This is a genomic window from Romboutsia sedimentorum (assembly GCF_030131845.1).
Taxonomy (GTDB): Bacteria; Bacillota; Clostridia; order Peptostreptococcales; family Peptostreptococcaceae; genus Romboutsia_D; species Romboutsia_D sedimentorum.
Window position 1 is genome coordinate 576,713 of sequence record NZ_JASKYM010000002.1, and the last position, 53,797, is coordinate 630,509.

Below are 53,797 nucleotides of genomic sequence, written 5' to 3' on the forward strand. Positions count from 1 at the left end.
GCTTAGAATAGATTTCAATAAACTTTATAAAGATAGTGATCAATTACTTAAAAAATTAAATATATCAACAAGTTCAAAAGAACTAGTACAAAACTTAAGTATTGGTGAACAACAAATGATAGAAATAGCAAAAGCATTATCATTAGATGCAAAAATAATAATAATGGATGAACCTACAGATGCACTTACGGATAAAGAAAGTAAAAGTTTATTTAATGTAATAAATGAATTGAAGTCTGAAGGCAAAGCAATAGTATATATATCACATAGATTAAAAGAAATATTTGAAATTTGTGACTCTATAACTGTATTAAGAGATGGTAGATATGTTGGTCGTGAAAACATAGAAAATCTAGATGAAGATAAAATGATAGAGATGATGGTAGGAAGAAAACTTACAGAACAATTCCCAAGACTTAAGGTTGATATGGGAGAAACTGTTCTTAAAGTAGAAAATCTTAACAATCAGTACGTAAAAAATGTAAGCCTTGAAGTTAAAAGTGGAGAAATATTAGGGATATCAGGACTAATGGGAGCTGGAAGAAGCGAGCTTGCTAAAACTATATATGGACATATAAGAAAAACTAGCGGTAAAGTTTATGTAAAAGGAAGAGAAATAGACAATCAAAGTTCTAGAGATGGATTAAAAAATAGAATAGCATATGTTAGTGAAGATAGAAAAGGTGATGGGTTAATACTTGATTTATCTGTTAAAGAAAATATGTCGATATCATCATTAGACAAAATATCATCTTTATTTAGAATAAATAAAAACAAAGAAAATGAAAGAGTAAAAAGTTATATAGATAGAATAAATATAAAAACTCCAAGCCAGAATCAATTGATAAGAAATTTAAGTGGAGGAAACCAACAAAAAGTAGCAATAGCAAAAGCACTTATGACACATCCTGATGTTTTAATACTTGATGAACCTACAAGAGGCGTAGATGTTGGAGCTAAAAAAGAAATATATGACCTTATAAATGATTTTAAATCTCAAGGTAAAGCAGTGATAATGATATCTTCTGAAATGCCTGAAATACTAGGATTAAGCGATAGAATATTAGTTTTAAGTCAAGGTATGATAAGCGGAGAATTTGATATAAAAGATGCAACGCAAGAAGCAATACTAAAATGTGCGGTAGAAACTAAGGAGGCAATATAATATGGCAACAAAATGTATACAAAATACAGAAAACAAAAAAATAGACAAAAAAGATTTATTAGTAAAATACAGAAGTTTAATAGGTTTAATTTTATTAATAGCTGTAGTATCTATACTAAGCCCATCATTTTTAAGCACTAAAAATATATTTAATATATTAAGACAAACATCAGTAAATGCAATAATAGCAGCAGGAATGACTTTTGTAATATTAACAGGTGGTATAGATTTATCAGTAGGTTCTATACTTGCGATAAGTGGAGCATTTTGTGGTAGTTTACTAGCATCTGGTCAAAGTATAGTAGTAGCAATAATAGCGGCTTTATTAGTAGGAGCTGTAGTAGGATTTTTAAATGGATTTATAATAGCTAAAGGAAAATTACAACCGTTTATAGCAACGTTAGCTACTATGACAATACTTAGAGGATTGACGTTGGTATTTACAGATGGAAAGCCAATAACTCTTGGTAGTAGTGAATTAGCAGTTAACTTTGGTAAAATAGGTGGAGGAAGTATACTTGGAATACCTACACCTGCAATAATAATGATATTAATATTTGCAATATGTGCTTATATATTAAGTAATACTAAAATAGGAAGATATACATATGCATTAGGTTCAAATGAAGAAGCAACAAAGCTATCAGGGTTAAATACAGATAAAATAAAAATATGGGTATACACAATAAGTGGTATATTATCAGCAATAGCAGGTATCATAATAACTTCAAGATTATATTCTGCTGGACCTTCAGCAGGAACTGGGTATGAATTAGATGCAATAGCAGCAGTAGTACTTGGAGGAACAAAACTTGCAGGTGGAAAAGGTAAAATAGGAGCAACGATAATAGGAGCATTAATAATAGGTGTATTAAGTAATGCACTTAATATATTAGATGTATCGTCATACTATCAAATGATGGTAAAAGGTGTAGTTATACTAATAGCTGTACTTTTAGACAGAAAAGATAACTAAGGGGAAATAAAAATGAAAAAATTTCTTTATATAATAATGAGTATAATCATGTCATCATCTTTGTTAGTAGGGTGCCAAGTTAAAGATGATTCTAGAGTTAAAATAGGACTTATAGTATCCACGTTAAATAACCCATTTTTCGTAGATTTAAAAACTGGGGTAGAAAAAAGGGCTGAAGAACTAGGATATGATGTAGTAGTACTAGATTCTCAAAATGACCCAGCAAAAGAAGTGTCAAACATGGAAGATATAACTGTTAAAAATGTAGACATAGTACTTTTAAATCCAGTAGATTCTGATTCAGCTATAGCTTCAGTTATGATAGCTAATAATTCAAAGTTAGCTGTAGTAACAGTAGACAGAGCAGCTAATGGTGGAGATGTAATATCTCATATAGCATCAGATAATATAGCTGGAGGAGATATGGCTGCTAAGTTTTTAATGGAAAAACTAGGTTCAAAAGGTAATGTAGTAGAATTAGAAGGTATAGCAGGTTCTTCAGCAACTAGAGATAGAGGTAAAGGATTTGAAGATGGAATAAAAGAAAGTGGATTTAAGTTAGTAGCAAAACAAAGTGCAGATTTTGATAGAACTAAGGGACTTTCGGTAATGGAGAACATAATTCAATCAAAAGATAAAATAGATGCCGTATTTGCACAAAATGATGAAATGGCATTAGGAGCTCAAAAAGCCTTAGAAGGTGCTAATATGAAAGATGTATTAGTAGTTGGGTTTGATGCAACAGCTGATGCAGTAGATGCAGTTAAAAAAGGAAAATTAGCAGCAACTGTAGCACAGCAACCAGTATTAATAGGTAAAACTGCGGTAGATGCAGTCAATAAAATATTAAAAAATGAAAAAATTAAAGAGTATATACCAGTACAGTTAAAATTAATAACAAAGTAATTTTAAAAAATAAAAAATTATAGACTATATTACAAAGAGCATTGCCTAATTAGGTGATGCTCTTTGTAATATAAAAAATAAAAAATAATACAGTCCTAATTATAAAAAAATAATACATTCAAATTTGCTCAATAAGAGGGTTATATAGTATATCCTAAAGTCCAAAATTGTAAACAAAATTTATAAAAATGTAACTAAATTGTAATTAAATATTCAAAAAATAGTTTACAAACTAGAAACAAGAGTGTATCATATACTTATTAGAAAGTTACAAAAAGGTAACAAAGATTAAAAAAGGGGAATGGGGTGCTTTTATGATAAAGAAATTTACAGTGCTATGTATGTTACTTAGTGCAGTTATATTTACACTAGGAGCAACAGAAACATTTGCGGATAGCATGGCAACAGTAACAACTAACTTGAATGTAAGAAGCGGACCATCAACTAGCTATAAAGTGATAGGGTCTTTAAGTAAAAATAAATCAGTAACAGTATTAAGTAGTAGCAACGGCTGGAGTAAAGTGAAATTATCTAATAACAAACAGGGATGGGCAAGCAGCAAGTATATAAAAGCAGGATATACAAATACAACTAATTCTCAAAATAAAGATAAAAGATCAGTTAATGTTGTAGCTACAGCATATACTGGTTATAGTACAACATCAACAGGACAAAAGCCGGTATGGGGAACAATAGCGGTAGATCCAAAAGTAATCCCATATGGAACTAAAGTATATATACCAAAGTTTGATAAAGTATTTATAGCAAACAATTGTGGTGGAGCTATAAAAGGTAACAAAATAGATGTATTTATGAATACAGAAAAACAATGTTCTGACTGGGGAAGAAAAACTATAGAAATACAAATTCTTGGAAAATAATAAATTATTATATATATAAAAGTGGAGAGCATATGCTCTCCATTTTTTATTTATAAATATATTTTTTATTTTTCTAATATTCTTTTTTTGATTTTAGATTTAATAGTACTTTCTATTTCATCTAACATCTTTTGATTCTTAGGATCTATAAAAAGACAAGTATAACCTTTTTCGCCAGCTCTGCCACATCTACCTATACGATGTACATAAGACTCTACACTTTCTGGGATATCATAATTATAAATATGACTAACACCACTAACATCTAAACCACGAGCGGCAACGTCAGTAGCTATTAGGTATTGAATTTCAGCATTTCTAAAAGATTTCATAATTCTCTCACGCTTAGATTGAGTTATATCACTGTGAAGTTTAGCACAGTTGAATCCTTTTTTATAAAGATCTTCTTCAAGTTTGTCAGCTCTTACTTTAGTTCTGCAAAAGATTATAGACATAAAAGGGTTATCTTCATTTAAAACACTACATAAAGCTTCTTGTTTATGTCTATCAGTGCTTTCAACAACTTCTTGAACTATGTTTTCTAACGTTATTTCTTTATTTTTTATAGAAACAACAGATGGATCATTCATATATCTATAAGCTAGTTTTTTTACAGCGGAATCCATAGTAGCAGAGAAACATAACATTTGACGTTTTTTTGGTGCGAAGGTCATTATAGATTCTATGTCATTTTTAAATCCCATAAAAAGCATCTCATCAGCTTCATCTAAAACTATAGTATTTAGCTTGCTAAGATCTATAGTTTTTCTCATAAGATGGTCTATAAGTCTACCAGGAGTAGCTATTATTAAGTGAATATCTTTTTTTAATTTTTTAAGCTGAGACCCAATATCTTTACCACCATAAGCTGCAAGTACTCCAATATTTTTACCCTCTTTTAGCTTATTAGCTTCTTCTGTAATTTGTATTGCTAATTCTCTAGTAGGGGATACTATTAAAGCTTGTACACAATTTTTAGATGTGTCTATATTTTCAAATATAGGAAGTAAAAAAGCTAAAGTTTTACCAGTACCTGTTTGAGCTTGAGCAATAACATCCTTTCCACTTTGGATAAGAGGGATACTCTCCTCTTGTACAGGAGTAGGATTAGTTATACCATTTTTTTTTAAAACATTTATGATATCATCATTAATTTCTAAATTTTTAAAATTCATAAATAAGTTACCTTTCATTTAAAACAAAATTTTATTTTAATAATAAGCCTATTTTAGGCTATTTAAATTGTAATTTAACCAGATTTTACTTTCTATATAATAGCATAATAGCTAAATTAATACTAATAAATTTATAAATAGAAATTATCCTACCTTATATAAGGTAAAATGCTTGATAATATTATTCCTAAATCTATTAAATAATATATTATAAAAATAATAAAAGTAGTTAGCAAATAATTACTGATATATTATGGACACAAAAAGGAAAAAACTAATATATGCCTATTAATAAAAAAATAAACAAACTTACTAATCCAAGAAGGTGAAGAAAATGAAAAACGGAGCAAAAAAAATACTAGTTCTAAGTATCATCGTTGCTTTTTTAACTCCTAATTTTGTTTATGCTAAGGAGAAAAAAAATGTAGATAAATTTTCAAAATCATCAATACTTATAGACCAAGACACGGGCAGAGTTTTATATGAAAAATCAGCAGATGCCAAAAGTCCACTAGCTAGTTTAAGCAAAATGATGACATTTTTAATTGCAATAGAAGCTATAGAAAATAATGAAGTAAAAAAAGAAGATATAATAACTATAGACAAATCTATTGCTAAAGTAAATGGATCAAGTTATCATTTGAAAGAAGGCGAAAAAGTACCATTAATAGAACTTATGAAGGGGCTTATGATAGTGTCTGGAAATGATGCAGCAGTAGCTATATCAAAACATATAGGAGGAGACACTGATAAATTTGTAAAGCGAATGAATAATAAGTGTCAAGAAATTGGCATGGTAAATACTCATTTTGTTAATCCAAACGGTCTTCCTATATATGACTTGAAAAATCCTTCTAAGCCGCCAAAAGAGAATATATCCACAGCAAGAGATATAGCTATATTAGGGAAGTATATGTTTGATAACTATGAAAAACAAGTAGTAGCTATAACTAATATGGAAATTTACTCAAATCCTGCTAGAAGTTTTCAAAAAAATAATACAAATGCTGCACTGCTTAGTATGTTACCTAATGTAGATGGAATAAAAACAGGATACACAGGAAATGCTGGATATTGCTTATCTTTTTCTATGGTAGTTGAAAAAGATGAAAAGAACGAAAAACAGCATAGATTAATAGGAGTTACATTAGGAGCAAATCATAAAAACAAAAGACTAGGAGCAGCTTTAAGTATGCTTAATTATGGTAAGGAAAACTTCTCTACAAGTAAAGTAATGCAAAAAGATAAATTAATAGGTAAAAAATATATAAAAGGAATAAATGAATTAGAAGTAAAGCTTATAGCAGATAAAGAACTTTATATAATATTAGAAAATGACGAAACTCTAAATTCTCAAATAACTTTTAAAGAAATAAACTATCCAATTAAAAAAGGTGATGTAGTTGGGGTAATAAAATATTATACGAATAATGGAGAAATACTAGGGAGTGTAAATATAGTTAGCGCCAATGATGTAGATAGTGCATCTTTTAAAACTAAAATAAAAATGATATTTACTGATTAGATAAGGCGATAATTGTATATAATTTATACAAAAAAGGATAAAAATAAAAGATATAAAAAATATTGTAATTTAAAATCACCTATGATATACTACTAGAGGTGAAAAAATTAAAATAAATCACACACGACAATGGGATCCTGGGAAGGTGCCTAACAGGTTTTTTTGGGAGATGATCATGTCGGAGGTATAAAACCAAGGAGGAAATATAATGTCAGTAATATCAATGAAACAATTATTAGAAGCTGGAGTTCACTTCGGACACCAAACAAGAAGATGGAACCCTAAAATGGCTAAGTATATATTCACAGAAAGAAACGGAATATATATAATTGATTTACAAAAAACTGTAAAGAAAGCTGAAGAAGCTTACAGAGCTATGAAAGAAGTAGCTGAAACTGGAAAGCCAGTTTTATTCGTAGGAACTAAGAAACAAGCTCAAGAAGCTATAAAAGAAGAAGCTGAAAGATGTGGAATGTTCTACGTTAACGAAAGATGGTTAGGTGGAATGTTAACAAACCACAAAACTATCCAAACTAGAATAAAAAAATTAAGACAATTAGAAAAAATGGAAGCTGAAGGTGTATTCAACGTTCTTCCTAAAAAAGAAGTTATAAAATTAAGAGCTGAAAAAGAAAAATTAGAAAAATACTTAAACGGTATGAAAGATATGCCTGAATTACCAGGAGCTATGTTCATAGTTGACCCAAGAAAAGAAAACATAGCAATACAAGAAGCTCACAGACTAGGAATTCCTGTATTCGGAATAGTTGATACTAACTGTGACCCAGAAGAATTAGATTTCGCTATCCCAGGTAATGATGATGCTATAAGAGCTGTAAAATTAATAACTGCTGCTATGGCAACTGCTATAATAGAAGGTAGACAAGCTACTGAAGAAGAAACTACTGAAGAACAAGCATAATCAAAAAATAACAACTGAATGGTAAGGGTCTAATAGCCCTTACCATTAATAATATATAGGAGGTAACTCAAATGGCTATAACTGCACAAATGGTTAAAGAGTTAAGAGAAGGTACTGGCGCTGGAATGATGGACTGTAAAAAAGCTTTAGTAGAAGCTGAAGGAAACATAGAAAGAGCCGTAGATATATTAAGAGAAAAAGGTTTATCTAAAGCTGCTAAGAAAGCTGATAGAGTAGCTGCTGAAGGTTTAGTTACTATAGAGATGAACGAAGATAACACAATTGCTTCAATGGTAGAAGTAAACTCAGAAACAGATTTCGTTGCTAAAAACGAAGACTTCAAAACTTTCGTTAAAGATGCTGCTAAGATGGCCCTAGCTACAGCTAAAGAAGATGTAGAAGGATTATTATCTGAAACTCATGCTGAAGGAATCGCATTATCTGAAGTATTAAACAACAGAATAGCTACTATAGGAGAAAAGTTAGACTTAAGAAGATTTGTTAAGGTAACTACTGAAGGACAAATCGCTGGATATATACACGGAGCTGGAAAAATAGGTGTATTAGTTGAAATGAAAACTGCTTCAAAAGATGCTGAAGTTATAACTATGGGAAGAGATATAGCAATGCAAGTTGCTGCAATGAATCCTAAGTACGTTTCAAGAAATGACATAGACCAAGAATACATAGCTCATGAAACTGAAATATTAACTCAACAAGCTTTAAATGAAGGAAAACCAGCTAATATAGTTGAGAAGATGATAAAAGGTAGATTAGAGAAGCAATTAAAAGAAGTTTGTTTATTAGAACAACCTTTCGTTAAAAACCCTGATTTAACAATAAAACAACTAGTAGCTGAAACTGCTAAAAAAGTAGATGCAGAAATCGAAGTTGTTAGAGTTGTAAGATTTGAAGTTGGAGAAGGTATAGCAAAGAAAGAAGAAAACTTTGCAGAAGAAGTTGCTAAGCAGCTTAAGTAATTATTAAAAGAGAACACTTAAGTGTTCTCTTTTTTTAAGAAAACTAAATTAGAGTAATATTCATAAAGATTGTAAAAGATATATATATGAAATTGATTTTAGTTCAAAATAGGAGGATTTCTAAAATGAGTAACCCAATGTACAAAAGAGTACTGCTAAAACTTAGCGGAGAAGCATTATCAGGAGATAAAGGCTTTGGAATAAACAACGATGTTGTTAATGAAATAGCTATAGCTATCAAAAAAATTCAACAAGTAGGTGTTGAGGTATCGGTTGTAGTAGGTGGAGGAAACTTCTGGAGAGGAAGAACTTCAGAAGGAATGGACAGAACTACAGCAGACTATATCGGAATGCTTGCAACAGTTATGAACTCTATGGCACTACAAGATGCCCTTGAAAATATAGATGTACAAACAAGAGTTCAAACAGCTATAGAAATGAGACAAATAGCAGAACCGTACATAAGAAGAAAAGCAGTTAGACATCTAGAAAAAGAAAGAGTAGTTATATTTGGTGCAGGAACTGGAAATCCGTATTTCTCAACAGATACAGCTGCAGCACTACGTGCTGCTGAGATGGAAGCTGAAGTTATATTACTTGCTAAAAATGTTGATGCAGTATATGATAAAGATCCAAAAGTGCATGACGATGCAGTTAAATTTGAAGAGTTAACATACATAGAAGTTCTTCAAAAAGAACTTAAAGTTATGGACTCTACTGCTACATCTTTATGTATGGATAATAAAATACCTATAAAGGTATTTGAACTATCAACAGAGAATATAATAAGAGCAGTAATGGGCGAAAATATAGGAACAACAGTAAGATAATAAATTAAAATCTATATGTATAGTAGGAGGATGAAAGAATGAAATTAGAATTACACAAAGACTTAGAAACTAAAATGAACAAAACTATAGATGCACTTAAGCATGAATATACTACAATAAGAGCTGGTAGAGCAAATGCTAAAATGTTAGACAAAATAAGAGTAGACTACTATGGAACACCAACTCCAGTAAACCAAGTAGGAGCAATATCAGTTCCAGAACCAAGAACAATAATGATAAGCCCTTGGGACAAAAGTGCTATGGCTGAAATAGAAAAAGCTATAAGAAACTCTGACTTAGGTCTTAATCCAACTAATGACGGTAGTGTTATAAGACTATCAGTTCCAGTTTTAACAGAAGAGAGAAGAAAAGAGTTAGGAAAAAAAGCTCATAAAGTATCTGAAGAATACAAAGTAAGACTAAGAAATGAAAGAAGAGACGCCAATGATTCATTAAAGAAAATGGAAAAAGAAGGCGAAATAAGTGAAGATGAATTAAAGAAAGCTCAAGATGAAGTTCAAAAGATAACTGATAAATTCATCAAAGAAGTAGATGCATTAGCAGTAGCTAAAGAAAAGGATATAATGGAGGTATAATATTGGAAAAATATTATAACCTTTTGGGCCTTCAGGTAAATGATGTAGAAAATTTTTTAAAAGAACAAAATATAAATTACACTATAAAAACTATAAAAGGTAAAAAAGACCAAGAGAAATTAACTGTTTTTAAGGTCATAAAAATATCAGATATAGAAGATGGTGTAGAACTATTAATCACAAATTTTTCTGACTCCTTAAAATAGGGGGTCAGATTACTTGTTGGAGGCATAATATGAATTCATACGACATAGACTTAAATAAAGTGCCTACTCATATAGCTATAATAATGGATGGGAATGGAAGATGGGCAAAATCTAAATTCTTACCAAGAACAGCAGGACATAAAGCTGGAGTAGAAACTATAAGAAAAGTGCTAAAAGAGTGTCAAAGGTTAGGTGTTAAGCATTTAACATTATATGCATTTTCGACAGAAAATTGGAAAAGACCTAAACTTGAAGTAGATACATTAATGAACTTATTATCAACATACTTAAAAAAAGAAGTAAGAGAATTACATAAAAATAACGTGAAAATTAGCACAATAGGAGATATAGATAAACTTCCTAAATATTGTGTAGATGAATTAGAAAGAGCATATGAACTTACTAAATTTAATACTGGGGTTAATTTAAACCTAGCATTAAACTATGGAGCAAGATATGATATAAAAAATGCTGTAATAGATATAGTAAAAGATACAAAATGTGGTAAACTAGATATAGAAGACATAAACGAAGATACTATAACAAACTATTTAAGCACAAAGTCCATTAAAGAACCTGATTTAATAATAAGAACAAGTGGAGAACAAAGATTAAGTAACTTCCTACTTTGGGAAGCTGCATACTCTGAATTTTACTTCACAGATATACATTGGCCAGATTTTAATGAAGAACAACTTCAAAAGGCTATATATGTATATCAAAACAGAGATAGAAGGTTTGGTGGTCTTAAGTAAGGAGAATAAAATATGCTTACAAGAATTATTGCTGGGCTAGCCCTAGTACCGTTATTTATATTTATAATAATAGGTGGACTTCCTTTATACATAGTAGAAGTAGCAATAGTTTCTATTGCTTTAAATGAGTTCTATAAAGCATTTAAGGTAAAAAATATAAACCCATTATTTAATATAGGATATATATTTTCCGGTTATTTACTAATTAAAAACATTTATGGATTAGATGTACAATACTCATACGCGGTAGCATTTATACTATTCTTAATATCAATAACTTATTTACTAAGATGTAAAAATGACATATTAGATATAGCGATGACATTTGTAGGGATTTTTTATGTAGCCATATTTTTGGATTTTATAGTACTAACACTAAATGATTTTGAATTTGGATATATATATGTATGGCTTATATTTATAATATCTTTTGCGACGGACACATTTGCATACTTCACTGGATACCTATTTGGAAAACATAAACTTATTCCAAAAGTAAGTCCTAAAAAGACAGTAGAGGGAAGCGTAGGGGGAATATTAGGAAGTACACTTTGTAGTATATTATTTGCATATATGTTTAAGCTAGCTATACTGCCAATAGCCATAATCGGGAGTGTAGGAAGTATAGTAGCACAATTTGGAGACTTATTTGCATCTTCAATAAAGAGATATGTAGGCATAAAAGATTATGGAAAATTAATACCAGGACATGGTGGTATATTAGATAGATTTGACAGTGTTATATTAGTAGCACCGTTTGTATATTATGCAATAATGTTCTTTATCAAGTAAGCTTCAGTTAATACTGAAGCTTTAATTGTTTTATATGAAATGAATTTTAATTCATATTTAATAATACTAGCTAAAATAATGGTATAATATAATGATATATAAAAATTGTTTATATTATAGAAAGGGAAATAATATGAGAAGAATATCAATACTAGGATCAACTGGATCAATAGGGACGCAAACGTTAGATGTAGTAAGAAAAAACAAAAAAAAATTTGAAGTTGTTGCAATAAGTGCTAATAGTAGTGTGGACTTATTACTACAACAAATAAAGGAATTCAAACCTAAATATGTAGCAGTATACGATGAAATTAGTGCTTTGAAACTAAAATCAATGATACCAAATGATATTAAGATAGAAGTACTAAGTGGGATGGAAGGTCTAAAAGCCATAGCAGCACTTGACGAAATAGATGTATTACTTACAGCTATAGTAGGAATGATAGGTTTAGTACCAACACTTACAGCTATAAAAAATAAAAAAGATATAGCGCTAGCAAACAAGGAAACTTTAGTATGTGCAGGTGACCTTGTAATGAGTGAGGCTAAAAAGCACAATGTTAAAATACTTCCTGTAGATAGTGAACATAGTGCAATATTCCAATGTTTAAACGGAGAACAAAATAAAGAGATAGAAACGATAATACTAACAGCATCAGGGGGTCCATTTAGGGGGAAAACTAAACAAGACTTACTAGAAGTAACTAAAAATCAAGCATTAAAACACCCTAATTGGTCAATGGGTAGAAAAATCAGTATAGACTCATCAACACTAATGAACAAAGGATTAGAAGTTATAGAAGCTAAGTGGTTATTTGGTGTAGAACATAATCAAATCGATGTAGTAGTACATCCACAAAGTATAATACATTCAATGGTTCAATTTGTAGATAGTTCAGTAATGGCACAACTAGGCTGCCCGGACATGAGGTTACCTATACAGTATGCATTATCATATCCAAATAGAACAATAAATGATTTTGAAAGGTTAGATTTAGCTAAAATAGCTACATTAACTTTTGAAAAGCCAAATTTAGAAACATTCCCATGTTTAAAAATTGCTTATGAGAGTTTAAAAATGGGGGGAACATACTGCGCAGTATTAAATAGTGCAAATGAAGTATTGGTAAATGAATTTTTAGAGGATAAAATTGGATTCTACGACATACCATATTACATAGAAAAAACTTTAGAAGCACATAATAGTATAGAAAATCCGAGTTTAGAAGATATATTAGAAATAGATAAATGGGCAAGAAGCTTTGTAAAAAATATATTAACAAAATAAAATACGTAGGAAGGTGAGAATTTGACTATAATAGCAGCATTATTATTATTTAGTGCAATAGTGTTTATACATGAATTAGGGCATTTCTTATTTGCAAAAAAAGCAGGAGTTAGAGTTCATGAATTTGCAATAGGAATGGGACCTAAAGTATTTAGCACAACAAAAGGTGATACACAGTATTCAGTAAGACTACTTCCACTTGGAGGGTATGTGAGTATGGAAGGCGAAGATGAGGAATCTAAAGATCCAAAATCTTTTGGCGCAAAGAGCATATTGCAAAGAGCAAGTATACTATTTGCAGGACCATTTTTTAATATACTATTTGCAATAGTACTGTTAATACCAGTATATATGTATATAGGAACACCAAGTACAACACTTGGTCAAATAGCACCAAATAGCCCGGCTCAAAAGATAGGGTTACAAACAGATGATAAGATAATAAATATAAATGGAAATGAAATAAAATCATGGAATGATGTAACGAACAACTTACGTAATTCTGATGGAGACAAAGTAAATATAAAAGTACAAAGAGATAAAGGAACAAAAGAATTTAGCGTAGTACCTCAAAAGAATGAACAAGGAAACTATATAATAGGTATAGGATATAAAGCAGAAAAAAATATATTCAAATCAATAGCTTATGCATTTACAAGTACAGTAGATATGACAAAACAAATGGTAATGTTCATTGGGCAATTAGTAACAGGAACAATACCTGGAGGATTTGGAAACTCAGTAGCAGGCCCAATTGGAGTAGTAGGAATTGTGTCAAATGCTGCCAAGATGGGTATTATAAACTTAGTATATATAGCATCAATAATAAGTTTAAACCTAGGTGTATTTAACTTATTACCAATACCAGCACTAGATGGTGGAAGACTAGTACTTTTAGGCTTAGAGGCTATAAGAGGCGGAAAAAAACTAGATCAAAACAAAGAAGCTATGATACATATGGCAGGATTTGCTCTGTTAATGGGCTTTATGGTATTTGTAACATATAAAGATATACTTAGATTATTCTAGGTGTTAATTTTTTAGAAGATAGGTGATAAAATGAGCTATAAAAGAAGACAATGTAGAGAAGTAAGTGTTGGAAATGTAAAAATAGGTAAAAATAACCCTATAAGTATACAATCAATGACCAATACTGACACTAGGGATGCATTAGCAACTATTGCACAAATAAAAGCATTAGAAGAAGTAGGATGCGATGTTGTTAGGGTAGCAATACCTGACATGGAAGCAGCTAAAAATATAGGTAAAATAAAAAGTGAAGTAAATATACCTGTAATAGCGGATATACACTTTGACCATAGATTAGCATTAGAAGTTATAGACCAGGGTATAGATGGAGTAAGAATAAACCCAGGAAACATTGGAAGTATAGATAAAGTAAAAGCTGTAGTAGAAAAATGTAGAGCTAAAAACTTAAAGATAAGAATAGGTGTAAATGGTGGGTCGCTAGAAAAAGAGTTACTAGAAAAATATGGATCTGCAACTGCGGAAGCTTTAGTTGAAAGTGCACTAGGGCATATAAAAATATTAGAAGACTTAGATTTTACAAATATAGTGATTTCTCTTAAATCATCAGATATATATAAAACAATAGAAGCTTATGAACTAATATCTAAAAAAGTAGATTACCCTCTACATATAGGTATAACAGAATCAGGTAGTATAAAAAAGGGGACTATAAAATCTTCAATAGGAGTAGGAGCGATGCTACTTAAAGGTATTGGAGATACTATAAGAATTTCTCTTACAGGAGACCCTTGTGAAGAAGTTATAGTTGGAAAAGAAATATTAAGAAGCTTAGATCTTTTAAATGACAAAATAAAAGTAATATCTTGCCCTACTTGTGGGAGATGTAATATAGACCTTATAAGTGTAGTAAATGAAGTAGAAGAAAAAACAAACTACATGGAAAAAGATATTACTGTAGCTATAATGGGATGTGCAGTAAATGGTCCAGGAGAAGCTAGGGAAGCAGATATAGGTATAGCAGGTGGAAAAGGTGAAGGCCTGTTATTCAAAAAAGGTGAAATAGTAAGAAAAATAAAAGGCAATGACTTAGTAAACGAATTATTAAAGGAAATAGATAAATACTAAAAATAAGCATTCAGTAAAGATAAATTTGCTGAATGCTTATTTTATTATAGGGGAATATACTAATAGCATAGAAAAATAATAAAGCTAAATTTGATTTTCATATTAATTTTAGATAAGCATTTTATTAAATATAGTTGCATATACATTAATAAATGCATATAGGAGGAAGTAATATGAAATTTGAAGAGTTGCTAATAGATTTATATCCTATAAATAATAAAAATAATAAATTAAAAAAATTCATACAACATCATATACATGGAGAATTATTAATATCATATCTTGAAGATTTAGCTGTATATATGGTAGCAGCAACTAAGGTATCTGGAGTTACTATATTAGAAAAAATACTATATGATAATAATAGAGATGATTTAACTAAAGTGTTTAAAAGTGAAAGAGAAAAAATAAAGAGAGAAGATATATGCTTTGAACTAATAGAAGATGAGATGGGTTATTTTTTTATAAAAGCTAATGACGAGGTGATTGCTATAATAGAAGATGATATACAATTATTTAGGCAATTACAAACTTTTATATTAGATTAAGTATAGCTACAAAATATAGACTGGCTTTAAAAAAAATGTTAAAATGTAGAGGTATTGTTTATACGGGTGGGAGAGGGACATATTTTAAAAGGAAAGAGAAATGGACGAAAGATTAAACAAAGGCTTAAAGGAAACAAATAACAGGGTACTTCAAAAAAACAACTTCAAAACAGAGGTATTAGCAGGAGTAACTACATTTATAGCGAGTGTCTACATTATAATGACTAATGCACTTATATTATCAGATGCAGGAATTAGTTCAGATGCAGCAATGATAGCCACTATATTTACATGTAGTATATCAACAATACTTATGGGCTTATTTTCTGATACACCACTTATTGTGGTACCCGGAATGGGAATTAACTCATTATTTACTTATACAATAGTAAATTCAATGGGTCTTTCATGGCAAGAGGCATTAGGAGCAGTGTTTATAAGTGGGATAATATTTACAATAATAGCAAGTACTAAGATAACACCCATACTTATGAAGTCTATTCCAAGTAACTTAAAGCATGCTATAACTGTTGGTGTAGGATTCTTTATATTATTTATAGGCTTACAAAAAAGTGGGCTTGTAGTAGCCAATGAAAATACTATGGTATCATTTGGGAATATAACCAATAAAGAGACACTTTTAAGCATAATAACACTATTAATTATTTTAATATTAAATGCTAGAAATGTTAGTGGAAATTTACTTATAAGTATTGTTATAGGTACGATATTATCATTATTTATGGGAGTTACCAATTTAAGTGATTTAGATTTTAATTCTTTTAACATTAGTGCTTTAAGTGATGTATTTTTAGCAATGTCATTTAAAAATATGTTAACTATGCCTTTTATAGTGGCAGTATTTTCTATAAGCATAGTTATTGTATTTGAAAATATGGGCATTTTATATGGTCAGATGGAAGCTATCGATAGAAGTGATGAATTTCAAAAACCATTTAAGATAGCAGGAATATCAAATATGATAGCAGGAGTATTTGGAACCAGCCCAACTATAGTTGCAGCAGAAAATTTTTCTGGAATTAGTGTAGGAGCTAAGGGAAAGATAGCTGCATTTACATCAGGCATATTGTTTTTATTATCATTATTTTTAATACCGGTACTTAAGTTGATACCAAATGGTGTTATAAGTAGTGTACTTATATTTATAGGATTTTTAATGATACAGACATTCTTTGATTTGAAAAAAGGTGACTTAATAGATACTATATCTGTAATTTTTATAATTGCATTAATACCTTTTACTTATAATATAGTTAATGGTATATCTATAGGATTTATAGTTTACACAGTTTTAAATGTTGCATGTGGAAAAAGAAAAGAAATTTCTATACCAATGTATGTGCTTACAGCACTATTTATATTAAGCTTTATAATGAATGTATCTATGGGTATAGTTCATTAAATAAAAAATGAAAAAATAGGTAGTAATTATGAAATTACTACCTATTTTTTTGATGCGAAATTTAAAAAAATCATATGAAACATTAGACGTAAAAGAGTTGTATTTAGTTTGATTACAGAACTGTAATTTTTATACTGTGGACATTTTTTTTAAAACTACTATAATAGTTATAGGATACAAACTGACAAAAAAATACACAAGAGGGGGGAGTATTATGGCGAAAAAAAGCAAAATAAACTTCAGTTCTAAAAAACAAAATAAAGGACAGAGATTTAATCCTAAAAAAATGGCATTAACAATAGTTGCATTTTTAGTAATAGTGTTCATGGGAGTAAAGGTAGTTGGAGCTACTACATCCTATTTAGCTGATAAAAAAGAAGAAAAAATAGCAATGCAACAAGCAGCTGAAGCAGAAAGAATAGCAGCAGAGAAAAAACGTAAAGAAGCAGAAGAAGCTAAAAAGAGAATTATAGGTGTTAATCATGAAGCAAAGAAAAATTCTTATGATGCAGTAGAAATATCAAAAAAATTAAAGAACTATGATTACTCAAATAATGGAGAAAAAGTTGTATTCTTAACATTTGATGATGGTTCATCAACAACGGTTACACCTAAAATTTTAGATGCACTAAAAGCAGGTGGAGTTAATGCAACATTCTTTGTAACTGGACAAAATATAGAAAGAGGCGGAGATACAGCAAGAGATCTTATCAAGAGAAGCTTTAGCGAAGGAAATGCTATAGCAAATCACTCATACAGCCATGACTATAAATATTTATATCCAAATAGACATTTAAATTTAGAAAACTTTACATCGGATTTCAAAAAAACAGATGAAATCTTAAAAGATATATTAGGACCGTATTTCTCAACAAGAGTAATTAGATGTCCAGGAGGACATATGTCTTGGAAAGGTATGGAAGGGTTGGATAAATATTTAGATGAAAATAATATGGCGTCTATAGACTGGAATGCATTAAATTCAGATGCAGAAGGTAGAAAGAAAAATGCGGATGAATTATTAGCACAAGCTAAAAAAACATCTGAAGGAAAAGAAATGGTAGTTATTTTAATGCATGATACTTATGGAAAAGAACAAACTGCTAAAGCATTACCACAAATAATACAATATTTCAAAGATAGTGGATATGCTTTTAAAACATTAGCATAGATAAAATAGATATAACAAAAATAGAAGCTCCTTGTAATTTACAAGGAACTTCTATTTTTGTTATTATTTTTAATTTTATTTACCCCATTTGAAATTATACACAAGAATTGAATAATAGCTAGTATAAAACACAAAAAATTTATAATAGTGTCACTTAAGTAATAATTATAAGTAAATGATGTTTTCGTTGTTGAAAACCAACAACATAGTAAAAAAAATACTAATACTGAATTAGCCAAAACTAAGTTAGTTTTGCTTAAATATGTACAATATATTTTAGTCAATATGGTTAAGTTAAATAATATTAAAGCTGCTATGCCAAAATAAAAATTATTTGGAGTGGCAGAAAACAAACTTTTAAAATACCAAATTAAAAATATAAAGACACTAAGCGTTGAACCTACAACAAAATCTACGTATTTATTCATATATCCCCCTATAATAAACACATTAGTTAATCAATTAATACAAATTTCCATACTGTGTTATGGAAAAAAATGTAAAAATACTCCGATAAAATGTATTATAACATAAAAGATATGACTAAAACAAAGAAAAAAAATTCAAAAAAAATAATTTCAAAATTAGACAAAAATAAATAATTAAGATTTGGTTTTAAAGAAAAATAAAAATTGAATAATAATTATAAATGGTACGCCTATTTTGAATTTTAATTTTTTAGTTTTATGTCTGAAAGTATACATTGCACCAAGTGTTCCTATACTTCCACCTAAAGCAGCTAGCAACATTAAAGTGTATTCACTGATTCTCCATTTATGTTTTATTGCTTTTTGCTTATCAATGAACATAAATATAAATGAAATTATATTAATAATAAAAATATAAAAGATTGATAAATTTTTCATATTACCTCCTAAAATATAGCTGTATTATCTTCTTAACTATAGCATAAATCTAAAAATAATGATAAAAAAAGGATTTATTGTTATAATATAAACTAGTATATAGCAAATTGAGGTTGGAGAAAGGGAGTATTTTAATATGCAACATTCAAAGATAAAAAATGTTAAAACTTTAGTAGAAACTAAGTTTGTAGGATTATATGATGTAAAATACAATAACAAAAACAATGATGAAAGACACTGGATGGTAGCTTCAAGAAAAGGCGAAAAAGAATTAAGTGAAATTTATTTAGAAAACAAAGAAGATAAAATAGATGCTGTTGTAATTTGTGCACTTCATAAAGATGAAAATAAGTTAGTCTTGATAAAACAGTTTAGAGTTCCTATAAATAACTTTATATATGAACTTCCAGCAGGTCTTGTAGATAATAATGAAGATATTAAAACGGCAGCAGCAAGAGAGCTAAAAGAAGAAACTGGTTTAAATCTTATTGAAATCAATAAAGTAAACAGTAAAGAAAAGGTTTATTTATCTCCTGGGATGACAGATGAATCTGTAGCATTTATATATTGTTTATGTGATGGTCAAATAAGTCAAGAATTTTTAGAAGATGATGAAGAGATAGAGGCTTTATTAATATCTAAAGAGCAAGCAAAGGAGATATTAAGAGGGGATGACACTATAGATATAAAGTCTTATTTAATGCTTCAAATGTTTGCTAATTTAGGAGAAGTAATGTTTAAATAAATAAGATATATTTAATCAATAAATGTGAATAAAAATAGACTAGGAAAATTTCCTAGTCTATTTTGTTAAAAAAATATTTTTTTTATTTTAAAAAAAGCGTTGCATTATCAAAATGATAATAATATAATAAACTTATGATTATCATTTTGATAATAAAAAAGGGAGGCAACAATATGATTAATGAAAATATATTAAGTATGATAGGTAATACACCTATTGTTAAATTAAATAAATTAGAAAATGCTAATGTTTATGTTAAATTAGAAAAATATAATCCAGGTGGAAGTGTAAAAGATAGAGCAGTCTATTTTATGATAGAAGGATTAGAAAAAAGAGGTAATTTAAAAAAAGGAGATGTGTTGGTAGAAGCAACTAGCGGAAATACGGGTATAGCTTTGGCTATGATAGGAAGATTAAAGGGATATGAAGTAATAATAGTAATGCCAGAAACTATGAGTATAGAAAGAAGAGAGCTTATGAAAGCTTATGGAGCAACTATTATTCTTACAGATGGAAAGCTTGGGATGAATGGTTCTATAAAAAAAGCTGAAGAGCTTTTAAAGGGAAATAATAGTTATAAAAGCTTAAATCAGTTTGATAATGAAGATAATCCAAATGGTCATTATAAAACGACAGGAGTGGAGATATTAGATCAAGTAAAAGATATTGATATATTTATTTGTGGTGTAGGTACAGGGGGTACTTTAAGTGGAGTAGCTAGATATTTAAAACAACAAAACCCTAATATAAAAATAGTAGCTATAGAACCTGAAAAATCACCAGCTATATCTAAAAATCAAAGTGGTTCGCATAAGATTCAAGGTATAGGAGCAGGATTTATTCCAAAGAATTATGATGCTTCTTTAGTCGATGAAGTAATGACAATATCAGATGAAGAAGCTTTTGATGGTGTTAGATTAATGGCAAAAGAAGAAGCTATATTAGTTGGAATATCTTCAGGTGCTAATGTATGTGGAGCTTTAAAGCTATCAAAAATGTATCCAAATAAAAATATAGTTACAATAGCTCCAGACGGGATTGAAAAATATATATCTATGGAGATATTTAAATAGTAACTATGATTAATCAAAGTAAACAAAATTATAGGAGATGAGAAAATTTGTTTAAAAAAATAAATAAAGATATAGAGTATATAATGGAAAATGATCCAGCCGCAAGGAGCAAGATAGAAGTATTTTTGTTATACCCTTCTATCCATGCTAGAATATCGCATATGGTATCACATTTTTTATATAATCATAAACTTTTTTTTACTGCAAGGTTAATATCTCAAATATCAAGATTTTTAACAGGCATTGAAATACACCCAGGGGCTACATTAGGAGATAGTATATTAATAGACCATGGTATGGGTGTTGTAATAGGAGAAACAGCAGAGGTTGGGAATAGAGTTACGATTTACCATGGTACTACTTTAGGTGGAACTGGAAAAGATAAAGGAAAAAGGCACCCGACAATTAAAGATAATGTAATAATAGGAGCAGGAACAAAAATATTGGGACCTATTACTGTAGGGTCAAATTCTAAAATAGGAGCAAATTCAGCTGTGTTAAAAGATATACCAGAAGGTGCTACAGTAGTTGGAATGGCTGCGGATATAGTTAGAATAAAAGGCGTTAAGATTGAAGATATAAAATAAGTTAAACTAAAAAAATGCAATAATATTATTATTTATATAAAGTGTAAAAAACATTTAATAACAAATTCCTTTATAAATGACAAGGGATTGACAATTAAATAAAAAGTAATATAATTGATTTATAAAGAGTTTTGAAGAACAGCTAGGGGCGCCAAAAGGCTGAGAGGATTTACCGACCCTTGTACCTGATATGGATAATTCCAGCGTAGGAAAGCTTATACATTAGTTTAAATATATATGTATATTTATAAGTGTAATACAGCTATACCTAATTTAGGTATAGCTTTTTATTTTTATATAACAACAATTAAGGGGGCAAAATATGAAAAACTACAAAGTAGCAACACTTACAATAGCAGGATCAGACTGTAGTGGGGGAGCAGGAATACAAGCTGATTTAAAAACATTTAGTGCTATAGGAACATATGGGATGAGTGTAATAACTGCGATAACAGCTCAAAATACACAAGGAGTATTTGAAGTAGAAGAGTTAAGTAAAAATATAATAAAAAAGCAAATAGAAGTAGTATTTGATGATATAGAGCCAAGTGCTGTTAAGATAGGTATGGTATCGAGTCCAGAGATAATTTTAGAAATAGCAAATACTTTAAAAAAGTATGATCCAAAAAATTTAGTAGTAGATCCAGTTATGATGTCAAAGAGTGGATATAGTTTACTTAGACCAGAGGCTAAAGAAAATATGATAAAATATTTAATTCCAATGGCGTATATAGTAACACCGAATGTACCCGAGGCACAAGAGATAACAGGCATGAAAATTGAAACTTTGGAAGATATGAAAATAGCAGGGCAAAAAATCTTAGAAATGGGACCCAAACATGTATTAATGAAAGGTGGACATTTAAAAGGTGATGCTATTGATGTATTAATTGGAAAAGATATATTTGAAGTTTATGAAAGCAAAAGATTGGATAGAAAGAATACTCATGGAACAGGGTGCACTATATCTTCTTCAATAGCATCTCATTTGGCTTTAGGATATGGAATAAAAGAATCAGTTGCACTTAGCAAAATATATATAACAGAGGCTATAAAAAATAGCTTTGACATAGGTCATGGAGTTGGACCTGTTCATCATTTTTATAAGTTTGATAAATTAAAGTAAAGAAGGGGTTAGTTAAATTAAAATTTAGCTAATATAATTGTAAATATGAATAATATAAAAGAAATATTAAAGTTGTATTTAGTAACAGATAGTGACATATTAAAGGATAGAGATTTTTATAAATGTATAGAGGATGCTATAAAAGGCGGAGTTACAATGTTACAATTAAGAGAAAAAAATGCGTCTGGTAGTGAATTTTTAGAAAAATCTATAAAACTAAGAGAATTAACTAGAAAATACAATGTTAGCTTTATAATAAATGATAGAGTGGACATTGCAATGCTTTGTGACGCTGATGGAGTACATGTAGGGCAAAGTGATATAGATGCAAAATCAGTTAGACGTTTAATAGGAAAAGATAAAATAGTTGGTGTATCAGCAAGAGATTTAAAAGAAGCTCACAAGGCTAAAAATGATGGCGCAGATTATATAGGTGTAGGGGCTATGTATGCAACTCTTACTAAGGTGGATGCAAAATCAGTTTCTTTTGATATAGTAAAAGAGATAAAAGAAACTATAGATATACCGATGGTTTTAATAGGTGGAATTGATTTAAATAATCTAGAGAAATTAAAATCTTTAAAAAGTGATGGATACGCAATAGTTTCAGCGATTCTTAAAAAACAAGATACATATTTAGAAAGTAAAAAATGGATTGAAAGTATAGGTTAGAGTCTATAGTATATAAAAAAGAGTGTTTTAAAAATGATTTTAATCATTTAAAAACACTCTTTTTTATATACTATTTTTTATATGGAACTTTTTTAGGTGGAGCATATTTTTCTTTAGGAGTTGTAGGTGCAATTCCTTTATCCCCTTTATCCCCTTTATCACCCTTATCTCCTTTAGGGCCTTGAGGACCCATATCGCCTTTATCGCCTTTGTCACCTTTAGAGCTAGCACTGCCTTTAGGACCTATATCACCTTTAGGACCTTGAGGACCCATGTCACCTTTATCCCCTTTATCTCCTTTAGGGCCTTGTTTGCCTTGAGGGCCCATATCGCCTTTTTCTCCTTTAGAGCCAGCACTTGACTGAGGACCCATATCGCCTTTATCCCCTTTAGGGCCTTGTTTGCCTTGAAGACCCATATCGCCTTTATCCCCTTTAGGGCCTTGTTTGCCTTGAGGACCCATGTCGCCTTTATCCCCTTTAGGACCTTGACTACCTTGAAGACCCATAGCACCTTTATCACCATTAGGACCTTGTTTACCCTGAGGCCCCATGTCTCCTTTAGGACCTTGAGGTCCAGGTGTTCCAGCAATACTTCCACCTATATTACAAAGTGGATTCACATAAGTTTCTTTTCCTAAGTCTATATATTGAATTGAATTCAATTTCACATAAATAGGACCTTTTCCTGAAGATGTTTTCCCCATAACAGCACATTGATTAACTTTACAAATACGAAGTTTTAAAATACAATCACTGTCTTCTAATTTTAATCCTACGACTTTACCTATACAACTGCATAATATAGAATATATTTGGCAATCACATACATTTATAGGATATACAAACATAGGACACATATTATGTTCTACGTTTTTAGATCCACAAGACTTAGCAGAATGTTTAGGCATTTTACAAGAAGCAGATTTAGAGCAATCTTTATTGCAATTGTTGTCTTTACTCATACAGTCTTTATACATATACTTTCACTCCATGTTAAATATTTTAATTAGTAGTATAACTACGTAATATAGATATATGATTAAAATTCCAAAAATGGGACACTATATAGCCATAAAAGTGTTTAAAATCTATATTTTGAATAAACTAAGGTATGTTAAAAATATGTTAAAATGAAGAAATAATTAAATAACAGCGACATTAAATCACGATAAAATGATATAATTAAAAGGTAAAGCTATATAAATATAGGGAGGCAATATGAAAATAGACTGGAATAAAAGGTATACAACAATAGCGGCATATTCATTTTTAGTAATATGTTGTAGTATAATTTTCTTTAGCATAATTAGTGAAATGAGTGCATTTACAGATAATTTAGGGTGGATAGTATCAACATTGCAACCTTTTATAATAGGATTTGTAATAGCTTATTTATTAAATTTTATATTAGTATTTTTCGAAGAAAAGGTATTAATATTTGATTCAATTAAAAATATAAAGAAAAAAAATAAAAGAGGGCTAAGCCTTTTACTTACTTATATAACAACATTTTTAATAATTTATTTATTTATGAAATTTGTTTTTCCACAAGTAGTAGACAGCGTAGTTGGTCTTGTTAATGATGTTCCAACATATGTAACTAATTTAACAAATCTATTAGAAGATATGACAGCGAAATTAAATACAGATAGCAAATATGTAGTATTAGCTATGGAAAAATGGAATGAGTTTATAAATTACATTATAAGTGTAATAACTAACTTACTTCCTATTTTAGGCGATACTATTAAAAGTATAGCATCTAGTGTATGGAATATAGTATTAGGATTAGTAATATCTATTTATTTATTAATGGATAAGGAAAATTTCTGTGCATTAAGCAAAAAAATGACTTTTGCTTTGTTATCTAAAAAACATGCAGAAAAAGTAGTAGAGCTAAATCAGAGAAGTAATGATACATTTGGTAAATTTATAAGCGGTAAAATTATAGATTCAGTCATAATAGGTATATTAACATTTGTTATATTAACAATATTTAAAATACCATATACTTTACTTATATCAGTAATAATAGGTATAACTAATATCATACCGTTCTTTGGACCGTTCTTTGGAGCTATACCATCATTTATAATAATAATGTTTGTGTCACCTATAAAGGCATTATGGTTCTTACTTATAATATTTGTGATACAACAATTAGATGGAAATATTATAGGTCCTAAGATATTAGGTGATTCGATAGGTATATCAGCCTTTTGGATACTATTTTCTTTATTAGTAGCAGGAAAATTACTAGGGCTTGTTGGAATGATTATTGGAGTTCCTCTGTTTGCTATAATTTACTCAATACTAAAAGAGGTTATAGAAGATAAGTTAAGTAAAAAAGGATTACCAAAGGATACACATGACTATATTTAGATAATATAAAAACTGATAGGAGAAATAAATAACTATAAAGGTTATATATTTCTCCTATTTTATTTGTAATCTTTAAAGATTTAAAAGTAAATAGATTCAAGCTTTAAGCTATTAGAAAAAACTTGCAAGCGTATGCACGTCAATATATAATTAAAAATATATTTATATAGTATAAATGAAACTAATGGGGGATTTAAAATATGGATATGCACAAAACTATTATAAAAACAGAAAAGCAAAAGATGATAGACGGAGATCTTTATTTAGCTTTTGGGAAAGAATTAGAAAGTGAAAGACAATATGCCAAAGAAGTTTTATTTGATTATAACAACTTGCATCCAAGTAAAGTGGATGAAAGAGATAATATTATAAAAAAACTATTTGGAGGGGTAGGTAAAGAATTTTATATAGAGCCACCATTTAGATGTGACTACGGATATAATATTTTTTGGGGAGAAGGATCTTATGCTAACTATAATTTGACAGTACTTGATTGTGCACCTGTTAAGATAGGTAAAAACGTCTTGTTTGGACCTAATGTAAATATATTTACAGCAGGTCATCCAATAGATGTTGAGATGAGAACTAGTGGACTTGAATATGCAATAGCTATAAGCATAGAAGACAATGTGTGGGTAGGTGGAAATAGTACTATAAACCCAGGCGTAAGTATAGGTGAAAATACTGTAATAGCTTCAGGGAGTGTAGTTACTAAAGATATACCATCTAATGTTGTAGCTGGAGGAAACCCTTGTAGAATCATAAGAGAGATAAACGAAGATGATAAGATTAGATATTTCAAAGATAGATATATCAAATAGAATTTCAGAACAAGATGTAATGAAAGAGCATCAAAAGATGGATTACCGTTATGGATAGCTGATATGGACTTTGAGTGTGCCAAGCCTATAATAGATGCACTTCATAAAAGAATAGATCATAAAGTATTTGGTTATAGTCCAAATGATACTAAAGGGTATAAACAATCAGTTTATAATTGGTATAAAAAGAGACTTGATTTTGAAATATATAAAGTCAAGGATATGGTTTTGGTAAAGAGGGACTAGGATTTGTTCAAGTGAATGCAGCGTGTCCTCTATCTACTATAAAAGAAGCTATGCAAAGAATAAAGAATGCTTTAGAAGTATAATAATTTTGAGAGTGAATACTAGATTATGATATAATAAATTTAAATATATTAATAGAAAGGATACACTAATAAAAATATGATTATAAAACTTACAAGAGATAATTTTAATTTTAGATTTAAACAATATGAGGGAATGTTTTTTCAGGCTGATATAAATGAAGGTAGCGAAGTTATAAAATATAAAATAACTAAAGATAAAGAAGGTTTAGAACTTAAAGAGTTTGGAAATACACATATTAAAGAGAATGATATGTTGTATATTCCCCAAATTGAAGCTTATATAGATCTAAAAACTATCAAATAATATAAAATATAAAAATGTCATCGAAATAAAATTCGATGACATTTTTTATATGAATAATTTATAAACAAATAGTATTACAAAACCAACAACAGCGATTTTGAAAATTAAGCTACTAACAAGTTTTATAGCCTTTATAGAAATCCCTAAAAGAACTATTAGCATAAGTATTTTAAAAATTAAATCAATATTTATATCCATTAAATTTCCTCCTATATTGAATATTAGTATTATTGATAAATTCTACAATAATATACTATTATACTATAAAAAAACAGTAAGCACTAATTAAATTAACTTAATAAAATAATACTGATAAAAGGTATAGTTACTATTGAAAATAGTGTAGTTAAAAAAACTGCTTGAGATGCAAGGGATGTATTTGCATCATATTCGTCAGCCATTATAGCCGTATTAGCAGCAGCAGGCATAGCAGACATTACAATTGGTATAGATAATAACAAGCTATCCTTTATTTGCCCTTTAAACAACAAATAAATACTAACAGGAAGTAATATTAATCGAATAAAGCCTATGAAATATAACTTCTTATTAAAAAAACATTCGCTAGCTGAAGACGCACATAGCATACTCCCTATAATTAGCATAGAAATAGGAGTTGTAATATCTCCTAGCATTGTAAGTGGTTTATTAATAAAATTAGGAATATTAAACCCAGATACAAAGATAATTAATCCAATAAATATAGAGAGAATAGCGGGATTTATAAGCGATTTAAATGAAAATGAGAAATCCTCTTTATGCTTAGATAAAAAATAAGTCCCTAAGGTTAATACAAGTAAATTAAAGGGTAAATTAAATATTGCAGTATAAAATACAGCTTTCTTTCCTAAAATAGCCTCAACAATAGGATATCCCATAAATCCTACATTAGAAAACATAACTACATATTGGTAAATACCTATGTCTTTAGAAGATTTAAATATAAATTTCAAAGAATATGCAATTAAGAAAGTAAAAGCATACATAAAGGCAGATATTAGCAATAATTTAAATATATTATCAATCATCTGCGGGCTATAGTCTATTTGCATAGAGTTAACAATCATAGCGGGCAAGAATATACTCATAGTTAAAGATGAAAGCTTAGACGTTGAATGCTCATCTAATAAGTTCTTTTTTCTAGCTATATATCCGACCAAAATTAAAATAAACAAAACTAAAACTTGAATAAATATGTTGCTTAAATTCATAATAAATCCCCCCTCGTACATATGATTATATAGTAAATTATTTAGCATTTCTATATAATAAAAAACTATAGAAAATAAGATTATAATAATTGCAAAATTAAGTATGATAAAATAAAATGCTAAGTATTGGTAATAATAGATTACATGTTATAATATTAGAATGGAAATTGTATAGGACTAATAAACGCATTATATTTATTGTTACAATATAATTACAAAAGAAAAAAATTAATTAGAAAAATTTTTTTTACTATATAATATATAATATATATCAAAATAAAGTGCAAATTAAAATAGGGAGTTAAATATGAAAAGTACAAAGTTTTCAATAAAAAATATAAAAAATATACCTCATGATCCGAAATTATTCCATACTAAAGGAGCTTTTTATGAGAAAATGGGGAGAATAGATAAAGCTATACAATCTTACAAAGTAGCAGCAGATTATGAATACGTAAAGTCTCAGTATACTTTAGGCAATATATATCACTCTAAAGGCCAATATAATGAAGCTGAAAAATGGTATAGTATGGCTTATAAAAATGGTGATGAGAAAGCAGCTCTTAATTTAGGTGATATGTATTTTAATATACAGGGATATGAATATTGCCTTTATTGGTATGAAAAAGTAGCTAAATTAGGAGATTTGCAAGGTCAAAATAATTTAGGTGTAGTATATTTTAAATTAAAAGACTATGATAGATGCGAAAAATGGCTAAAGGAAGCGTGTGAATGTAATTTTTCTAGAGCTTGTTTTAACTTAGGAATTTTATATTCTACAATAGGAAGAGAAGAAGAGGCTATAGAATGTTATAAAAAGGGTTCAGTTTTACTAGATGAAAATTGCAAATTTAATTTAGCTGTTTTAAATCAAAGAGAAAATGATGAAAAAGGGGCTATAAGTTTGTACAAATATCTACATAAGGTAGGTCACACAAAAGGATGTTTTAACATAGGGCTAATGATGGAAATTAGCGAAAACTATGAAGAAGCAGAACGATATTTTATAAAAAGTGCAGATAAAGAATGTGTTAAATCTCAGTATAGATTGGCGTATATATATGATAGAAATGAAGAATTTGAAGATGCTATAGAGTATTATGAGAAAAGTATTGAAAAAGGAAATACTTTATCAAAATATAGACTTGGGAATTTATATAATAAAAAAAATGAAATAGAACAGGCTAAAACTTATTATGAAATGGCAGCTAATGATAATATGATAGCAGCTAAAAATAATCTAGCAGGCCTTTATTTTGAAGAAAAGGATTATACTCAAGCTATAAAGTATTATGAAGAAGCTATAGTAGATGGATGCAGAGAGTCTGTTGAAAATATAGGGGATTTATATTTCCAAAGTGGTGATATAGAAAGAGCTATTTCTTATTATTTAAGAAATTCTGATACCTTGTCTTGCCAGATAAAGCTTGGAAATATATATGATGATGCAGAAAACCATGAAGAAGCTATAGTTTGGTATGAAAGAGCAAGTGAAAATGGAGATGGAGATGCAAATTACAAGCTAGGTTGTATATACAAAGATATGTATGATAAAGCTAATGCTAGAAAATATTTTGAAAAAGCAGCGGATAAAACTCATATAAATGCACGTATTCATTTAGGTGAAATACTTTTTGAAGATGAAAATTATGAAAAAGCAAAAATAATGTTTGAAGCTCCAGCTAATGAGGATAATGTATATTCTCAACATATGCTAGGTGTGATTTATGATATTTTTTATAAAGATTATGTTAATTCAAAGTACTGGTATGAAAAATCAAGAGCCCAACAATGTGAAGAGTCTATTTATAATTTAGGTATGTTAAGTTTGAAATTAAATGAAGATAGTGAAGCAGAAAAATATTATAAAGAAGGATTTAATTTAGGAAATAAAAAATGTGAATACATGTTAGCACGCCTTTACTACAAAAAGAGCTTAGATATGTATGAATCTTTAGCACAAGAAGATTATAACGACTGTAAGTCAATAATTAATAATATGCCTAAGTTAAGTATAGACTTTGATGAAGTACTAATAGCACCTTTTGAAGAAATAAAGATAGTTAGTGAAGAAGAAGACTATGTACCAACATACATACTAGATAGTAAAGAGGATTTATGTAATGAGTTTGAGAATTTATTAGATGAAATGATAATCGATACAGATATTAAATAAATAAAAAGGGCTATCTTCGAATGAATAATCATTTAAGGAGATAGCTTTATTTTTATTTAGGTTATTAAGTGTTTATTAAGTAAGTTAAATATCCTAAATAAATTCCTATTAAAGTTAAACTTTCATATTTATTAATATCTTTTTCTTTAACAGCAAAGAAATAAGTTAAAATAGTAATAATAATCATAAAAATACTATCTAAAATTAACTTAGGTTCTATAGTCATTGGAGATACAAATGATGATATACCAAGAATAAATAATATGTTAAAAATATTAGAACCAATAACATTTCCAAGTGCAATATCACACTCCCCCTTTGTAGAAGTTATAATAGATGTCACAAACTCAGGAAGTGATGTTCCTATAGCTACGATAGTAAGACCTATTAAATGGTCGCTAACGCCAAAGCTATGTACGAAGCAGAAACAACAACTAACTTTCCACCAATAACTATGGCAATTATACCACCCATTGAATATACAATAGATTTATACATAGATATTTCACTAGTACTTGCAATAACATCTGCATTTAATGTAGTATTTCTGGATTTTTGTATTAAATGCACTAAATAACATACAAAGCCAACAAACATCAATACATTAAAAATATTAGAACAGATTACATTTCCAATAGCCATACCACTTTGACCATGCAAAGAAGCTATTATACTAACGGCTGCTTCAGGTGTACTAGTCCCAAAGGCGACGATCGTAAGTTCTATAATATCAGTACATACCGTATTAAATATGTAATGCGTTAAAAAAACCTTCAAAACAGATAGAAATCTGCTTTGAAGGTCTTGCTTCCAAGTTATATACAAACTTGCTTAACCAACCGGGTATTAAGAAATACTGAAATGACGATTGATTATACACAAAAGGTAAGCTACTCCTCTTTAGGGAGTTTAATTATATTAGTATTGTATTATAAAATACAAAAATTTACAATATAATACTAATATAATTTGGCTTATTTTAGTGTTACTAATTTATATATGAATTATAGTAATTTATTTCTAGACATGAAAAATGTGATTAATAGACAAATTAAAGTTGTAATTAACATAACAATCCAAAATCCATTTGCATCATTTCCATAAGGAATACCGCCTACATTCATTCCAAAGAACCCCGATATTATAGTTGGAATAGAGAATATTAAGGTAACTGAAGTTAAAAACTGCATAACATTATTTTGATTATTACTTATAATTGCACTAAAAGCATCCATAATTCTGCTTAATATATCTCCATATATTGTAGCCATTTCTAAGGCCTGTTTGTTTTCAATGATAACATCTTCAAGTAAGTCTTCATCATCAGGGTATTTTTTTATACTAGTTGTACGAACCATTTTATTTAAAACTAATTCAATTGCTTTTAAAGAAGTAGAAAAGTATACTAAAGATTTTTCTAATTCTAGAAGTTGCATAAGCTCTTTATTTTTCATAGACTTAGAAACTTCTTTTTCTATAATAGTTGTCATTCTATTTATCCTTCTTAAGTAGTACAAGTAGTAACTTGCATTTTTATGAAGGATTTGAAGTATGAAACGAGTTTTTTTATACGTATAAAAATCTTTGATATGACCTACAATGAAGTCATTTAAAATTTTAGTCTGTGCAGTACAAACAGTTACAATAACATTGTTAACTATTATAATACCAAGTGGTATAGTTGAATAGTGAGAGGAGTTACTATCACTTTCATCCACAGGAATATCTATAAGTATAAGTGTATGATTATCTTCAACATCTATTCTTGAGCGTTCTTCCTCATCAAGTGCAGCTTTTACACTTTCGGCATCTATATTTAGCAAAGTAACAATATCATTAATTTCACTTTGATTTGGTTCAACAAGATTTATCCAACAGCCACTTTCGAAAGAATTTAGCTTCTCTAATTTGTTGTCAATAGTCTTATAGTATCTTATCATGGCAACACGTCCTTTATTCAATTTTATATAAATTCTATCACTTAATATTATCTATTAAATGACTAATTTATATAATGAAAATAAAGAAATTAGTTTAGTTTAATGTAAGATAATAATAAGTGATGTTATGAAAACCCACATCCGCACTGGGACTATGGTCCATTTACAATCACTCTCCCTTTAGATTTTTTATTTAGTAAATATTTATGTCCTCTAATTAGCATACCTCGTTATAAAGGATAAATCAAGATTTGATTTATAAATATAAATTATTTTTATATTTATAAATTAGAGGTAAAGGATTTCATAATAAGTATAGAAGATTGTTAAATAAAAAAATGGAATGTTGTATAAACATTCCATTTTTTATATACAAATTTTAGCTTAAATTTAATAGGAATAAACCTTAGGTTTAGGAGTGTTAAAAAGGTTTAAATATAATATAGCTAAAAATTGCGTGCTTATAGCTTGCTTGTTAGTTCTTTTATAACTTCATCTACAGAATATAACTTGTCAACCTTGTATGCATTAGCACCACAAAATAATAATGCGTTATCTATATCTCCCTTAACTGCATTTATAAGTGCTTCAGATATGCAGTAAGGTGTATCCTTTGGATTACAAGGTATTAAACAATTATAACATTTTGTTATTTTAGGGCGAGTAGAAGAGACCCTTTGTATAAATTTGTTATGTATAGCTCTTCCAGGCATACCTACTGGACTAATTACTAAGTTTATATCATCTTTAGTTGCATTGATATAAGTATCTTTAAAACTTTGAGAGGCATCGCACTCGTAAGTACCAACAAACTTAGTGCCTACTTGAACACCACTAGCTCCAAGATTTATATATTTTAAAACATCTTCGCCTGTAAATATACCACCAGCTGCAACTACAGGGATTTCTTTATTGAATTTTTCTCCATAAGCTTTTGCTACTTTAAGTATTTCAACAAATTCTTTGTCATAGTCTATATTATCTATGTTTTGAAGCTCTTCTTTCTTATATCCAAGATGACCACCTGCTTGAGGCCCTTCAACAATTATTAAATCTGCTGTAACTTTTTCTTTTCTATCCCACATCTTAAGTATAACGTTAGCAGCTTTAGATGTAGAAATTATTGGTGCAATTTTAACTGAAGTTCCTTTTACTAATGAAGGTAACTTTGTAGGAAGACCAGCTCCTGATATAATTAAGTCAACACCAGCAGATATTGCTTGTTTAACGTGTTCTTCATAATTATTCATAGCTACCATAAGATTTAAACCTATAATACCGCCATTAGAATTTTCTTTAGCTTTTATAATATGCTTCTTTAAAGCTCTTAAATTTGCATTTAAAGTATTTTTTTCAAAATCTTCTTCATCATAACCTACATGGACTCCAGAAATAACACCGATTCCCCCAGCCTTAGCAACTGCAGCAGCCAAAGATGATCTAGATATTCCAACGCCCATTCCACCTTGTATTACAGGAACTTTTGCTATTAAATCTCCAATTTTTAATTGTTTTATGAGAATCTCCTCCTTATATGTGATATACAAGTACATGATTATAATAGTTAATATTATTACCTGGTACTAAAAATATTATACTATATTTTATTTAAAAAGAATAGCATTATTTAAAATAATATGGAAATTAGTTATTGAAATTAAAATAGCACTTAAATAAGTGCTTTATTAAAAAAGGTTACAAAATTTAAACTAGAAATACACTATAATAGAGTATTACAATGTATATATAATTAGATATGTGTTTAAAATAAAAATGATAGCTTACATGAATTTATTAAAAATTAAAATAAATTTATTAAAATTCATAGAGATTTCATATACAGTGTATATAATAATAACAAAAGGAGGGATTTATTATAATGGGAATAGTACTAATAACAGCAATATTAATATGTATTATGTATGGATTAACTTTCTTATCTTATTTAAGTGAGAGTCATATATTAGACGATTTAGCGCAAGACAATTTATAAGAGATGAAGTATATAAGTTTAACTTATATAATTATATAAATAATAGATATTAAACACATTTAATAAGCAAAAGAAAAAGCTCACTTAAAAAGTGAGCTTTTGTTGTATAATTTATTATTTTCCTTGTCTAGACTTATTATATCTTAATCTTTCTGTTTCGTTTAAGAATTTTTTTCTAAGTCTTATAGAGTCAGGAGTTATTTCAACTAATTCATCATCATCTATAAATTCTAAAGCTTCTTCAAGAGTGAATAATCTAGCAGGTTGTAATTTAACAGCATCATCAGTACCAGAAGCACGAACGTTAGTTAATTTCTTGTTTTTACAAGCGTTAACAACCATATCATCTTTTCTTGAGTTCATACCGATTATCATACCTTCGTAAACTTCAACACCTGGATCAACGAACATAGAAGCTCTATCACTTAAAGCGCTTAAAGAGTAAGCCATTGTAGAACCTGATCCTTGAGCAACTAAAACTCCATTACTTCTTCCTGGTATTGAACCTTTATGCTCTTCGTATTTCTCGAATGATCTAACTAAAGTTCCTTCTCCACGAGTATCGTTTATGAATTCACTTCTATATCCTAAAAGTCCTCTAGTTGGAGCTATAAATGTTATTTTAACATAATCTCCTTCTATTTCCATTGCTTCCATCATTGCTTTTCTTAAGTTAAGTTTGTTTATAACAGTTCCTGAGTATATTTCTGGACAGTTAACTATAACTCTCTCCATAGGCTCCATTAACTTACCGTTTTCTTTAGTAAGTAAAACTTGAGGTTTAGATACACCTATTTCGTATCCTTCACGTCTCATGTTTTCAAGAAGTATAGATAAGTGAAGCTCTCCACGTCCTGATACTCTGAATCCGTCAGTAGTATCCATTGGCTCAACTTTAAGTCCAACGTTAACTTCTAATTCTTTATCTAATCTATCTTTTATATGTCTAGTAGTTACGAATTTACCACTCTTACCGCAGAATGGAGAATCATTAACTAAGAAGTTCATAGATAATGTAGGCTCTTCTATGTGTATAAGCTCCATTGCCATTGGATTGTCAGTATCACATATAGTTTCACCTATAGATATATCTGGCATACCAGCAACAACAACTATGTCACCTGAATAAGCTTCATCTTTTTCTACTTGGATTAATCCTTCGTAAGCTGTAAGTTTAGATATTTTTCCTCTAGCAACAGATCCGTCAACTTTACATACAGAAACAGTAGAACCATTTTTAACAGTTCCTTTGTAAACTCTACCAATACCAAGTCTACCTACATATTCATCATATGCAAGAGCAGATATTTGAAGTTGTAAAGATTCTTCACTGTAATCAGGGTATGCTTCAACATGGTTTATAACTGTTTCGAATAATGGAGATAAATCAGTACTTTCGTCATCCATTTCTTTCTTAGCTATACCTTGCTTAGCTACACCGTATATTATTGGGAATTCACATTGCTCATCGCTAGCATTTAAGTCAACGAATAAGTCGAATACTTCATCAACAACTTCTTCAGCTCTTTGATCAGACTTATCTATTTTGTTTATAAATAGTATAGGTCTAAGTCCAGCTTCTAAAGATTTTTGTAAAACGAATCTAGTTTGAGGCATTGGCCCTTCACTAGCATCAACTAGTAATACAACAGTATCAACAGTCTTGATAACACGTTCAACTTCAGAAGAGAAGTCACTATGTCCAGGAGTATCTACTATATTTATTTTGTAATCCTTGTAGTTGATAGAACAGTTTTTAGAATATATTGTTATACCTCTCTCGGCTTCAAGGTCATTACTATCCATTACACAGTCTTTTACGACTTCATTATCTCTAAAAGTTCCAGATTGATGTAAGAATGCATCAACTAGTGTTGATTTACCGGCATCAACGTGGGCAATAACTGCGATATTTATAATTTTATTTTTTGACATTTGTGTTGCTCCTTTCAGCATTAAAATAACTTTATAAGTATAGCACAGTATTAATGTGTATACAAGATACTTTTATAGTGAAAATATAAGAAGTTAGTTAATTATTTTTTTCTAGATAGAACTCATGTAAAAAATAATCAAAGTGCATTGATACACCACATCTCATGAGTTATAATATAATTGAGAGGGAAAATGTTTTAATCAAAGGGTGCAAGAGGTAAGTATGAAAATGCAATAAATGTAATTTTTTTAGGATGAAAGAAATTAGAAAAAAATATAATAAGTTTTCATATAAATAAATATTTATTATATTTTATAATCTAGGATGTTTTATAATTTATCAAAAAATGCAAAAGGGATGTGAAACATTGAAAAGTACGTTATCATTAGAAGAAATAATAGACATAGAATCATTCCAAAAAATACAAGATGATATAGCTCAAGCAACAGACATAGCTGTGATAATGATTGATTATAAGGGAAAGCCAATAACTAATCACAGTAATTGTACTAAGTTTTGTTCTATGGTTAGAAAGATAGAAGAGTATTCAATTCTTTGCGAAAAATGTGATTCAAGAGGTGGTTTAGAATCGGTAAGAATAAAACAAGCCTACATATACAAATGTCATAAAGGATTAGTTGATTTTGCAGTGCCTATAATAGTTAAAGATCAATATTTAGGTGCAGTAATGGCGGGACAGATTTTAGTTGAAGATGATGAAAGTGTTGAATTAGAAGAAATTGTTAGGATAAAGAAAGAATTTAAGAGCATAGATGAAAAAACAAGGAAAGATTTAGAGCAAGAATACGAAAAATTACCTACACTTAGTTTTAAAAAGATAAAGTCAGTAGCACAAATGATGTTTCATATAAGTAACTACATAGTTGAGGAAGCGATACTTAAAATTTCATTAAATGAAGCTAATTGTAAATTAAGAGAAGGAAAAAAGGTAGATATAGATGAAAATTTAAATGAATCTGTTAATTTAAAAACTAACGAAGAGGATGTGGAATCACCTATAATAAAAGCCATTGAATATATAGATGATAATATTGATAAAAATATAACTCTAGATAAGATATCTTTTGTTTGTAATCTAAGTCAGTGCTATTTTAGTAAACTGTTTAAAAAGGAAACTGGAGTTAATTTTATTTCATATTTAAATATAAAAAAGATATCAAAGGCAAAACAATTGTTAATAAATACAGAAGATCCAATAAACAACATAGCTATAAACTTAGGTTTTGAAGATTGCGGGTACTTTATAAGGATATTTAAAAAGCAAGAAGGTATTACGCCTAAAAAATATAGAGATTTATACAAAAAAGATAGTTCTATTTAAAAAATAGGACTATTTTTATGTCTAAAAATAAAAATATCAAAAAAATCCTATTTCAAAAAGTCAAAATAGACCAAATTATTCCATAAAAAGACAAAATATTAAGATGTATTTAATAAAATATTAAGTTAAACTTATAACAAGGAAAACGAAATCAATGATTTGAGGGGGAAATAAAAAAGTGAAATCAAAAAGATTTGAAGCTTTAGCTAAACGTCCAGTAAACCAAGATGGTATTATTGGGGAATGGGCAGATGAAGGATTAATTGCAATGAATAGCCCTAATGATCCTAAGCCTTCTATAAAATTAGAAGATGGAAGAGTTATTGAATTAGATAGTAAAAAAAGAGAAGATTTTGATATGATAGATAGATTTATAGCTGACTACGCTATAAATTTAGATAAAGCAGAAGAATTTATGAATTTAGATTCATTAGAAATAGCTAGAAGACTAGTAGATATAAATGTAGGAAGAGAAGAAATAGTTAAAATAAGTACATCTATAACGCCAGCTAAAATAGTTGAAGTTGTGTCTCATATGAATGTTGTTGAGATGATGATGGCAATGCAAAAAATGCGTGCAAGAAAAACACCATCAAATCAATGTCACGTAACAAATTTAAAAGATAATCCAGTTCAAATAGCTGCAGATGCTGCGGAAGCTGGAATAAGAGGATTCTCAGAACAAGAAACTACTGTTGCTATAACTAGATATGCACCATTTAATGCACTAGCTATACTTATAGGTTCTCAAGTTGGACGTGGAGGAGTGTTAACTCAATGTTCAGTTGAAGAAGCAACTGAACTTGACCTAGGGATGAGAGGTCTTACTAGTTATGCTGAAACAGTTTCTGTATATGGTACAGAATCAGTATTTACAGATGGTGATGATACTCCTTGGTCAAAAACATTCTTAGCATCAGCTTACGCATCAAGAGGATTAAAAATGAGATATACATCAGGTACAGGTTCAGAGGCATTAATGGGATACGCTGAAGGTAAGTCAATGCTTTACTTAGAATCTAGATGTATATACATAACTAAAGGTGCAGGGGTTCAAGGTCTTCAAAATGGTGCAGTTAGTTGTATAGGTATGACGGGAGCAGTACCATCTGGAATAAGAGCAGTGCTTGCAGAAAACTTGATAGCTTCTATGCTAGATATAGAAGTTGCATCAGGTAATGATCAAACATTCTCACACTCTGATATAAGAAGAACTGCTAGAACATTAATGCAAATGTTGCCAGGAACAGACTTTATATTCTCAGGATATAGTGCAGTTCCAAATTATGATAACATGTTTGCGGGTTCAAACTTTGATGCAGAAGATTTTGATGATTATAACATACTTCAAAGAGATTTAATGGTAGATGGTGGACTTAGACCAGTAAACGAAGATGAAACAATAGCAATAAGAAATAAAGCAGCAAGAGCTATACAAGCAGTATTTAAAGAATTAGAATTCCCAGATGTAACTGATGAAGAAGTAGAAGCTGCAACTTATGCTCATGGAAGTAAAGATATGCCAGAAAGAAATATAGTTGAAGACTTAAAGGCAGCAGAAGAAATGCTAAAAAATAAAATAACTGGTCTTGATATAGTTAAGGCACTAAGCAAACACGGATTTGACGATGTTGCTCAAAATATATTAAATATGCTTAAACAAAGAGTTACAGGAGATTATTTACAAACATCAGCTATACTAGATGAAAACTTTGATGTTATAAGTGCGGTTAATGATATAAATGATTATAGAGGTCCTGGAACAGGATATAGAATAAGTGAAGAAAGATGGAATGAAATAAAGAATATACCAAATGTAATAAAACCAGAAGATATAGATTAAGGGGATGAAATATATGAATAAGTTTGTAATGCCAACTCTTCAAATTGAAGAAATTGGAGAAGCTAGCGTTGGAACAAGATCAGATGAAGTTGTTATAGGAATAGGACCTTCATTTTTAAAACATCAAAATAAAACTATAGTTAAGATAAGTCATGAAGAAGTTTTAAGAGAGTTAATAGCTGGAATAGAAGAGGAAGGATTACATGCTCGTATAATAAGAGTACTAAGAACTTCAGATGTCTCATTTATGGGAAATGATGCAGCAAAATATAGTGGTTCAGGAATAGGAATAGGCATTCAATCAAAAGGAACAACTATAATACACCAAAAAGACTTACTTCCCTTAAATAATATAGAGCTATTCCCACAAGCTCCACTACTAGATTTAGATACTTTTAGACTAATAGGTAAAAATGCAGCAAAGTATGCAAAAGGAGAATCTCCAAATCCAGTACCTACTAGAAATGACCAAATGGCTAGACCTAAGTTTATGGCAATAGCTGCATTACTTCATATAAAAGAAACGAAGCATATTGTACAAAATAGTAAGCCAGAACAAATAGAGGTTAAATTTTAATTACGGGAAGGAGATATATCATGCAAGCAACTAAAATGACTACTAAAGAGTATCCTTTAGCAACTAAGATACCAGGAAATATAAAAACACCAACAGGAAAAAAATTAGAAGATATAACATTAGAAAGCGTTATGTCAGAAGAAATAAAACCTGAAGATATAAGAATATCTAAAGAAACGCTAGAGATGCAAGCTCAAATAGCTGAGGAAATGGATAGATATGCAATAGCAAGGAACTTTAGAAGAGCAGGAGAGCTTATAAGTGTTCCTGATGAAAGAATACTTGAAATATATAATGCATTAAGACCTTTTAGATCTACTAAAGAAGAATTATTAGAAATAGCAGATGAACTTGAAAAAAAATATAATGCTAAAGTAAATGCGGAATTTATAAGAGAAGCAGCTCAAGTTTATGAAACTAGAAAAAAATTAAGAGTAGAATAAATATAAAAGGATGTAAAAAAATGAAAATAATAGCTGGTGTAGATATTGGAAATGCTACAACAGAAGTAGCTCTTGCAAAAATATATGATGATAAATGTGAGTTTATTTCAAGCGGTATAGTTTCAACTAGCGGAATAAAAGGAACTAAAGAAAATATAACTGGGGTTATTTCATCATTAAATATGGCACTTAAAAATGCAAAATTACAAATGAAAGATTTAGATTTAGTGAGAATTAATGAAGCAGCTCCAGTTATAGGCGATGTTGCAATGGAAACTATAACAGAAACTATAATAACAGAATCAACTATGATAGGTCACAATCCATCTACACCTGGTGGAGAAGGTCTTGGGACTGGAAAAACTATAAACATAAAAGATTTAGAACTATTAGAAGGTGAATCTTTAGAAGAAAGTTATATTCCATTAGTTTTAAGTGAAATGAATTTCTTGGAAGCTGCACATAGAATAAATTATGCAGTTGAAAATGGTATAGATATAACAGGTGCAATAATTCAAAGAGATGATGCTGTATTAATAAACAATAGACTAAATAAAAGTATACCTATAGTAGATGAAGTTACTTTATTAGAAAAAGTACCTCTAGATATGTTATGTACAGTAGAGGTAGCTCCACCTGGTAAAGTTATAGACAAACTTTCAAATCCATATGGGATAGCAACAGTTTTTAATTTATCTTCAGAAGAAACCAAAATGATAGTTCCTATATCAAGAGCGCTTATAGGTAACAGATCAGCCGTAGTTATTAAAACTCCAAAAGGCGATGTAAAAGAAAAAAAGATACCTGCTGGAAAAATGATTATTGAGGGTGAAAGAAGAAAAGAAGTTGTTGATGTGGACCAAGGTGCTAAAAAAATAATGGATGCAGTAAATTTAAGCTTGCCAATTACAGATATAAAAGGAGAGTCAGGAACTAACGTAGGCGGAATGATTGAAAGAGTAAGACAAGTTATGAGTGGACTTACTGATCAAAATATATCTGATATAAAGATTCAAGACTTAGTGGCAGTAGATACATTTACACCGCAAAATGTAAAAGGTGGGCTTGCTAATGAATTTTCTATGGAAAATGCTGTAGGTATAGCGGTTATGGTTAAAGCTGATAAGCTTCAGATGCAAATGATAGCTGAGGAATTAGAAAATAAACTAGGAATAAAAGTGGAAGTTGGAGGAGTAGAAGCAGATGTTGCAATAAAGGGTGCTCTAACAACTCCAGGAACTAGTGCACCACTTGCAATACTTGATATGGGAGCAGGGTCAACTGATGCATCTATAATCAATAAACAAGGTGAAATAAAATCTATACACTTAGCTGGTGCTGGAAATATGGTAACTATGCTTATAAAATCAGAGCTTGGTCTTGATGACTTTTCTACCGCTGAAGATATAAAGAAATATTCTCTAGCAAAGGTAGAATCATTATTTAATATAAGACATGAGGATGGAAGTGTAGAATTTTTTGAAAAACCATTAGATTCATCTGTGTTTGCAAAGGTTGTAATTATAAAAGACAACGAACTAATACCAATAGATGGTCAAAATTCAGTTGAAAAAATAAAAAATATAAGAAGACAAGCAAAAGAAAAAGTATTTGTTACAAACTGTCTAAGAGCTCTTAGTGTGGTTTCTCCTACTGGAAACATTAGAGATATAGAATTTGTAGTTTTAGTTGGAGGTTCATCGCTAGATTTTGAAGTACCTCAGCTTATAACAGATTCGCTATCTCATTACGGTGTTGTTGCAGGTAGGGGAAATATAAGGGGTACAGAAGGACCAAGAAACGCAGTAGCAACAGGTCTTATATTATCTTCTAACTAAGGAGTTTATTATGAGTATAAAAAGTTATGATTTAGATACGCCAAGTGTATATGTATTTCATTGTAATGATATAGATATAGAAAAGTTTAAGGAAGTTTTATGGGGGATAGAAGAAGAAGGAATTCCATACAAATTAGAGTCTACAACTATGGAGATTTCTAATGAATTAAGTCATAAAGCAGCTTTAAAATCTAAATTAGGAGTAGGAATAGGTATAAGTAAAGATAAAATATCTTTAACTACTAATAAATTAGATAAAAATAAGCCCTTGATTAGCATCGAACTTAATCAAGATTATACTAGATTAAGAAATTTGGGTTCTAATGGAGCTAGATTAGTTAAAGGGATAGAACTTAAATATATTTAAGGAGGTATAGATATGAAAAAGTTAAACGAATACAAAGAATTAAGCTTAGAAATTGTTAAAGTAATGGCTAAAAGTGCAGAAGAAAAGGCATTAGAAATAAATGTACCTGTAGTATTTTCAGCAGTAGATAAAGGTGCAAACCTTATGCTAATGCATAGAATGGAAGATGCTTTCGTAACAAGTATAGATATATCAATAAATAAGGCATTTACATCAGCTTGCTTAAAGCAAGGAACTCATGAAATAGTAGATGCAGTTCAACCAGGAGCATCTTTATATGGGCTTCAGCTTACAAATAATGCAAGAATAGTTCCTTTTGGTGGAGGTCTGCCAATAATAGTTGAAGGTCAAGTTGTTGGAGCAGTAGGTGTAAGTGGAGGAACAGTAGAAGAAGATATGTTAATAGCACAAGCTGCTGTTGATGCTTTTAATAAATAAAAATAATAAAAAGACAACATAAAAATTTGGAGGATATAAAAATGAGCAGAATGTATGATTACTTAGTACCAAGTGTAAACTTTATGGGACCTGGATGTTTAAAGGTTGTAGGTGAAAGAGCAAAAATGTTAGGTGGAAAAAAAGTTTTAATAGTTACAGATAAATTCTTAAAAAATCAAGAAAATGGAGCAGTAGAACAAACTGTAAAATACTTAGAAGAAGCTGGACTTGAAATTGCTATATATGATGGAACTGAACCAAATCCAAAGGATACTAATGTAGCTGAAGGTTTAAAAGTATTCAAAGAAGAAAATTGTGATATGATAGTTACGGTAGGTGGAGGTTCTCCTCATGACTGTGGTAAAGGTATAGGAATCGCTGCAACTCATGAAGGTGATTTATATAACTATGCAGGAATAGAAACTTTAACTAATGCACTACCACCAATATTAGCTGTAAACACTACTGCAGGAACTGCAAGTGAAGTTACAAGACACTGCGTTATAACTAATACAAAAACAAAAGTTAAATATGTTATAGTAAGTTGGAGAAACTTACCATTAGTATCTTTCAATGACCCAGAATTAATGGTTGGAAAGCCAGCAGGACTTACTGCAGCTACAGGAATGGATGCATTAACTCATGCAGTAGAAGCTTATGTTTCTAAAGATGCGAACCCAGTAACAGATGCATCTGCTATACAATCTATAAAATTAATAGCAAATAACTTAAGACAAGCTGTTGCTATGGGAGATAACATAGAAGCTAGAACAAATATGTCTTATGCTTCATTATTAGCAGGTATGGCATTTAACAATGGTAACTTAGGTTATGTTCATGCGATGGCTCACCAATTAGGTGGATTATATGATATGCCACATGGTGTTGCTAATGCAATGTTATTACCTCATGTTTGTAAATATAATGTAATATCTAATCCACAAAAATTCGCTGATATAGCAGAATTTATGGGAGAAAAAATAGATGGATTATCAGTTCATGAAGCTGCACAAAAAGCTATAGATGCAATGTTTAGATTATCTAAAGATATAGGTATACCAACTTCATTAAAAGAAAAAGGTATAAAGGAAGAAGATTTTGAATACATGGCTGAAATGGCTCTTAAAGATGGAAATGCTTTTAGTAACCCAAGAAAAGGAAATGAAAAAGATATAGTAAATATATTTAAATCAGCGTATTAATATAATTATCCCCCCTCAGAGATGAGAGGGGAATTTTATGGGGGGAATAAAATGAATACAAGTTTTTTTGCAGAATTAATAGGAACGATGATGTTAGTATTACTAGGAGATGCAGTTGTTGCAAATGTAATACTTAAAAATACAAAAGGGCATAATGGTGGAATAATATCAATAACTGCTGGATGGGCATTTGCTGTTGCAATACCTGTGTTTATATTTGGAAATATAAGTGGAGCTCATTTTAATCCTGCAGTTACAATAGCACTAGCATCAATAGGAAACTTCCCATGGGCAGACGTTCCAATGTACTTAATAGCACAATTTTTAGGTGCATTTATAGGAGCTGCTTTAGTGTTAGTTTCTTACTTTGATCATTTTAAACTAACAGATGATAAAGCTACTAAGTTAGGCGTGTTTTGTACAAGTCCAGAAGTTAGAAATTTAAAGTTAAATTTTGTAACAGAATTTATAGGTACATTTATATTAATGTTTGCTATATTAGGAATAGGAGCTTCTAAATTAGCAGATGGTATAAGTCCTATGGCAGTAGGTATAGTAGTATGGGGAATAGGTTTAAGTTTAGGAGGACCAACAGGATATGCTATAAATCCAGCAAGAGACTTAGGTCCAAGACTTGCACATTTTCTATTACCAGTTCCAGATAAAGGAGACTCTGACTGGAGATATGCTTTAATACCAGTTATAGGCCCAATATGTGGAGCAGTATTTTCAGCATTTGTATATAATATGATATTTTAAATATAGAGGGTGCTTCAAAATGATTTTTTTAACAAATCATTTTGAAGCATTTTTTTATTGTTTACTGTATAGGATACGTTTTAAACAATGTGTTTTATATACTAAAAATGTTTAAATAAAAACATACACGGGTATAATTACATTAAATAAAAGTTAAGGGAGAACTTAAATATGATAAAAGTATGTCCATATTGTTCAAACATAGATGTAGATAAATTGAAAAAAATATCTGGAGAAGAAAACGTAAAAACTGGCTGTATAGGTGCATGTAGAACGTATTCAAAAGAAGCAGTAGGAAAAATAGATGGAGAACTTGTAATAAAGCAAAATGAAGAAGATTTATTCAAAATATGTAAAAAATAAAAATAAATAGTATCTTTTAATGATTTTAGTTTAAAAGATACTATTTATTTTTTTGTACTTTTAAAGATTAGAATAATAATCAACTACAAAATCTTTGAAAATTTTAGCACGAGAACTCATGTAATTATCAGGATGCCAAGAAATATTTAAATAGCGTTTACAAGGTGGATCTATTACATGCAATAGTTTTATAGATTCATCACTTGTAATATTCCAAGTGATTTGAGGTATAAAACTAATCCCAAAACCCGCTCTTATAAGGTTTCTAATTATCTCGGGAACATCACTTTCAAATACTGTATTTGGTGTAAACCCTGCAGATAAACATAACTTATCTGAAATTTTTCTAAAGGGCTTAGTAGCTTCGAAACTAATAAAATTTTCATTAGAGGCTTCTTTTAAGTAGATACTGTCTTTTTTAGACAAAGGATTATCAGTAGATACGCCTATAAACATTTCTTCTTCTATAAGCGTTATAGAGTAAGGATTTTTTAATTCTTCTAAAGTAGAAGAAATACAAAAATCGAAAGTATGATAATTTAGTGAATGAATGTTATGTTGTAAAAGTTTAAACGTTGTATCGGGATATAAAAATCTAAAATCTACAACTAGTTTAGATATAGTACTTGATCCAGCAAATACTAAAAGTTTTATTTCAAGGTCTAGTTTGTTATTCATATCAAGAAGTTTGTTTTTTCCAGATTCCAAGATACTTAAAGCTTCATCTACCGTTTTTAAAAATGATTTACCATTTTTATTTAATTTTATGGTTCTTCCATTCCTATCAAATAGATCAACGCCTAATTCCTTTTCTAAAGTATGTATAGACCGGCTTAAAGCAGGTTGTACAATGTTTAATTCTTTTGAACTTTTAGTGATGTGTTCAGTTCTAGCTACATTTTGAAAATATTTCAAATGTATTAATTCCATATTTACAACTCACCATCCTAAGTAATTGAATATAACAAATTTGTTAATGCTATATAACAAATTATATATTACTACTTGTTAATATACCAACATAAATTAAAAGTGTAAATGTAAAAAAAATTCTAAAAGAGACTGTAACGTGTACACGAAAAAATTACGATTTGCAAATGAACTTAAATACCAAAACAAAAGATATAAATATGAAAACTATAAAAAGGAGGTATGTTATATGAGTTTTAACTTTGCAGATGTATTTTTAAATCAGTTTATGCTGATGTTTATTGCAATAGTTACTGGTTTGCTCTTTGGGAAAATAAAATTTGGCAAATTTAGCTTTGGTATATCTGGAGCATTATTTACAGGGCTTTTAGTAGGATGGGCTACATTTAAATATGCAAAAGGTGTACCTGAAGGTGCAGTAGCTTTTGATGCATCACAAAAATTATTATCAGAAGGCGTAATATCAAGTAATTTATTTGAAATATTTTTAATGCTATTTGTTTGTGCAGTGGGACTTTTAGCAGCAAAGGATATGGGAATTGTCTTAAAAAAATATGGGCTGAAGTTTGTTATTTTAGGAATGGTTATAACATTTACAAGTGCAGCGGCTACATATGGTGCAACCTTATTTAGCAAAGACTCAAATCAATATGAAATTTCAGGAGTATATACAGGTGCGCTTACAAGTTCTCCAGGGCTTGCAGCAGCTATAGAAACTGCAAGAGGGCATGCAACAGAAAAAGCAGCTGAATATGAAAGTATGAATAGTAAAGAAAAAGAAAAGTTTTTGGAAATGGCAGGAGTAGAGAATATACCAAAAGACGTTGAAACATTTAAGCTAAGTGATGAAATTAAAGATCAATATGTAACAAATGCAGAAGCTAGCATAGGTGCAGGCCATGCAATAGGATATCCATTTGGAGTATTGATAGTAATATTAGCAGTTAACTTTTTTCCAGTTATCTTTAAAATCGATATCGAGAAGGAAAAATTACAATATAAAAGAGAATTAGAAGATGCCAGAAAATCAAGTAGTTCATCTAAAATAATAAAGGAATCTAAGTTTGATATAGCAGGATTTACACTAGCATGCGGTTTTGGATATATCATTGGAAATATAAATATATATCTACCGTTTATAGGGTATTTTAGTTTGGGATCAACGGGTGGAGTATTAATAGGAGCACTTATTTTAGGTTATATAGGAAAGATTGGAAGTATAAGTTTTAGAATGGACTCAAAAACTCTAGGCATAATAAGAGATCTTGCACTAGCATTTTTCTTAGGTATAGTAGGGCTTAGATATGGATATAAGGCTGTAGATGCACTAGTTGGCGCAGGAGCTTATTTGGCAGTTATTTCATTAATTGTTGGGATAGTAGGTATGTTTGGTGGATTCTTACTAGGAAAGTATGTACTTAAGATTAATTGGCCAATGCTATCAGGTGCTATATGTGGTGGTATGACGTCTACCCCTGGACTTGGCGCTGCAGTAGAAGCTTTAGGAAGTGATGAGCCAGCAGCTGGATATGGAGCAACCTATCCATTTGCATTATTAGGAATGGTTATATTTACAATTATACTTCACAAGTTACCGATGTAGAATTTGATTAACAAATGAGATAACAAAACTTATTAAGATTATTAATATCTATTAAAAGGATAGCTTAAATAATACTGAGTGGGGGGAGACTCATGGATAGTAGATTAAGATGTAGAGAGTTAAAAAGTAAAGTAATGAGCGCAAAGGAAGCTGCTAAATTTTTTAAAGACGGCATGGTTGTAGGTACTAGTGGGTTTACACCAGCAGGATATCCAAAAGCAGTTCCATTAGAAATAGCAAATAGAGCAAAGAATGGAGAAAAAATAGGTTTAACGATAATAACTGGTGCATCAGTAGGGCCAGAACTAGATGGTGAATTATCAGAATCAGGAGTTATGAAAAGAAGATACCCTTATCAAACTAATTCAACTTGTAGAAATAAAATAAACAATTCAGATATAAATTACTGTGATATGCACTTAAGTCATACACCTCAATGGGTTAAATATGGATTCTTTGGGAATATGGATATAGCAATAGTAGAAGCTGTAGCCATAACGAAAGAAGGTCATATAATACCGTCAACTTCAATAGGGAATTCAAATGTTTTTGTAGAATATGCAGATAAAATTATTGTAGAAATAAATACATCACAACCTTTAGAATTAGAAGGAATTCATGATATATATAATGTTGATATACCACCATTTAGAAAACCTATCCCTTTAACCAAAGTAGACGATAAAATAGGAACAAATTATATTAATTGTAATAAAGAAAAGATATTAGGAATAGTATTTACAGACATAAAAGACAAGACAAGACCAGTTAGTAAAATAGATGATGTATCTAAGAAAATGGCAGATAATCTAATTGAGTTTTTAGAAAATGAAGTTAGAGAGAATAGACTACCTGAGAATTTACTTCCTCTACAATCAGGCGTAGGAAGCGTAGCAAACGCAGTGATGGGGGGATTAGTTAATTCAAAATTCAAAGATTTAGTTGTTTATTCTGAGGTTATTCAAGACAGTGTAATAGATTTAATAGAAGCTGGTAAAGTTAAATTTGCATCTGGAACATCTTTAACTATATCACCCGAGAGATTGGATGATTTTTATAGTAAATTTAACAACTATAAAGATAAATTAATACTTAGACCTCAAGAAATAAGCAACAGCCCAGAAATCGCAAGACGATTAGGTGTTATAGCTATAAATACAGCGATAGAGGTTGATATTTACGGAAATGTAAACTCAACAAATATAATGGGAAGTAGAATGATGAATGGCATAGGTGGATCTGGAGATTTTGCTAGAAATGGATACTTAACAATATTTACCACAGAATCAATTGCTAAAAATGGTGACATATCAAGTATAGTACCTATGGTATCGCATCATGATCATAGTGAACATGATGTAATGGTAATTGTTACAGAACAAGGAGTAGCTGATTTAAGAGGCTTGTCTCCAAAAGAAAGAGCTATTAAAATAATTGAAAATTGTGCACATCCAGATTATAAAGAAGCTTTATACAAGTATTTCAATGAAGCCTGTGAAGGAAAGTACAAACATACTCCACATGTTTTATCAAAATCATTGTCTTGGCATGATAGATTTATGAAAACTGGAAGTATGGAAAACAAAGAGTCGCTATCTCAAAATAATTAAAATATATCAATTATAAATCTTTAATATATAAAGTCTATCATAGGATTTAAAAAGTACTAAACCTTATGATAGACAAATAATAAGGGGGATGCTGTATGACTAACAACAAAGAACAAATCCAAAATGGATTTGACAAGTGGGAAGAAGACAAAGTAAAAAAAAGTTTGGCCAAGTTTCCAGAAAGAAAAGAACACTTTGAATTTGACACAAGAGAGGAAGTAAAAAGATTATATACTCCGCTAGATGCTAACATTGATTATGAAAATGAATTAGGATTTCCAGGGCAGTATCCATTTACAAGAGGGGTTCAGCCAACTATGTACAGGGGTAAGTTTTGGACAATGAGAATGTATGCAGGATTTGCTACAGCAGAAGAATCAAATCAAAGATATAAATATCTAATAGAGCAAGGGTCTATGGGGCTTTCAGTTGCATTTGATTTACCAACACAAATGGGCTATGACTCAGATGATTCAATAGCTGAAGGTGAAGTAGGTAAAGTTGGAGTTTGTATAGATTCATTAGCTGATATGGAAATATTATTTGATGGAATACCACTAGATAAGGTATCTACATCAATGACAATAAATGCACCAGCAACAGTACTACTTGCAATGTATATTGCAGTTGCTCAAAAACAAGGAGTTAGTGCAGACAAACTAAGAGGAACTATTCAAAATGATATATTAAAAGAATATGTAGCAAGAGGAACATATATATTCCCAGTAAAACCTTCAATGAGATTAATAACAGACATATTTGAGTATTGTTCAAAAGAAGTTCCAAAATGGAACACAATAAGTATTTCAGGATATCACATAAGAGAAGCTGGAGCAAATGCAGTACAAGAAGTAGCATTTACACTAGCTGATGGTATAGCTTATGTTAACGCAGCAATAGAAGCCGGTCTTCATGTTGATGATTTTGCACCAAGGTTATCTTTCTTCTTCAATGCGCATAACAATCTATTAGAAGAGGTTTCAAAATTTAGAGCAGCAAGAAGAATATGGTCAAAAATAATGAAAGAAAGATTTGGATCAACTAACCCTAAATCATGGGCTCTTAAATTCCATACTCAAACAGCAGGATGCACACTAACAGCTCAGCAGCCAGAAAATAATATAGTAAGGGTTGCAATTCAAACATTAGCAGCAGTTCTTGGAGGTACTCAATCACTACATACAAACTCCAAAGATGAGGCTTTAGCACTTCCAAGTGAAGATTCAGTAATGGTAGCACTTAGAACACAACAAATAGTAGCACACGAAAGTGGAGTAGCAGATAGCATAGATCCTCTTGCTGGTTCATATTATATAGAGAGCTTGACTAATCAAATAGAAGAAGAAGCTTTAAATATTATAAATAAAATAGATGAATTAGGTGGAGCACCACAAGCAATAGAAAAAGGATTTATTCAACAAGAAATAATGGATAGTGCATATAAATATCAAAAGGATATAGAAAATAATGAAAAAATAATTGTTGGTGTTAATAAGTTCCAAGTAGAAGAAGAATCACCAAAAGGATTATTAAAAGTAGATCCTATGGTAGGAGAAAGACAAATAGCAAAAATAAAAGCCCTTAAAGAAAAAAGAGACAATGATAAAGTTAAACAAACTCTAAAAGATTTAAGAAATGCATGTAAAAGCAGTGAAAATGTAATGCCATATATATTAGAAGCAGTTAAAGAATATGCTACATTAGGTGAAATATGTGGAGTTATGAGAGAAGAATTTGGTGAATATAAACAAACAGTTATGATATAGGGGGGTAATTAAAGATATGAGACCAATAAGAGTATTAGTTGCAAAGCCAGGCCTTGATGGTCATGATAGAGGTGCTAAGGTAATCGCTCGTGCCTTAAGAGATGCAGGTATGGAAGTAATATATACGGGACTTCGTCAAACTCCTGAACAAATAGTCGCATCAGCTATACAAGAGGATGTTGATGTTATTGCTATGAGCATTTTATCAGGAGCACATAACCATTTATTGCCAAAGGTTGCAGATTTACTAAAATCAGAAGAAGTAAATGACATATTAATAATAGGTGGAGGAGTTATACCAGAAGATGATATACCAGGGTTAAAAGAAAAAGGAATAGCTGAAATTTTTACTCCTGGTACACCAACTTCTGTGACAATAGATTTTATAAGAGAAAATATTAAAAAAGACTTAGCTTAAAAAAGTGAGGATAATATGAAAAATATAGTGAATGGAGTACTAGAAGGTAAAAAAAGAGATTGTGCTAGACTTATCACTATTGTAGAAAATGAATCATGTGGATATGAAGAGGCATTAAAAGAAATATACAAATACACTGGAGGGGCTTATGTTGTTGGAATAACTGGTCCCCCTGGTGCTGGTAAATCCACATTTACTGATAAGTTAGTAAAATTAATTAGAGAAGATGGTAAAAAAGTAGGAATAATAGCAATAGACCCAACAAGCCCTTTTACAAAAGGTGCAATCCTTGGGGATAGGATTAGAATGAATGATTTAAGCACAGACCCAGGTGTTTTTATAAGATCTATGGGAACTAGAGGAAGCTTAGGTGGTTTATCTAATGCTACACAAGCAGCTATAAAGGTATTAGATGCTTATGGATGTGATTATATATTTATAGAAACTGTTGGGGTTGGCCAATCTGAAATTGATATAGTAAAAACAGCTGACACTACTTTAATAGTTATGGTTCCTGGTTTGGGGGATGATATACAAGCTATAAAAGCAGGTGTTATGGAGATTGCAGATGTGTTTGTTATAAATAAAGCTGATAAAGATGGAGCTAAAAAAACATCTTTAGAAATAGAAATGATGCTAGATTTTAAAAAGGATTGGGAATTTAGACCACCAGTAAACCTAGCTATAGCAGAAAACGGACAGGGTGTAGATATAACTTATCAAAATATATTAAAACACAAAGAGTTTTTAGAAAAAAATAATAAATTAAATGATAATAGATTAGATAGAAACAGACTTGAGGTCAAAGAATTAGTACAAAGAAAAGTTGCTAAAATGGTAAAAAAATTAGAATACAGTGATGAAGTAGAAGAATTATTAACTAAGACTATGACTAAGGAAATAGATCCTTATTCTATAAGTAACATTTTATTTGAAAAAATAACTAATAGTAAAAATTTATAAGTGGAGGGGTAATGATGGATACATTAAGAGTTGACCATGTTGGTATAGCTGTAAATAATTTAGAAGAAACTTTGAAATTTTATGAAGATGTATTGGGGTTAAAATGTGGGGGAACAGAGATAATAGAAGAACAAAAGGTAAAAGTTGCTTTCTTACCAGTAGGAGAAACAGAACTTGAATTATTAGAGTCAACTACTGAAGATGGTCCAATAGCAAAATTTATAGCTAAAAATGGAGGACGTGGAGGAATACAACACGTTGCTGTGAGAGTTTTAAATATAGAAAAAGCAATAGAAGAAGTTAAAGCTAAAGGATATAAAATGATAGATGAAAAACCTAGATATGGAGCAGGAAATGCTAAAATAGCATTTTGTCATCCAAAGGGAGTAGACGGAGTATTGTTAGAGTTAAGTGAAAGAAAATAGCCAAAATAAATACTTGGGGGTGATTTTGTGTCAAAAGAAAAACTAAACTTACTTAATGAAAAAAGAAGCAAGATAGAATCAGGTGGAGGTCAAAAGAGAATAGACAAACAACATGCATCATCTAAATTAACAGCAAGAGAAAGAATGAATAAATTATTTGATGATAATACTTTTGTAGAATTAGATGCTTTTGTTAAACATAGATGTTCTAATTTTAACATGGAAAAACAAGAAATACCTGGTGAAGGTGTTGTCACAGGATATGGAAAAGTAGATGGAAGATTAGTTTGTGCTTTTGCTCAAGATTTTACAGTACTTGGTGGGTCTTTAGGTGAAATGCATGCTAAAAAAATTGGAAAAGTAATGGACATGGGAATAAAATTAGGAGCACCTGTAGTAGGACTTAATGACTCAGGAGGCGCTAGAATTCAAGAGGGTGTTGACGCGCTTGCTGGGTATGGAGAAATTTTTTATAAAAATACTATAGCATCAG

General features: G+C 29.8%; 56 protein-coding genes, 1 pseudogene and 1 riboswitch (1 of these 58 only partly in view). Of the genes and pseudogenes, 45 read left to right on the top strand and 12 right to left on the bottom strand.

Annotated features, from left to right (window positions below):
- From rbsA to QOZ84_RS07980, 4 genes are all read left to right on the top strand, one after another.
- Positions 1 to 1,165, top strand: the 3' portion of a protein-coding gene (gene rbsA, locus QOZ84_RS07965; protein ID WP_284132422.1) for a ribose ABC transporter ATP-binding protein RbsA. 329 nt of this gene lie to the left of the window's left edge; the window shows 1,165 of its 1,494 coding nt (coding positions 330–1,494); its start codon lies off the left edge, out of view; the stop codon is at positions 1,163 to 1,165.
- A 1-nt stretch (position 1,166) separates the two neighbouring features.
- Positions 1,167 to 2,141, top strand: a complete 975-nt coding sequence (rbsC, locus tag QOZ84_RS07970; protein WP_284132423.1) for a ribose ABC transporter permease — start codon at positions 1,167 to 1,169, stop codon at positions 2,139 to 2,141.
- Between the two features lie 12 nt (positions 2,142 to 2,153).
- The gene (gene rbsB / locus QOZ84_RS07975; RefSeq protein WP_284132424.1) at positions 2,154 to 3,047 is read left to right on the top strand and encodes a ribose ABC transporter substrate-binding protein RbsB; all 894 of its coding nucleotides are present in this window, start codon (positions 2,154 to 2,156) and stop codon (positions 3,045 to 3,047) included.
- Positions 3,048 to 3,361: 314 nt separating this feature from the next.
- Positions 3,362 to 3,928: a 3D domain-containing protein gene (locus tag QOZ84_RS07980; protein WP_284132425.1), complete on the top strand. Its 567-nt coding sequence runs from the start codon at positions 3,362 to 3,364 to the stop codon at positions 3,926 to 3,928.
- Between the two features lie 65 nt (positions 3,929 to 3,993).
- Here the strand turns inward: QOZ84_RS07980 and QOZ84_RS07985 are convergent, their stop codons facing one another.
- Entirely contained in the window at positions 3,994 to 5,103 is a 1,110-nt protein-coding gene (locus QOZ84_RS07985; RefSeq protein WP_284132426.1) for a DEAD/DEAH box helicase, read from the bottom strand.
- A gap of 334 nt (positions 5,104 to 5,437) precedes the next feature.
- Between QOZ84_RS07985 and QOZ84_RS07990 the strand changes: the two genes are divergently transcribed.
- The 14 genes from QOZ84_RS07990 (at position 5,438) to QOZ84_RS08055 (ending at position 18,254) form a co-directional block, all read left to right on the top strand.
- The gene (locus QOZ84_RS07990) at positions 5,438 to 6,628 is read left to right on the top strand and encodes a D-alanyl-D-alanine carboxypeptidase family protein (protein ID WP_284132427.1); all 1,191 of its coding nucleotides are present in this window, start codon (positions 5,438 to 5,440) and stop codon (positions 6,626 to 6,628) included.
- 208 nt (positions 6,629 to 6,836) lie between these two features.
- On the top strand, positions 6,837 to 7,550 hold the full coding sequence (gene rpsB / locus QOZ84_RS07995; RefSeq protein ID WP_284132428.1) for a 30S ribosomal protein S2: 714 nt from the start codon (positions 6,837 to 6,839) through the stop codon (positions 7,548 to 7,550).
- A gap of 71 nt (positions 7,551 to 7,621) precedes the next feature.
- Complete coding sequence (gene tsf, locus QOZ84_RS08000; protein WP_284132429.1) at positions 7,622 to 8,530, top strand: translation elongation factor Ts; 909 nt, start codon at positions 7,622 to 7,624, stop codon at positions 8,528 to 8,530.
- A 125-nt stretch (positions 8,531 to 8,655) separates the two neighbouring features.
- Positions 8,656 to 9,360 carry a UMP kinase gene (pyrH, locus tag QOZ84_RS08005; protein WP_026900724.1) on the top strand — a complete coding sequence of 235 codons (705 nt, stop codon included), beginning with the start codon at positions 8,656 to 8,658 and terminating at the stop codon, positions 9,358 to 9,360.
- Positions 9,361 to 9,398: 38 nt separating this feature from the next.
- Entirely contained in the window at positions 9,399 to 9,956 is a 558-nt protein-coding gene (gene frr / locus QOZ84_RS08010; RefSeq protein WP_284132430.1) for a ribosome recycling factor, read from the top strand.
- Between the two features lie 2 nt (positions 9,957 to 9,958).
- Positions 9,959 to 10,162: a hypothetical protein gene (locus tag QOZ84_RS08015; RefSeq protein ID WP_284132431.1), complete on the top strand. Its 204-nt coding sequence runs from the start codon at positions 9,959 to 9,961 to the stop codon at positions 10,160 to 10,162.
- 29 nt (positions 10,163 to 10,191) lie between these two features.
- Complete coding sequence (locus tag QOZ84_RS08020; RefSeq protein ID WP_284132432.1) at positions 10,192 to 10,917, top strand: isoprenyl transferase; 726 nt, start codon at positions 10,192 to 10,194, stop codon at positions 10,915 to 10,917.
- Between the two features lie 12 nt (positions 10,918 to 10,929).
- A complete protein-coding gene (locus QOZ84_RS08025; protein ID WP_284132433.1) occupies positions 10,930 to 11,709 on the top strand; it encodes a phosphatidate cytidylyltransferase in 780 nt (259 codons plus the stop codon).
- A 133-nt stretch (positions 11,710 to 11,842) separates the two neighbouring features.
- Positions 11,843 to 12,997, top strand: a complete 1,155-nt coding sequence (locus tag QOZ84_RS08030) for a 1-deoxy-D-xylulose-5-phosphate reductoisomerase (RefSeq protein ID WP_284132434.1) — start codon at positions 11,843 to 11,845, stop codon at positions 12,995 to 12,997.
- 21 nt (positions 12,998 to 13,018) lie between these two features.
- The gene (gene rseP / locus QOZ84_RS08035) at positions 13,019 to 14,026 is read left to right on the top strand and encodes an RIP metalloprotease RseP (RefSeq protein WP_284132435.1); all 1,008 of its coding nucleotides are present in this window, start codon (positions 13,019 to 13,021) and stop codon (positions 14,024 to 14,026) included.
- Between the two features lie 30 nt (positions 14,027 to 14,056).
- Complete coding sequence (gene ispG / locus QOZ84_RS08040; RefSeq protein WP_284132436.1) at positions 14,057 to 15,112, top strand: flavodoxin-dependent (E)-4-hydroxy-3-methylbut-2-enyl-diphosphate synthase; 1,056 nt, start codon at positions 14,057 to 14,059, stop codon at positions 15,110 to 15,112.
- Between the two features lie 173 nt (positions 15,113 to 15,285).
- Positions 15,286 to 15,660, top strand: a complete 375-nt coding sequence (locus tag QOZ84_RS08045) for a hypothetical protein (RefSeq protein WP_284132437.1) — start codon at positions 15,286 to 15,288, stop codon at positions 15,658 to 15,660.
- Positions 15,661 to 15,760: 100 nt separating this feature from the next.
- The gene (locus tag QOZ84_RS08050; RefSeq protein WP_284132438.1) at positions 15,761 to 17,083 is read left to right on the top strand and encodes an NCS2 family permease; all 1,323 of its coding nucleotides are present in this window, start codon (positions 15,761 to 15,763) and stop codon (positions 17,081 to 17,083) included.
- Positions 17,084 to 17,297: 214 nt separating this feature from the next.
- Positions 17,298 to 18,254, top strand: a complete 957-nt coding sequence (locus QOZ84_RS08055; RefSeq protein ID WP_284132439.1) for a polysaccharide deacetylase family protein — start codon at positions 17,298 to 17,300, stop codon at positions 18,252 to 18,254.
- Between the two features lie 38 nt (positions 18,255 to 18,292).
- Here the strand turns inward: QOZ84_RS08055 and QOZ84_RS08060 are convergent, their stop codons facing one another.
- Positions 18,293 to 18,682 carry a hypothetical protein gene (locus QOZ84_RS08060; RefSeq protein WP_284132440.1) on the bottom strand — a complete coding sequence of 130 codons (390 nt, stop codon included), beginning with the start codon at positions 18,680 to 18,682 and terminating at the stop codon, positions 18,293 to 18,295.
- Between the two features lie 174 nt (positions 18,683 to 18,856).
- Positions 18,857 to 19,120 carry a DUF1294 domain-containing protein gene (locus QOZ84_RS08065; RefSeq protein WP_284132441.1) on the bottom strand — a complete coding sequence of 88 codons (264 nt, stop codon included), beginning with the start codon at positions 19,118 to 19,120 and terminating at the stop codon, positions 18,857 to 18,859.
- A gap of 136 nt (positions 19,121 to 19,256) precedes the next feature.
- Between QOZ84_RS08065 and QOZ84_RS08070 the strand changes: the two genes are divergently transcribed.
- From QOZ84_RS08070 to thiE, 5 genes are all read left to right on the top strand, one after another.
- Positions 19,257 to 19,865, top strand: coding sequence for an NUDIX hydrolase (locus QOZ84_RS08070; protein WP_284132442.1), 609 nt, complete (start codon positions 19,257 to 19,259; stop codon positions 19,863 to 19,865).
- A 173-nt stretch (positions 19,866 to 20,038) separates the two neighbouring features.
- Positions 20,039 to 20,938: a cysteine synthase A gene (gene cysK / locus QOZ84_RS08075; protein WP_284132443.1), complete on the top strand. Its 900-nt coding sequence runs from the start codon at positions 20,039 to 20,041 to the stop codon at positions 20,936 to 20,938.
- Between the two features lie 47 nt (positions 20,939 to 20,985).
- Entirely contained in the window at positions 20,986 to 21,525 is a 540-nt protein-coding gene (epsC, locus tag QOZ84_RS08080; protein WP_284132444.1) for a serine O-acetyltransferase EpsC, read from the top strand.
- Positions 21,526 to 21,659: 134 nt separating this feature from the next.
- Positions 21,660 to 21,754, top strand: a riboswitch (TPP riboswitch).
- Between the two features lie 93 nt (positions 21,755 to 21,847).
- Positions 21,848 to 22,651 carry a bifunctional hydroxymethylpyrimidine kinase/phosphomethylpyrimidine kinase gene (thiD, locus tag QOZ84_RS08085; RefSeq protein WP_284132445.1) on the top strand — a complete coding sequence of 268 codons (804 nt, stop codon included), beginning with the start codon at positions 21,848 to 21,850 and terminating at the stop codon, positions 22,649 to 22,651.
- Positions 22,652 to 22,696: 45 nt separating this feature from the next.
- Entirely contained in the window at positions 22,697 to 23,323 is a 627-nt protein-coding gene (gene thiE, locus QOZ84_RS08090) for a thiamine phosphate synthase (RefSeq protein ID WP_331496539.1), read from the top strand.
- Positions 23,324 to 23,393: 70 nt separating this feature from the next.
- Here thiE and QOZ84_RS08095 read toward each other — a convergent pair whose 3' ends face one another.
- Positions 23,394 to 24,302 (bottom strand): collagen-like domain-containing protein, encoded by a 909-nt coding sequence (locus tag QOZ84_RS08095; RefSeq protein ID WP_284132446.1) that lies wholly within the window; start codon positions 24,300 to 24,302, stop codon positions 23,394 to 23,396.
- A 241-nt stretch (positions 24,303 to 24,543) separates the two neighbouring features.
- Here QOZ84_RS08095 and QOZ84_RS08100 point away from each other — a divergent pair, with 241 nt between their 5' ends.
- From QOZ84_RS08100 to QOZ84_RS08115, 4 genes are all read left to right on the top strand, one after another.
- Positions 24,544 to 25,707, top strand: a complete 1,164-nt coding sequence (locus QOZ84_RS08100) for an AI-2E family transporter (protein ID WP_284132447.1) — start codon at positions 24,544 to 24,546, stop codon at positions 25,705 to 25,707.
- Between the two features lie 200 nt (positions 25,708 to 25,907).
- On the top strand, positions 25,908 to 26,528 hold the full coding sequence (locus QOZ84_RS08105; protein WP_284132448.1) for a sugar O-acetyltransferase: 621 nt from the start codon (positions 25,908 to 25,910) through the stop codon (positions 26,526 to 26,528).
- Positions 26,529 to 26,591: 63 nt separating this feature from the next.
- Positions 26,592 to 26,774 (top strand): hypothetical protein, encoded by a 183-nt coding sequence (locus tag QOZ84_RS08110; RefSeq protein WP_284132449.1) that lies wholly within the window; start codon positions 26,592 to 26,594, stop codon positions 26,772 to 26,774.
- A gap of 159 nt (positions 26,775 to 26,933) precedes the next feature.
- Positions 26,934 to 27,161 (top strand): hypothetical protein, encoded by a 228-nt coding sequence (locus tag QOZ84_RS08115; protein ID WP_284132450.1) that lies wholly within the window; start codon positions 26,934 to 26,936, stop codon positions 27,159 to 27,161.
- 45 nt (positions 27,162 to 27,206) lie between these two features.
- Here QOZ84_RS08115 and QOZ84_RS08120 read toward each other — a convergent pair whose 3' ends face one another.
- A complete protein-coding gene (locus tag QOZ84_RS08120; RefSeq protein ID WP_284132451.1) occupies positions 27,207 to 27,359 on the bottom strand; it encodes a hypothetical protein in 153 nt (50 codons plus the stop codon).
- A 92-nt stretch (positions 27,360 to 27,451) separates the two neighbouring features.
- Entirely contained in the window at positions 27,452 to 28,372 is a 921-nt protein-coding gene (locus QOZ84_RS08125) for an AEC family transporter (protein WP_284132452.1), read from the bottom strand.
- Positions 28,373 to 28,679: 307 nt separating this feature from the next.
- Between QOZ84_RS08125 and QOZ84_RS08130 the strand changes: the two genes are divergently transcribed.
- Positions 28,680 to 30,548, top strand: a complete 1,869-nt coding sequence (locus QOZ84_RS08130) for a tetratricopeptide repeat protein (protein WP_284132453.1) — start codon at positions 28,680 to 28,682, stop codon at positions 30,546 to 30,548.
- 64 nt (positions 30,549 to 30,612) lie between these two features.
- Here QOZ84_RS08130 and QOZ84_RS08135 read toward each other — a convergent pair whose 3' ends face one another.
- The 5 genes from QOZ84_RS08135 to typA form a co-directional block, all read right to left on the bottom strand.
- Positions 30,613 to 30,891 (bottom strand): sodium:calcium antiporter, encoded by a 279-nt coding sequence (locus tag QOZ84_RS08135; protein WP_416390343.1) that lies wholly within the window; start codon positions 30,889 to 30,891, stop codon positions 30,613 to 30,615.
- Between the two features lie 44 nt (positions 30,892 to 30,935).
- Positions 30,936 to 31,373: a hypothetical protein gene (locus QOZ84_RS08140; protein ID WP_331496540.1), complete on the bottom strand. Its 438-nt coding sequence runs from the start codon at positions 31,371 to 31,373 to the stop codon at positions 30,936 to 30,938.
- A 179-nt stretch (positions 31,374 to 31,552) separates the two neighbouring features.
- Positions 31,553 to 32,488, bottom strand: coding sequence for a magnesium transporter CorA family protein (locus QOZ84_RS08145; RefSeq protein ID WP_284132454.1), 936 nt, complete (start codon positions 32,486 to 32,488; stop codon positions 31,553 to 31,555).
- 461 nt (positions 32,489 to 32,949) lie between these two features.
- Positions 32,950 to 34,041, bottom strand: coding sequence for an NAD(P)H-dependent flavin oxidoreductase (locus QOZ84_RS08150; protein ID WP_331496541.1), 1,092 nt, complete (start codon positions 34,039 to 34,041; stop codon positions 32,950 to 32,952).
- 554 nt (positions 34,042 to 34,595) lie between these two features.
- On the bottom strand, positions 34,596 to 36,416 hold the full coding sequence (gene typA / locus QOZ84_RS08155; protein ID WP_284132455.1) for a translational GTPase TypA: 1,821 nt from the start codon (positions 36,414 to 36,416) through the stop codon (positions 34,596 to 34,598).
- Between the two features lie 368 nt (positions 36,417 to 36,784).
- Between typA and QOZ84_RS08160 the strand changes: the two genes are divergently transcribed.
- From QOZ84_RS08160 to QOZ84_RS08205, 10 genes are all read left to right on the top strand, one after another.
- Positions 36,785 to 37,759 carry a PocR ligand-binding domain-containing protein gene (locus QOZ84_RS08160; protein ID WP_284132456.1) on the top strand — a complete coding sequence of 325 codons (975 nt, stop codon included), beginning with the start codon at positions 36,785 to 36,787 and terminating at the stop codon, positions 37,757 to 37,759.
- 178 nt (positions 37,760 to 37,937) lie between these two features.
- Entirely contained in the window at positions 37,938 to 39,602 is a 1,665-nt protein-coding gene (locus tag QOZ84_RS08165; protein ID WP_284132457.1) for a propanediol/glycerol family dehydratase large subunit, read from the top strand.
- Between the two features lie 13 nt (positions 39,603 to 39,615).
- Complete coding sequence (locus tag QOZ84_RS08170; protein ID WP_284132458.1) at positions 39,616 to 40,179, top strand: propanediol/glycerol family dehydratase medium subunit; 564 nt, start codon at positions 39,616 to 39,618, stop codon at positions 40,177 to 40,179.
- A gap of 20 nt (positions 40,180 to 40,199) precedes the next feature.
- Positions 40,200 to 40,622 (top strand): diol dehydratase small subunit, encoded by a 423-nt coding sequence (locus QOZ84_RS08175; protein ID WP_284132459.1) that lies wholly within the window; start codon positions 40,200 to 40,202, stop codon positions 40,620 to 40,622.
- 20 nt (positions 40,623 to 40,642) lie between these two features.
- Positions 40,643 to 42,460 carry a diol dehydratase reactivase subunit alpha gene (locus tag QOZ84_RS08180; RefSeq protein WP_284132460.1) on the top strand — a complete coding sequence of 606 codons (1,818 nt, stop codon included), beginning with the start codon at positions 40,643 to 40,645 and terminating at the stop codon, positions 42,458 to 42,460.
- 10 nt (positions 42,461 to 42,470) lie between these two features.
- Positions 42,471 to 42,827, top strand: coding sequence for a glycerol dehydratase reactivase beta/small subunit family protein (locus QOZ84_RS08185; RefSeq protein ID WP_284132461.1), 357 nt, complete (start codon positions 42,471 to 42,473; stop codon positions 42,825 to 42,827).
- 12 nt (positions 42,828 to 42,839) lie between these two features.
- Positions 42,840 to 43,265, top strand: coding sequence for a GlcG/HbpS family heme-binding protein (locus tag QOZ84_RS08190; protein WP_284132462.1), 426 nt, complete (start codon positions 42,840 to 42,842; stop codon positions 43,263 to 43,265).
- A 41-nt stretch (positions 43,266 to 43,306) separates the two neighbouring features.
- On the top strand, positions 43,307 to 44,467 hold the full coding sequence (locus QOZ84_RS08195) for an iron-containing alcohol dehydrogenase (RefSeq protein WP_284132463.1): 1,161 nt from the start codon (positions 43,307 to 43,309) through the stop codon (positions 44,465 to 44,467).
- A 51-nt stretch (positions 44,468 to 44,518) separates the two neighbouring features.
- Complete coding sequence (locus tag QOZ84_RS08200; RefSeq protein ID WP_284132464.1) at positions 44,519 to 45,226, top strand: MIP/aquaporin family protein; 708 nt, start codon at positions 44,519 to 44,521, stop codon at positions 45,224 to 45,226.
- 171 nt (positions 45,227 to 45,397) lie between these two features.
- Entirely contained in the window at positions 45,398 to 45,589 is a 192-nt protein-coding gene (locus tag QOZ84_RS08205) for a DUF1450 domain-containing protein (RefSeq protein ID WP_284132465.1), read from the top strand.
- A gap of 60 nt (positions 45,590 to 45,649) precedes the next feature.
- Here QOZ84_RS08205 and QOZ84_RS08210 read toward each other — a convergent pair whose 3' ends face one another.
- The gene (locus QOZ84_RS08210; RefSeq protein WP_284132466.1) at positions 45,650 to 46,519 is read right to left on the bottom strand and encodes a LysR family transcriptional regulator; all 870 of its coding nucleotides are present in this window, start codon (positions 46,517 to 46,519) and stop codon (positions 45,650 to 45,652) included.
- A gap of 229 nt (positions 46,520 to 46,748) precedes the next feature.
- On the opposite strand from QOZ84_RS08210, the gene QOZ84_RS08215 reads away from it, so the two are divergent.
- The 7 genes and pseudogenes from QOZ84_RS08215 to mmdA all read left to right on the top strand — a co-directional run.
- Positions 46,749 to 48,122, top strand: a complete 1,374-nt coding sequence (locus tag QOZ84_RS08215) for an aspartate-alanine antiporter-like transporter (RefSeq protein ID WP_284132467.1) — start codon at positions 46,749 to 46,751, stop codon at positions 48,120 to 48,122.
- Positions 48,123 to 48,214: 92 nt separating this feature from the next.
- Positions 48,215 to 49,732, top strand: a complete 1,518-nt coding sequence (locus QOZ84_RS08220; RefSeq protein ID WP_284132468.1) for an acetyl-CoA hydrolase/transferase family protein — start codon at positions 48,215 to 48,217, stop codon at positions 49,730 to 49,732.
- Between the two features lie 95 nt (positions 49,733 to 49,827).
- On the top strand, positions 49,828 to 51,498 hold the full coding sequence (locus tag QOZ84_RS08225; protein WP_284132469.1) for an acyl-CoA mutase large subunit family protein: 1,671 nt from the start codon (positions 49,828 to 49,830) through the stop codon (positions 51,496 to 51,498).
- 16 nt (positions 51,499 to 51,514) lie between these two features.
- Entirely contained in the window at positions 51,515 to 51,916 is a 402-nt protein-coding gene (locus QOZ84_RS08230) for a cobalamin B12-binding domain-containing protein (RefSeq protein WP_284132470.1), read from the top strand.
- A gap of 15 nt (positions 51,917 to 51,931) precedes the next feature.
- A complete protein-coding gene (gene meaB, locus QOZ84_RS08235; protein WP_284132471.1) occupies positions 51,932 to 52,879 on the top strand; it encodes a methylmalonyl Co-A mutase-associated GTPase MeaB in 948 nt (315 codons plus the stop codon).
- A 14-nt stretch (positions 52,880 to 52,893) separates the two neighbouring features.
- Positions 52,894 to 53,304, top strand: a complete 411-nt coding sequence (gene mce / locus QOZ84_RS08240; RefSeq protein ID WP_284132472.1) for a methylmalonyl-CoA epimerase — start codon at positions 52,894 to 52,896, stop codon at positions 53,302 to 53,304.
- Between the two features lie 27 nt (positions 53,305 to 53,331).
- Positions 53,332 to 53,797: pseudogene (gene mmdA / locus QOZ84_RS08245) on the top strand (methylmalonyl-CoA decarboxylase subunit alpha); the annotation flags it as partial.

Excerpts from the sequence above, each read along its gene's own strand:
- rbsC (WP_284132423.1), top strand. The coding sequence starts at position 1,167 with ATGGCAACAAAATGTATACAAAATACAGAAAACAAAAAAATAGACAAA.
- rbsB (WP_284132424.1), top strand. The coding sequence starts at position 2,154 with ATGAAAAAATTTCTTTATATAATAATGAGTATAATCATGTCATCATCT.
- QOZ84_RS07980 (WP_284132425.1), top strand. The coding sequence starts at position 3,362 with ATGATAAAGAAATTTACAGTGCTATGTATGTTACTTAGTGCAGTTATA.
- QOZ84_RS07985 (WP_284132426.1), bottom strand. The coding sequence starts at position 5,103 with ATGAATTTTAAAAATTTAGAAATTAATGATGATATCATAAATGTTTTA.
- QOZ84_RS07990 (WP_284132427.1), top strand. The coding sequence starts at position 5,438 with ATGAAAAACGGAGCAAAAAAAATACTAGTTCTAAGTATCATCGTTGCT.
- rpsB (WP_284132428.1), top strand. The coding sequence starts at position 6,837 with ATGTCAGTAATATCAATGAAACAATTATTAGAAGCTGGAGTTCACTTC.
- tsf (WP_284132429.1), top strand. The coding sequence starts at position 7,622 with ATGGCTATAACTGCACAAATGGTTAAAGAGTTAAGAGAAGGTACTGGC.
- pyrH (WP_026900724.1), top strand. The coding sequence starts at position 8,656 with ATGAGTAACCCAATGTACAAAAGAGTACTGCTAAAACTTAGCGGAGAA.
- frr (WP_284132430.1), top strand. The coding sequence starts at position 9,399 with ATGAAATTAGAATTACACAAAGACTTAGAAACTAAAATGAACAAAACT.
- QOZ84_RS08020 (WP_284132432.1), top strand. The coding sequence starts at position 10,192 with ATGAATTCATACGACATAGACTTAAATAAAGTGCCTACTCATATAGCT.
- QOZ84_RS08025 (WP_284132433.1), top strand. The coding sequence starts at position 10,930 with ATGCTTACAAGAATTATTGCTGGGCTAGCCCTAGTACCGTTATTTATA.
- QOZ84_RS08030 (WP_284132434.1), top strand. The coding sequence starts at position 11,843 with ATGAGAAGAATATCAATACTAGGATCAACTGGATCAATAGGGACGCAA.
- ispG (WP_284132436.1), top strand. The coding sequence starts at position 14,057 with ATGAGCTATAAAAGAAGACAATGTAGAGAAGTAAGTGTTGGAAATGTA.
- QOZ84_RS08045 (WP_284132437.1), top strand. The coding sequence starts at position 15,286 with ATGAAATTTGAAGAGTTGCTAATAGATTTATATCCTATAAATAATAAA.
- QOZ84_RS08050 (WP_284132438.1), top strand. The coding sequence starts at position 15,761 with ATGGACGAAAGATTAAACAAAGGCTTAAAGGAAACAAATAACAGGGTA.
- QOZ84_RS08055 (WP_284132439.1), top strand. The coding sequence starts at position 17,298 with ATGGCGAAAAAAAGCAAAATAAACTTCAGTTCTAAAAAACAAAATAAA.
- QOZ84_RS08060 (WP_284132440.1), bottom strand. The coding sequence starts at position 18,682 with ATGAATAAATACGTAGATTTTGTTGTAGGTTCAACGCTTAGTGTCTTT.
- QOZ84_RS08065 (WP_284132441.1), bottom strand. The coding sequence starts at position 19,120 with ATGAAAAATTTATCAATCTTTTATATTTTTATTATTAATATAATTTCA.
- QOZ84_RS08070 (WP_284132442.1), top strand. The coding sequence starts at position 19,257 with ATGCAACATTCAAAGATAAAAAATGTTAAAACTTTAGTAGAAACTAAG.
- cysK (WP_284132443.1), top strand. The coding sequence starts at position 20,039 with ATGATTAATGAAAATATATTAAGTATGATAGGTAATACACCTATTGTT.
- thiD (WP_284132445.1), top strand. The coding sequence starts at position 21,848 with ATGAAAAACTACAAAGTAGCAACACTTACAATAGCAGGATCAGACTGT.
- thiE (WP_331496539.1), top strand. The coding sequence starts at position 22,697 with ATGAATAATATAAAAGAAATATTAAAGTTGTATTTAGTAACAGATAGT.
- QOZ84_RS08095 (WP_284132446.1), bottom strand. The coding sequence starts at position 24,302 with ATGTATAAAGACTGTATGAGTAAAGACAACAATTGCAATAAAGATTGC.
- QOZ84_RS08100 (WP_284132447.1), top strand. The coding sequence starts at position 24,544 with ATGAAAATAGACTGGAATAAAAGGTATACAACAATAGCGGCATATTCA.
- QOZ84_RS08105 (WP_284132448.1), top strand. The coding sequence starts at position 25,908 with ATGGATATGCACAAAACTATTATAAAAACAGAAAAGCAAAAGATGATA.
- QOZ84_RS08110 (WP_284132449.1), top strand. The coding sequence starts at position 26,592 with ATGGACTTTGAGTGTGCCAAGCCTATAATAGATGCACTTCATAAAAGA.
- QOZ84_RS08115 (WP_284132450.1), top strand. The coding sequence starts at position 26,934 with ATGATTATAAAACTTACAAGAGATAATTTTAATTTTAGATTTAAACAA.
- QOZ84_RS08120 (WP_284132451.1), bottom strand. The coding sequence starts at position 27,359 with ATGGATATAAATATTGATTTAATTTTTAAAATACTTATGCTAATAGTT.
- QOZ84_RS08125 (WP_284132452.1), bottom strand. The coding sequence starts at position 28,372 with ATGAATTTAAGCAACATATTTATTCAAGTTTTAGTTTTGTTTATTTTA.
- QOZ84_RS08130 (WP_284132453.1), top strand. The coding sequence starts at position 28,680 with ATGAAAAGTACAAAGTTTTCAATAAAAAATATAAAAAATATACCTCAT.
- QOZ84_RS08145 (WP_284132454.1), bottom strand. The coding sequence starts at position 32,488 with ATGATAAGATACTATAAGACTATTGACAACAAATTAGAGAAGCTAAAT.
- QOZ84_RS08150 (WP_331496541.1), bottom strand. The coding sequence starts at position 34,041 with ATGTACTTGTATATCACATATAAGGAGGAGATTCTCATAAAACAATTA.
- typA (WP_284132455.1), bottom strand. The coding sequence starts at position 36,416 with ATGTCAAAAAATAAAATTATAAATATCGCAGTTATTGCCCACGTTGAT.
- QOZ84_RS08170 (WP_284132458.1), top strand. The coding sequence starts at position 39,616 with ATGAATAAGTTTGTAATGCCAACTCTTCAAATTGAAGAAATTGGAGAA.
- QOZ84_RS08175 (WP_284132459.1), top strand. The coding sequence starts at position 40,200 with ATGCAAGCAACTAAAATGACTACTAAAGAGTATCCTTTAGCAACTAAG.
- QOZ84_RS08180 (WP_284132460.1), top strand. The coding sequence starts at position 40,643 with ATGAAAATAATAGCTGGTGTAGATATTGGAAATGCTACAACAGAAGTA.
- QOZ84_RS08185 (WP_284132461.1), top strand. The coding sequence starts at position 42,471 with ATGAGTATAAAAAGTTATGATTTAGATACGCCAAGTGTATATGTATTT.
- QOZ84_RS08190 (WP_284132462.1), top strand. The coding sequence starts at position 42,840 with ATGAAAAAGTTAAACGAATACAAAGAATTAAGCTTAGAAATTGTTAAA.
- QOZ84_RS08195 (WP_284132463.1), top strand. The coding sequence starts at position 43,307 with ATGAGCAGAATGTATGATTACTTAGTACCAAGTGTAAACTTTATGGGA.
- QOZ84_RS08200 (WP_284132464.1), top strand. The coding sequence starts at position 44,519 with ATGAATACAAGTTTTTTTGCAGAATTAATAGGAACGATGATGTTAGTA.
- QOZ84_RS08205 (WP_284132465.1), top strand. The coding sequence starts at position 45,398 with ATGATAAAAGTATGTCCATATTGTTCAAACATAGATGTAGATAAATTG.
- QOZ84_RS08210 (WP_284132466.1), bottom strand. The coding sequence starts at position 46,519 with ATGGAATTAATACATTTGAAATATTTTCAAAATGTAGCTAGAACTGAA.
- QOZ84_RS08215 (WP_284132467.1), top strand. The coding sequence starts at position 46,749 with ATGAGTTTTAACTTTGCAGATGTATTTTTAAATCAGTTTATGCTGATG.
- QOZ84_RS08220 (WP_284132468.1), top strand. The coding sequence starts at position 48,215 with ATGGATAGTAGATTAAGATGTAGAGAGTTAAAAAGTAAAGTAATGAGC.
- QOZ84_RS08225 (WP_284132469.1), top strand. The coding sequence starts at position 49,828 with ATGACTAACAACAAAGAACAAATCCAAAATGGATTTGACAAGTGGGAA.
- QOZ84_RS08230 (WP_284132470.1), top strand. The coding sequence starts at position 51,515 with ATGAGACCAATAAGAGTATTAGTTGCAAAGCCAGGCCTTGATGGTCAT.
- meaB (WP_284132471.1), top strand. The coding sequence starts at position 51,932 with ATGAAAAATATAGTGAATGGAGTACTAGAAGGTAAAAAAAGAGATTGT.
- mce (WP_284132472.1), top strand. The coding sequence starts at position 52,894 with ATGGATACATTAAGAGTTGACCATGTTGGTATAGCTGTAAATAATTTA.